General features: G+C 71.8%; 52 protein-coding genes (1 of these 52 cut by a window edge). 26 read left to right on the plus strand and 26 right to left on the minus strand.

Annotated features, from left to right (window positions below; translation table 11 throughout):
- Positions 1-29: 29 nt before the first annotated feature.
- Positions 30-1,181, minus strand: coding sequence for an adenylate/guanylate cyclase domain-containing protein (locus OHS71_RS15865; RefSeq protein ID WP_328480037.1), 1,152 nt, complete (start codon positions 1,179-1,181; stop codon positions 30-32).
- Between the two features lie 115 nt (positions 1,182-1,296).
- Positions 1,297-2,163 (minus strand): biotin--[acetyl-CoA-carboxylase] ligase, encoded by an 867-nt coding sequence (locus tag OHS71_RS15870; protein WP_328480038.1) that lies wholly within the window; start codon positions 2,161-2,163, stop codon positions 1,297-1,299.
- Positions 2,164-2,273: 110 nt separating this feature from the next.
- On the opposite strand from OHS71_RS15870, the gene OHS71_RS15875 reads away from it, so the two are divergent.
- From OHS71_RS15875 to OHS71_RS15890, 4 genes are all read left to right on the plus strand, one after another.
- Complete coding sequence (locus OHS71_RS15875; protein WP_328480039.1) at positions 2,274-3,887, plus strand: acyl-CoA carboxylase subunit beta; 1,614 nt, start codon at positions 2,274-2,276, stop codon at positions 3,885-3,887.
- Between the two features lie 8 nt (positions 3,888-3,895).
- A complete protein-coding gene (locus OHS71_RS15880; RefSeq protein ID WP_328480040.1) occupies positions 3,896-4,105 on the plus strand; it encodes an acyl-CoA carboxylase epsilon subunit in 210 nt (69 codons plus the stop codon).
- A 195-nt stretch (positions 4,106-4,300) separates the two neighbouring features.
- The gene (mmpB, locus tag OHS71_RS15885) at positions 4,301-4,429 is read left to right on the plus strand and encodes a morphogenic membrane protein MmpB (protein ID WP_328480041.1); all 129 of its coding nucleotides are present in this window, start codon (positions 4,301-4,303) and stop codon (positions 4,427-4,429) included.
- A gap of 77 nt (positions 4,430-4,506) precedes the next feature.
- Entirely contained in the window at positions 4,507-5,112 is a 606-nt protein-coding gene (locus OHS71_RS15890) for a Maf family protein (RefSeq protein ID WP_328480042.1), read from the plus strand.
- Here OHS71_RS15890 and OHS71_RS15895 read toward each other — a convergent pair.
- A complete protein-coding gene (locus OHS71_RS15895) occupies positions 5,081-5,575 on the minus strand; it encodes a hypothetical protein (protein ID WP_328480043.1) in 495 nt (164 codons plus the stop codon). The genes OHS71_RS15890 and OHS71_RS15895 overlap by 32 nt on opposite strands.
- 374 nt (positions 5,576-5,949) lie before the next feature.
- Here OHS71_RS15895 and OHS71_RS15900 point away from each other — a divergent pair, with 374 nt between their 5' ends.
- On the plus strand, positions 5,950-7,722 hold the full coding sequence (locus tag OHS71_RS15900) for an acetyl/propionyl/methylcrotonyl-CoA carboxylase subunit alpha (RefSeq protein WP_328480044.1): 1,773 nt from the start codon (positions 5,950-5,952) through the stop codon (positions 7,720-7,722).
- A 258-nt stretch (positions 7,723-7,980) separates the two neighbouring features.
- On the opposite strand, the gene OHS71_RS15905 is transcribed toward OHS71_RS15900, so the two are convergent.
- Entirely contained in the window at positions 7,981-8,946 is a 966-nt protein-coding gene (locus tag OHS71_RS15905; RefSeq protein ID WP_328480045.1) for a DeoR/GlpR family DNA-binding transcription regulator, read from the minus strand.
- A gap of 188 nt (positions 8,947-9,134) precedes the next feature.
- Entirely contained in the window at positions 9,135-10,583 is a 1,449-nt protein-coding gene (locus tag OHS71_RS15910) for an NAD(P)H-quinone dehydrogenase (RefSeq protein ID WP_328480046.1), read from the minus strand.
- Between the two features lie 96 nt (positions 10,584-10,679).
- On the opposite strand from OHS71_RS15910, the gene OHS71_RS15915 reads away from it, so the two are divergent.
- The 4 genes from OHS71_RS15915 to OHS71_RS15930 all read left to right on the plus strand — a co-directional run bounded on the left by OHS71_RS15915 (position 10,680) and on the right by OHS71_RS15930 (position 14,151).
- Entirely contained in the window at positions 10,680-11,126 is a 447-nt protein-coding gene (locus OHS71_RS15915) for a gamma-glutamylcyclotransferase (RefSeq protein ID WP_328480047.1), read from the plus strand.
- A 54-nt stretch (positions 11,127-11,180) separates the two neighbouring features.
- Positions 11,181-11,462, plus strand: coding sequence for a type II toxin-antitoxin system RelE family toxin (locus OHS71_RS15920; RefSeq protein WP_328480048.1), 282 nt, complete (start codon positions 11,181-11,183; stop codon positions 11,460-11,462).
- Positions 11,463-11,560: 98 nt separating this feature from the next.
- Positions 11,561-12,385 carry a purine-nucleoside phosphorylase gene (locus tag OHS71_RS15925; protein WP_328480049.1) on the plus strand — a complete coding sequence of 275 codons (825 nt, stop codon included), beginning with the start codon at positions 11,561-11,563 and terminating at the stop codon, positions 12,383-12,385.
- Between the two features lie 134 nt (positions 12,386-12,519).
- Positions 12,520-14,151, plus strand: coding sequence for a phospho-sugar mutase (locus OHS71_RS15930; RefSeq protein WP_328480050.1), 1,632 nt, complete (start codon positions 12,520-12,522; stop codon positions 14,149-14,151).
- 122 nt (positions 14,152-14,273) lie between these two features.
- Here OHS71_RS15930 and OHS71_RS15935 read toward each other — a convergent pair whose 3' ends face one another.
- Both OHS71_RS15935 and OHS71_RS15940 read right to left on the minus strand, forming a co-directional pair.
- On the minus strand, positions 14,274-15,971 hold the full coding sequence (locus OHS71_RS15935; protein ID WP_328480051.1) for a hypothetical protein: 1,698 nt from the start codon (positions 15,969-15,971) through the stop codon (positions 14,274-14,276).
- 261 nt (positions 15,972-16,232) lie between these two features.
- Positions 16,233-16,955, minus strand: coding sequence for a PH domain-containing protein (locus tag OHS71_RS15940; RefSeq protein WP_328480052.1), 723 nt, complete (start codon positions 16,953-16,955; stop codon positions 16,233-16,235).
- Positions 16,956-17,078: 123 nt separating this feature from the next.
- Between OHS71_RS15940 and deoC the strand changes: the two genes are divergently transcribed.
- The 3 genes from deoC to OHS71_RS15955 are packed head-to-tail and all read left to right on the plus strand — an operon-like array spanning position 17,079 to position 20,417.
- A complete protein-coding gene (deoC, locus tag OHS71_RS15945) occupies positions 17,079-18,071 on the plus strand; it encodes a deoxyribose-phosphate aldolase (protein WP_328484529.1) in 993 nt (330 codons plus the stop codon).
- A 5-nt stretch (positions 18,072-18,076) separates the two neighbouring features.
- Positions 18,077-19,516 carry an aldehyde dehydrogenase family protein gene (locus tag OHS71_RS15950; RefSeq protein ID WP_328480053.1) on the plus strand — a complete coding sequence of 480 codons (1,440 nt, stop codon included), beginning with the start codon at positions 18,077-18,079 and terminating at the stop codon, positions 19,514-19,516.
- Positions 19,506-20,417 (plus strand): aldehyde dehydrogenase family protein, encoded by a 912-nt coding sequence (locus tag OHS71_RS15955; RefSeq protein ID WP_328480054.1) that lies wholly within the window; start codon positions 19,506-19,508, stop codon positions 20,415-20,417. The genes OHS71_RS15950 and OHS71_RS15955 overlap by 11 nt, the downstream gene beginning before the upstream one ends.
- 89 nt (positions 20,418-20,506) lie before the next feature.
- Here the strand turns inward: OHS71_RS15955 and OHS71_RS15960 are convergent, their stop codons facing one another.
- A complete protein-coding gene (locus tag OHS71_RS15960) occupies positions 20,507-20,914 on the minus strand; it encodes a hypothetical protein (protein WP_328480055.1) in 408 nt (135 codons plus the stop codon).
- Positions 20,915-20,972: 58 nt separating this feature from the next.
- Between OHS71_RS15960 and OHS71_RS15965 the strand changes: the two genes are divergently transcribed.
- Entirely contained in the window at positions 20,973-21,686 is a 714-nt protein-coding gene (locus OHS71_RS15965) for a uridine kinase family protein (protein WP_328480056.1), read from the plus strand.
- A gap of 277 nt (positions 21,687-21,963) precedes the next feature.
- Here the strand turns inward: OHS71_RS15965 and OHS71_RS15970 are convergent, their stop codons facing one another.
- Positions 21,964-22,743 carry a SigE family RNA polymerase sigma factor gene (locus OHS71_RS15970; RefSeq protein WP_328480057.1) on the minus strand — a complete coding sequence of 260 codons (780 nt, stop codon included), beginning with the start codon at positions 22,741-22,743 and terminating at the stop codon, positions 21,964-21,966.
- A 560-nt stretch (positions 22,744-23,303) separates the two neighbouring features.
- Here OHS71_RS15970 and afsQ1 point away from each other — a divergent pair.
- The 5 genes from afsQ1 (at position 23,304) to OHS71_RS15995 (ending at position 27,342) form a co-directional block, all read left to right on the plus strand.
- On the plus strand, positions 23,304-23,981 hold the full coding sequence (gene afsQ1, locus OHS71_RS15975) for a two-component system response regulator AfsQ1 (RefSeq protein ID WP_028807033.1): 678 nt from the start codon (positions 23,304-23,306) through the stop codon (positions 23,979-23,981).
- The gene (locus OHS71_RS15980) at positions 23,978-25,627 is read left to right on the plus strand and encodes a sensor histidine kinase (protein ID WP_328480058.1); all 1,650 of its coding nucleotides are present in this window, start codon (positions 23,978-23,980) and stop codon (positions 25,625-25,627) included. Before afsQ1 ends, OHS71_RS15980 begins: the two co-directional genes overlap by 4 nt.
- Complete coding sequence (locus OHS71_RS15985) at positions 25,624-26,250, plus strand: hypothetical protein (protein ID WP_328480059.1); 627 nt, start codon at positions 25,624-25,626, stop codon at positions 26,248-26,250. Before OHS71_RS15980 ends, OHS71_RS15985 begins: the two co-directional genes overlap by 4 nt.
- Before the next feature lie 206 nt (positions 26,251-26,456).
- Positions 26,457-27,008 (plus strand): VanZ family protein, encoded by a 552-nt coding sequence (locus OHS71_RS15990; protein WP_328480060.1) that lies wholly within the window; start codon positions 26,457-26,459, stop codon positions 27,006-27,008.
- Positions 27,009-27,138: 130 nt separating this feature from the next.
- The gene (locus tag OHS71_RS15995; RefSeq protein WP_328480061.1) at positions 27,139-27,342 is read left to right on the plus strand and encodes a PspC domain-containing protein; all 204 of its coding nucleotides are present in this window, start codon (positions 27,139-27,141) and stop codon (positions 27,340-27,342) included.
- Between the two features lie 84 nt (positions 27,343-27,426).
- Here the strand turns inward: OHS71_RS15995 and OHS71_RS16000 are convergent, their stop codons facing one another.
- Positions 27,427-27,780 carry an ATP-binding protein gene (locus tag OHS71_RS16000; protein WP_328480062.1) on the minus strand — a complete coding sequence of 118 codons (354 nt, stop codon included), beginning with the start codon at positions 27,778-27,780 and terminating at the stop codon, positions 27,427-27,429.
- Between the two features lie 139 nt (positions 27,781-27,919).
- On the minus strand, positions 27,920-29,083 hold the full coding sequence (locus OHS71_RS16005) for an adenosine deaminase (RefSeq protein ID WP_328480063.1): 1,164 nt from the start codon (positions 29,081-29,083) through the stop codon (positions 27,920-27,922).
- A gap of 113 nt (positions 29,084-29,196) precedes the next feature.
- Here OHS71_RS16005 and OHS71_RS16010 point away from each other — a divergent pair, with 113 nt between their 5' ends.
- Entirely contained in the window at positions 29,197-29,970 is a 774-nt protein-coding gene (locus OHS71_RS16010; protein WP_328480064.1) for a prolyl oligopeptidase family serine peptidase, read from the plus strand.
- Between the two features lie 129 nt (positions 29,971-30,099).
- On the opposite strand, the gene OHS71_RS16015 is transcribed toward OHS71_RS16010, so the two are convergent.
- Positions 30,100-31,071 (minus strand): LysR family transcriptional regulator, encoded by a 972-nt coding sequence (locus tag OHS71_RS16015; protein ID WP_328480065.1) that lies wholly within the window; start codon positions 31,069-31,071, stop codon positions 30,100-30,102.
- Positions 31,072-31,134: 63 nt separating this feature from the next.
- On the opposite strand from OHS71_RS16015, the gene OHS71_RS16020 reads away from it, so the two are divergent.
- The 3 genes from OHS71_RS16020 to OHS71_RS16030 all read left to right on the plus strand — a co-directional run bounded on the left by OHS71_RS16020 (position 31,135) and on the right by OHS71_RS16030 (position 34,783).
- Positions 31,135-32,406, plus strand: coding sequence for an MFS transporter (locus OHS71_RS16020; protein ID WP_328480066.1), 1,272 nt, complete (start codon positions 31,135-31,137; stop codon positions 32,404-32,406).
- A 133-nt stretch (positions 32,407-32,539) separates the two neighbouring features.
- Positions 32,540-33,637: a DNA polymerase III subunit beta gene (dnaN, locus tag OHS71_RS16025; RefSeq protein WP_328480067.1), complete on the plus strand. Its 1,098-nt coding sequence runs from the start codon at positions 32,540-32,542 to the stop codon at positions 33,635-33,637.
- 129 nt (positions 33,638-33,766) lie between these two features.
- On the plus strand, positions 33,767-34,783 hold the full coding sequence (locus tag OHS71_RS16030) for a sigma-70 family RNA polymerase sigma factor (protein WP_328480068.1): 1,017 nt from the start codon (positions 33,767-33,769) through the stop codon (positions 34,781-34,783).
- On the opposite strand, the gene OHS71_RS16035 is transcribed toward OHS71_RS16030, so the two are convergent.
- The 12 genes from OHS71_RS16035 to OHS71_RS16090 form a co-directional block, all read right to left on the minus strand.
- Positions 34,667-35,053, minus strand: a complete 387-nt coding sequence (locus OHS71_RS16035; protein WP_328480069.1) for an STAS domain-containing protein — start codon at positions 35,051-35,053, stop codon at positions 34,667-34,669. The genes OHS71_RS16030 and OHS71_RS16035 overlap by 117 nt on opposite strands.
- Positions 35,054-35,130: 77 nt before the next feature.
- The gene (locus OHS71_RS16040) at positions 35,131-36,408 is read right to left on the minus strand and encodes a thymidine phosphorylase (protein ID WP_328484530.1); all 1,278 of its coding nucleotides are present in this window, start codon (positions 36,406-36,408) and stop codon (positions 35,131-35,133) included.
- 120 nt (positions 36,409-36,528) lie between these two features.
- Complete coding sequence (locus OHS71_RS16045; protein WP_328480070.1) at positions 36,529-36,933, minus strand: cytidine deaminase; 405 nt, start codon at positions 36,931-36,933, stop codon at positions 36,529-36,531.
- Positions 36,930-38,216 carry an ABC transporter permease gene (locus OHS71_RS16050; protein ID WP_328480071.1) on the minus strand — a complete coding sequence of 429 codons (1,287 nt, stop codon included), beginning with the start codon at positions 38,214-38,216 and terminating at the stop codon, positions 36,930-36,932. The genes OHS71_RS16045 and OHS71_RS16050 overlap by 4 nt, the downstream gene beginning before the upstream one ends.
- Entirely contained in the window at positions 38,216-39,340 is a 1,125-nt protein-coding gene (locus tag OHS71_RS16055; protein WP_328480072.1) for an ABC transporter permease, read from the minus strand. Before OHS71_RS16055 ends, OHS71_RS16050 begins: the two co-directional genes overlap by 1 nt.
- The gene (locus OHS71_RS16060; protein ID WP_398148217.1) at positions 39,337-40,863 is read right to left on the minus strand and encodes an ABC transporter ATP-binding protein; all 1,527 of its coding nucleotides are present in this window, start codon (positions 40,861-40,863) and stop codon (positions 39,337-39,339) included. Before OHS71_RS16060 ends, OHS71_RS16055 begins: the two co-directional genes overlap by 4 nt.
- Positions 40,864-41,063: 200 nt before the next feature.
- Entirely contained in the window at positions 41,064-42,128 is a 1,065-nt protein-coding gene (locus tag OHS71_RS16065; protein ID WP_328480073.1) for a BMP family lipoprotein, read from the minus strand.
- A gap of 289 nt (positions 42,129-42,417) precedes the next feature.
- Complete coding sequence (locus OHS71_RS16070; protein WP_328484532.1) at positions 42,418-43,692, minus strand: amidohydrolase; 1,275 nt, start codon at positions 43,690-43,692, stop codon at positions 42,418-42,420.
- A 344-nt stretch (positions 43,693-44,036) separates the two neighbouring features.
- Positions 44,037-45,128: a hypothetical protein gene (locus tag OHS71_RS16075; RefSeq protein ID WP_328480074.1), complete on the minus strand. Its 1,092-nt coding sequence runs from the start codon at positions 45,126-45,128 to the stop codon at positions 44,037-44,039.
- A 46-nt stretch (positions 45,129-45,174) separates the two neighbouring features.
- Positions 45,175-46,122, minus strand: a complete 948-nt coding sequence (locus tag OHS71_RS16080) for an N-acetylneuraminate synthase family protein (RefSeq protein WP_328480075.1) — start codon at positions 46,120-46,122, stop codon at positions 45,175-45,177.
- A gap of 13 nt (positions 46,123-46,135) precedes the next feature.
- A complete protein-coding gene (locus OHS71_RS16085) occupies positions 46,136-47,353 on the minus strand; it encodes an acylneuraminate cytidylyltransferase (protein WP_328480076.1) in 1,218 nt (405 codons plus the stop codon).
- Positions 47,354-47,373: 20 nt separating this feature from the next.
- Entirely contained in the window at positions 47,374-48,792 is a 1,419-nt protein-coding gene (locus OHS71_RS16090; protein WP_328480077.1) for a DUF6716 putative glycosyltransferase, read from the minus strand.
- Between the two features lie 198 nt (positions 48,793-48,990).
- On the opposite strand from OHS71_RS16090, the gene OHS71_RS16095 reads away from it, so the two are divergent.
- The 3 genes from OHS71_RS16095 (at position 48,991) to OHS71_RS16105 (ending at position 52,713) form a co-directional block, all read left to right on the plus strand.
- Positions 48,991-50,001, plus strand: coding sequence for a glycosyltransferase family 2 protein (locus OHS71_RS16095; RefSeq protein WP_328480078.1), 1,011 nt, complete (start codon positions 48,991-48,993; stop codon positions 49,999-50,001).
- Positions 50,001-51,377, plus strand: a complete 1,377-nt coding sequence (locus OHS71_RS16100; protein WP_328480079.1) for a polysialyltransferase family glycosyltransferase — start codon at positions 50,001-50,003, stop codon at positions 51,375-51,377. Before OHS71_RS16095 ends, OHS71_RS16100 begins: the two co-directional genes overlap by 1 nt.
- Positions 51,378-51,537: 160 nt before the next feature.
- On the plus strand, positions 51,538-52,713 hold the full coding sequence (locus tag OHS71_RS16105) for an acyltransferase family protein (RefSeq protein WP_328480080.1): 1,176 nt from the start codon (positions 51,538-51,540) through the stop codon (positions 52,711-52,713).
- A 329-nt stretch (positions 52,714-53,042) separates the two neighbouring features.
- On the opposite strand, the gene OHS71_RS16110 is transcribed toward OHS71_RS16105, so the two are convergent.
- Both OHS71_RS16110 and OHS71_RS16115 read right to left on the minus strand, forming a co-directional pair.
- A complete protein-coding gene (locus OHS71_RS16110) occupies positions 53,043-54,383 on the minus strand; it encodes a polysialyltransferase family glycosyltransferase (RefSeq protein ID WP_328480081.1) in 1,341 nt (446 codons plus the stop codon).
- Positions 54,380-55,363 carry a glycosyltransferase family 2 protein gene (locus OHS71_RS16115; protein WP_328480082.1) on the minus strand — a complete coding sequence of 328 codons (984 nt, stop codon included), beginning with the start codon at positions 55,361-55,363 and terminating at the stop codon, positions 54,380-54,382. The genes OHS71_RS16110 and OHS71_RS16115 overlap by 4 nt, the downstream gene beginning before the upstream one ends.
- A gap of 205 nt (positions 55,364-55,568) precedes the next feature.
- Here OHS71_RS16115 and OHS71_RS16120 point away from each other — a divergent pair, with 205 nt between their 5' ends.
- Positions 55,569-56,700, plus strand: the 5' portion of a protein-coding gene (locus tag OHS71_RS16120) for a hypothetical protein (RefSeq protein WP_328480083.1). The gene runs 605 nt beyond the window's last position; 1,132 of the gene's 1,737 nt are visible here — the first part of the coding sequence; it begins with the start codon at positions 55,569-55,571; its stop codon lies off the right edge, out of view.

The raw sequence follows: 56,700 nt of genomic DNA on the forward strand, positions 1-56,700 counted from the left end.
CCTTCCGGCCGGCCCTTCCGGTCACCGCATCAGTCGTCGACGCCGTTGCGCCGGGTCAGCAGCCAGGGTTCGACCACGCCGAGACCGCGCACCGGGCGCTGCCACATCGGCTGGAGCGCGAAGCGGTACTTCGGCGGCTCCTCGCCCTCCTTCTCCGCGGCGGCCGCCTCCTCCGCCGCCTCGGCCTCCGAGGCCGGGGCGTCGCCGGTGCGGATCAGTTCCTCGGCGAAGGCGCTGTCGACGAGGACGGCGTCACGGGGAGCTATCGAGGTCAGCCGCGAGGCCAGGTTGACCGTCGTGCCGAAGACATCGCCCATCCGGGTGGTGACCGTGCCGAAGGCCATGCCGACGCGCAGTTCGGGCATCGTCTCGTCGTTGCTCATCGTCTCGACGAGGAGCAGCGCGATGTCGGCGGCGATGCCGGCGTCGTCGGCCGCGTAGAGCACCTCGTCGCCGAGCGTCTTGATCAGCCGCCCGCCACGGGCGGCGACCAGGTCGGCGGCGGTCGTCTCGAAGGCCTCGACGAGCTCGCCGAGCTCCTCCTCCTCCATGCGCCGGGTCAGCCGGGTGAAGCCGACGAGGTCCGCGAAGGCGACGGCCAGCCGCCGGTCGACCATCTCCTCGTCGTCGGCGGCCTGCACGACCCGGCCCGCCGAGGCGGCCAGCTGCCGGCGCCAGACGTAGACGAGGAACTCCTCCAGCTCGGGCAGCAGCAGCTCGACGATGGGATACGTGACCTCGGTGCGGGTCATGCCCGGCTCGGGCGGCTCGGTCAGGCCCTCCAGGAAGGAGTCGATCTGCCATTCCGCCAGACGGGCGGTGGTCTGCCCGGTGGACCGCGCCACCTGCACGGCCATCGCCTCGCTCAGCAGCCCCGCCTCCACGAGGCCGGCCAGCCGCCGCAGGGCGAGGACGTCGGCCTCGGTGAGGGCCCTCGCCTGCCCGATGTCGGCGAAGCCCATGGCCCGCCAGAAACGCGACGCCAGCTCCATGGAGACGCCGGCGCTGCGCGCGGCCTGGAACGGGGTGTAGCGCCGCTCGGCGCCGAGGATGAGCTGTTCGAGGCGCAGCGCGAGAGGATGCGGGTCCTCACCGGGGTCGCCCGGCTCGCCGGATTCGGCGGCCGGCAGGTTTCGCCGGCCGTCCGCGTCCGCGCCGGAGCCCGTGTCGTCGACGGTCACGCCTGCTGCCCTTCCGATCTTCCGCGGTCAGGTATCGACCGGCCTCAACTCTACGGCAGGTGTGCGCCAGCTCACTCCGTTCCGTCCGACCGGGGCACGAGGCCCGGCGCTCACGTCACGCCGGCCTCAGGTGCACGATGTCTCCCGCCCCCACCGGCTCCTGTACCCCTTCCTCCGTGGCGATCACAAGCCGTCCGTCCCCGTCGACCGCGACCGCCTCGCCGACGATCGACCGGTCCCCGGGCAGCTCGGCCCGTACCGTCCGTCCCAGCGTCGCGCACCCGGCGGCGTACGTCTCCTGGAGACCGCTGGCCGCCGGGTCGCCGCCGGCCTCCCGCCAGCGGCCGTACCACTCCCCCAGCGACCGCAGGACGCCCCGCAGCAGCGTGTCCCGGTCCGTACTGACCGCGCCGGCCAGCGCCAGCGATCCGGCCAGGGGCACGGGGAGCTCGTCGGCCCGCAGGCTGACGTTGAGGCCGACGCCGACGACGACCGCCTCGGGTCCGGCCCGTTCGGCGAGGATGCCGCCGGCCTTGCGTTCCTCTCCCCCGACGGTCACCAGGAGGTCGTTGGGCCATTTGAGTGCCGTGTCCACGCCCGCCGCCCGGGACAGGCCCGTCGCCACGGCGACGCCGGTGAGCAGCGGCAGCCAGCCCCAGCGGGCCACCGGCACCTCGCGCGGGGTGAGCAGCACGGAGAAGAACAGCCCGGACCGCGGCGGCGCCGTCCACCGGCGGTCCAGCCGGCCGCGCCCCGAGGTCTGCTCCTCGGCGACGAGGACCGCGCCTTCGGCCGCCTTGCCCGCGCTCGCCGCCGCCACCAGGTCGGAGTTGGTGGAACCGGTGCTCTGCACCACGTCCACCTGTGACCACAGGCCGCCCTCCCGTACCAGCGCCCGGCGCAGCGCCGGGGCGTTGAGGGGCGGACGGTCCAGATCGGACCACCGGCCGCCGCCGGCGTCTGCTGCATCTCGCGGTGTCATGCAAGCCACCCTAGGTGTGTTGAATGCCGCACTGCCGATCCCCAGGGCCAGCACTACTCTACGGATGAGTAACCGTCCCCCCTTTTGAGCAGGCAGGGAGCCGTATCCCGATGTCCGAGCCGGAAGAGCGCCACGAGATCCCAGGGATCGACATCCACACCACCGCGGGCAAGCTCGCGGATCTCCAGCGGCGCATCCAAGAAGCGACGCACGCCGGTTCGGAACGCGCCGTCGAGAAGCAGCACGCCAAGGGCAAGTTGACGGCCCGTGAGCGCATCGATCTGCTCCTCGACGACGGCTCCTTCGTCGAGTTGGACGAGTTCGCCCGGCACCGGTCCACCAACTTCGGTCTGGAGAACAACCGCCCGTACGGAGACGGCGTCGTCACCGGATACGGCACGGTCGACGGCCGTCCGGTCGCCGTCTTCTCCCAGGACTTCACCGTTTTCGGCGGCGCCCTCGGCGAGGTGTACGGCCAGAAGATCGTCAAGGTCATGGACTTCGCGCTGAAGACCGGCTGCCCGGTCATCGGCATCAACGACTCCGGCGGCGCCCGCATCCAGGAGGGCGTGGCCTCGCTGGGCGCGTACGGCGAGATCTTCCGCCGCAACACCCACGCGTCCGGTGTGATCCCGCAGATCAGCCTGGTCGTCGGCCCGTGCGCGGGCGGCGCGGTGTACTCCCCCGCGATCACCGACTTCACGGTGATGGTGGACCAGACCTCGCACATGTTCATCACCGGCCCCGACGTCATCAAGACGGTCACCGGCGAGGACGTCGGCTTCGAGGAACTGGGCGGCGCTCGCACCCACAACTCGGTGTCGGGCGTGGCGCACCACATGGCCGGCGACGAGAAGGACGCCGTCGAGTACGTCAAGCAGCTGCTGTCGTACCTGCCGTCCAACAACCTCAGTGAGGCCCCGGTGTTCCCGGAGGAGGCGGACCTGTCCGTCACCGACGAGGACCTGGAGCTGGACACGATCGTGCCGGACAGCGCGAACCAGCCGTACGACATGCACACGGTGATCGAGCACGTCCTGGACGACGCGGAGTTCTTCGAGACGCAGGCCCTGTTCGCGCCGAACATCCTCACCGGTTACGGCCGGGTCGAGGGCCACCCGGTCGGCATCGTCGCCAACCAGCCGATGCAGTTCGCGGGCTGTCTGGACATCACGGCCTCGGAGAAGGCGGCCCGCTTCGTCCGCACCTGCGACGCCTTCAACATCCCGGTCATCACCTTCGTGGACGTGCCCGGCTTCCTGCCCGGCGTCGGCCAGGAGCACGACGGCATCATCCGGCGCGGCGCCAAGCTGATCTACGCCTACGCGGAGGCGACGGTCCCGCTGATCACCGTCATCACCCGCAAGGCCTTCGGCGGCGCCTACGACGTCATGGGCTCCAAGCACCTGGGCGCGGACATCAACCTGGCGTGGCCGACCGCCCAGATCGCCGTGATGGGCGCCCAGGGCGCGGTCAACATCCTGCACCGCCGCACGATCGCCGAGGCGGCGGCGGGCGGTGAGGATCTGGAGGCGGTGCGCGCCCGGCTGATCCGCGAGTACGAGGACACCCTCCTCAACCCGTACATCGCGGCCGAGCGCGGCTACGTCGACTCGGTGATCATGCCGTCCGACACCCGTCGGCACATCGTGCGCGGCCTGCGTCAACTGCGCACCAAGCGGGAATCCCTCCCTCCGAAGAAGCACGGCAACATCCCCCTCTAGGAGCCGTCATGACGATCAAGGTCGTACGGGGCAACCCGACGCCCGAGGAGCTGGCCGCCGCCCTGGCGGTGGTCCGGGCCCGCGCCGCGGCGGCAGCGTCCACGCCGTCCGGCGCGGAGATCCCGAGGGACGCGTGGTCCGACCCGGCCCGCATCGCGGGACACCGGGTGCCGCAGCCGGGGCAGGCGTCCTGGACGCGGACCTACTGGCCGTCCTAGGGGCGGCCGACCCGCATGTCAGGGGCGCGGGGCCGTAGCGACCTACGGCTCCGCGCGCGGGCGCGGCAGGCCCCGGCCGGCCCACAGCCGACGAACACCGCGACATCACCCGAACCCCGGGTGAACGGCTGCGGGCCCGCAACTTGAGTACGAGTACTCAGGCCCGCGCCCCCTGGCGGGCCCCACGCTGGTGGCATGCTGTGGTCCGACCCCGAGAACGAGCCCCCCGAGGAACTGCGCGAGATGCAGGAGACCCTGCGCAGACTCGGCCTCTTCCTGGCGTTGGCCATGGTGATAGCGATGATCGTGCTGGGGATCCGGTAGACCGCGCCGCGCCGCCCGTGCCGTGACCGGAGGGGTTCACCGGCTCGCGACGCCCGGCACGGCACTAGGCTGACCGCATGCGCCGACTCGTCCTCGCCTCCCAGTCCCCCGCCCGACTGAACCTGCTGCGCCAGGCGGGCCTGACCCCCGAGGTCATCGTGAGCGGGGTCGACGAGGACGCCGTCACCGCCCCCACCCCGGCCGAGCTGGCGCTCGCCCTCGCCGAGGCGAAGGCCTCCGTCGTGGCCGCCAAGCCCGAGGTCAAGGGCGCGCTGGTGATCGGCTGCGACTCGGTGCTCGACCTGGACGGCGAGGCGCTGGGGAAGCCCGCGGACGCCGTGGAGGCCCTCGCGCGCTGGAAGGCGATGCGCGGCCGGGCCGGGACGCTCCAGACCGGCCACTGCGTCTACGACACCCTCAGCGGGCGCTACACCTCCGCGACCGCCTCCACCGTCGTCCGCTTCGGCGAGCCGACGGACGAGGAGATCGCCGCGTACGTCGCTTCGGGCGAACCGCTGTACGTCGCCGGGGCGTTCACCCTCGACGGCCGCTCGGCCCCGTTCATCGACGGCATCGACGGCGACCACGGCAACGTCATCGGCATCAGCCTGCCCCTGGTGCGCCGGCTGCTGGCGCACCTGGGGGTCGGCATCACGGAGTTGTGGGCGCCGTCGGAGGCGTAACCGGCGCCGGCGCGACCGGCGTACCGCCGCCGTCGCCCTTGCTGTCCTCGGGCTGCGCGGCGGCGGGGCTCTCCTGGGCGTCGTAGGTCATCAGGAGCAGCACGATCAGGGTGAGCACGACCACCATGAACAGGAACTGCGTCCAGCCCAGCAGACCCCACGCGAAGGCGCCCAGCAGGGCGTGCACGACCGCGGCGCTGATCAGCAGGACCCGGCCGAACCCGGCGGGCGCGCGGTCGCGCAGGGCCACCAGCAGGGCCACGAGGGCGCACAGGGCGAAGTAGAGGCCGAAGAGGATCCCGCCGACCTTCGAGGACGTCGCCATCACGTCCGGGTCCAGGCCGGCCAGGGACATGTCCTGCCGGTCCACCACGACGCCCATGAACCAGTTCAGCGCGGCGACGCCGAGCGCCTCCGCGAAGAGCACGACCGCCACGACCCACGCCACCGGTCTGCGCACCACCGCTCCCCACCCACTTTCGACCCAGACCCGAGCAAGCGTGTTGCCGCCTCATCTACGTTCGAGACACCCCGAACGCTACTAACGGGTAAACGGTGGGACAAGGGTTCTGCGCGCGGCAAAGAATCATTGGGCCATTCGTAGGGACTCCACAAAGAAACGGAGTGTGCCGCAGCACGCCCTCACAGAGACCTTGACCACATCAGAGGGCTAGGGTTTGCCGGAGGAGTGCTGCGTACGGCGGTACTACAAGGGATTTCGCGGTCGAGTGAGCCTGGCATCACGCTCCGTGTGGGCAAGCTCACCTTTGGGGACGGGTCGAAGAGGCGTGTCGGCAGTCCCTAAACTCGGCTTGTTTCAAGGAGGGAGCCTCAATCGTGCGCAAGGTGCTCATCGCCAACCGTGGCGAAATCGCAGTCCGCGTGGCGCGGGCGTGCCGGGATGCCGGTATCGCGAGCGTGGCCGTCTATGCCGACCCGGACCGGGACGCTCTGCATGTCCGCGCCGCGGATGAGGCGTTCGCCCTGGGCGGTGACACTCCCGGGACCAGCTATCTCGACATCGAGAAGGTGCTGAACGCGGCGCGGGAGTCCGAAGCCGACGCCGTCCATCCCGGCTACGGCTTCCTCTCGGAGAACGCCGACTTCGCGCAGGCGGTCCTGGACGCGGGCCTGATCTGGATCGGCCCGCCCCCGCAGGCCATCCGCGACCTCGGCGACAAGGTCGCCGCCCGGCACATCGCCCAGCGGGCCGGCGCGCCCCTGGTCGCCGGCACGCCCGACCCGGTCTCCGGCGCAGACGAGGTCGTCGCCTTCGCCCGGGAGCACGGCCTGCCGATCGCGATCAAGGCCGCCTTCGGCGGCGGCGGACGCGGTCTGAAGGTCGCCCGGACGCTGGAGGAGGTCCCCGAGCTGTACGACTCGGCCGTCCGCGAGGCGGTCGCCGCCTTCGGCCGGGGCGAGTGCTTCGTCGAGCGGTACCTGGACAAGCCGCGGCACGTGGAGACGCAGTGCCTGGCCGACAGCCACGGCAACGTGGTCGTCGTCTCCACCCGTGACTGCTCGCTCCAGCGCCGCCACCAGAAGCTGGTCGAGGAGGCCCCGGCGCCGTTCCTCTCCGAGGCGCAGACGGCCGAGCTGTACGCCTCCTCGAAGGCCATCCTGAAGGAGGCCGGCTACGTCGGCGCGGGCACCGTCGAGTTCCTCGTCGGTGTCGACGGGACGATCTCCTTCCTCGAGGTCAACACCCGTCTCCAGGTGGAGCACCCGGTGACCGAGGAGGTCGCGGGCATCGACCTGGTGCGCGAGATGTTCCGCATCGCCGACGGCGAGGCGCTCGGCTACGGCGACCCGCAGCTGCGCGGTCATTCCTTCGAGTTCCGTATCAACGGCGAGGACCCGGGCCGGGGTTTCCTGCCGGCCCCCGGCACGGTCACCACGTTCGCCGCGCCGTCCGGTCCGGGCGTCCGCCTCGACGCGGGTGTCGAGTCCGGCAGCGTGATCGGCCCGGCGTGGGACTCGCTCCTGGCCAAGCTGATCGTCACCGGCGCCACCCGTGAGCAGGCGCTCCAGCGGGCGGCCCGTGCGCTGGAGGAGTTCCAGGTCGAGGGCATGGCCACGGCCATCCCGTTCCACCGTGCGGTGGTCAAGGACCCGGCGTTCGCCCCGGAGCTCACCGGCTCCGACGCCCCCTTCACGGTCCACACCCGCTGGATCGAGACCGAGTTCGTCAACGAGATCCCCGCCTTCGCCGCCCCGGCCGACGCCGAGGCCGAGGACGACACGGACCGCGAGACGATCGTCGTCGAGGTCGGCGGCAAGCGCCTGGAGGTCTCCCTCCCGTCCTCGCTCGGCATGAGCCTGGCCCGCACCGGTCTCGCGGCGGGCGCCAAGCCCAAGCGCCGCGCGGCCAAGAAGTCCGGCCCCATGGCCTCCGGCGACACCCTCGCCTCCCCGATGCAGGGCACCATCGTCAAGGTGGCCGTCGAGGAGGGCCAGGAGGTCAAGGAGGGCGACCTGATCGTCGTCCTCGAAGCGATGAAGATGGAACAGCCGCTCAACGCCCACCGCTCCGGGACCGTCAAGGGCCTGGCCGCGGAGATCGGCGCGTCCATCACGTCGGGCGCCCCGATCTGCGAGATCAAGGACTGACCCCACCGCTCAACCGTGTCGAGGCGCCCGCTCCCCGGGCGCCTCGCCGCGTTCGGCGTCCCGGCCGCCGCCGACCAGGCTCGCCTGTCCCTGACGGCCCTTTCGCAGCACCGGTCAGCAGTCCGGACCGCCTGATGAATTTCAGCCCGTCCGGTGAATTTTCAACCCGTCCTGCGTTCGAGGACGAGGCCCGTTCAGGGCCGAACGGGGGTCTGAGGGCGGAGCCCCCAGGTCACCCGGCGCCGGCGACCGCCGAGGTCAACGGCGGCGCATGTCGGCGACCCTCGCCCGTTCCCCGCCAGGGGCCTGCTCACCGTGCATCGAAGCCGCGCGCAGCCCCGCGGCAGCACCCGGCACCTGACCCCGGCGCGGCGCGGGCAACGGCACGTCCCGACGCTGCTGCTGATGGCGCGCCGGGACCGCATCACCCCCCGGGCTCCCCGACGCCCCGGCCACGGCGATCTGCACCCCCTGGTCCGCCAGGGCCTGCAACTCGGTGGCGGCACGGTCGTCGTGGGCCGGCGGCTCGTCGGTCACCAGCCGGGTGATGACGTCCGTCGGCACGGTCTGGAACATGGTGTCCGTGCCGAGCTTGGTGTGGTCGGCGAGGACGACCACCTCGGCCGCGGCCTGGACCAGCGCCCGGTCCACGGACGCCGACAGCATGTTGGACGTGGACAGCCCGCGCTCCGCGGTGAGTCCGCTCCCGGAGATGAAGGCCCGCGACACCCTGAGTCCTTGGAGGGACTGCTCGGCTCCGCTGCCCACGAGGGCGTAGTTGGAGCCGCGCAGGGTGCCGCCGGTCATCACGACCTCGACCCGGTTGGCATGGGCCAACGCCTGGGCGACGAGCAGCGAGTTGGTGACCACGGTCAGTCCGGGCACCCGGGCGAGCCGGCGGGCCAGCTCCTGTGTGGTGGTGCCCGCCCCCACCACGATGGCCTCGCCCTCTTCGACGAAGTTGGCGGCGAGGTCCGCGATGGCGGTCTTCTCGGCGGTCGCGAGATGTGATTTCTGCGGGAAGCCGGACTCTCGCGTGAACCCGCCCGGCAATACCGCACCGCCGTGCCGGCGGTCGAGGAGTCCTTCTGCCTCCAGTGCGCGCACGTCCCGCCGTACGGTCACTTCGGAGGTCTGGACGACGCGGGCGAGCTCACGGAGCGACACGGCCCCGTTCGCTCGCACCATTTCGAGGATCAATTGACGACGTTCTGCAGCGAACACGAAACTGACAGTAACGCGGACGACCGTCTGCTTTCAGCTCTTTGCGCCGAATAGTAGAAGTTGTTCGCACAGAGGGACGGGGAGTGGTATAGGGCCCAGTTCCGGCGCCTATGCCCCCCGCATGTCCGGCAACCCGGCGACGACCGGCCGTCAACTCCCCGTGACCGCCGGGGAGTCGTACCCGGCCGTCAGCCCTCGTCCGACGCCTTCCGGGTGTGCAGCTGGCGCGCCACCTCGGCGATCGAACCGGAGAGGGACGGGTACACGGTGAACGCGTTGGCGATCTGTTCCACCGTCAGATTGTTGTCGACGGCGATCGAGATGGGGTGGATCAGTTCCGAGGCGCGCGGCGCCACGACCACACCGCCGACGACGATCCCCGTCCCGGGGCGGCAGAAGATCTTGACGAAGCCGTCACGGATGCCCTGCATCTTGGCGCGCGGGTTGCGCAGCAGCGGCAGCTTGACGACCCGGGCGTCGATCTTCCCGCCGTCCACGTCGGCCTGGCTGTAGCCGACGGTGGCGATCTCGGGGTCGGTGAAGACGTTCGAGGAGACGGTCTTCAGGTTGAGCGGGGCCACCGCGTCGCCGAGGAAGTGGTACATGGCGATCCGGCCCTGCATGGCGGCGACGGAGGCCAGCGCGAAGATCCCGGTCACGTCACCGGCGGCGTACACCCCGGGGGCGGTGGTCCGGGACACCTTGTCGGTCCAGATGTGACCCGACTCGCGGACCTTGACGCCCGCCTCCTCCAGTCCCATCCCCTCGCTGTTGGGAATGGCGCCGACCGCCATCAGGCAGTGCGAGCCGGTGATGACCCGGCCGTCGGACAGGGTCACCTCGACCCGGTCGCCGACCCGCTTGGCGGACTCGGCGCGGGAGCGGGCCATGACGTTCATGCCGCGACGGCGGAAGACGTCCTCGAGGACGGCGGCGGCGTCCGGGTCCTCGCCGGGCAGCACACGGTCGCGGGAGGAGACGAGGGTGACCTTGGAGCCGAGGGCCTGGTAGGCGCCGGCGAACTCCGCGCCCGTCACACCGGAGCCGACCACGATGAGCTCCTCGGGGAGCTCGCCGAGGTCGTAGACCTGGGTCCAGTTCAGGATGCGCTCGCCGTCGGGCTGCGCGTCGGGCAGCTCGCGCGGGTGGGCGCCGGTGGCGAGCAGGACGGCGTCGGCGGTGAGGGTCTCCTCGGTGCCGTCGGCGGCAGCGACGACGACCTTGCGCGAGCCGTCGAGGGCCTGCATGCCCTCCAGCCGGCCGCGCCCGCGCAGCACCCGTGCGCCGGCCCGGGTGACGGAGGCGGTGATGTCGTGCGACTGGGCGAGCGCGAGCCGCTTCACCCGGCGGTTGACCTTGCCGAGGTCCACCCCGACGACCCGGGCCGCCTGCTCCAGCGGCGGGGTGTCGTCGGCGACGATGATGCCCAGCTCCTCGTACGAGGAGTCGAAGGTGGTCATCACCTCGGCCGTGGCGATCAGGGTCTTCGACGGCACGCAGTCGGTCAGCACCGACGCTCCGCCCAGACCGTCGCAGTCGACGACGGTCACCTCCGCGCCGAGCTGCGCGGCCACCAGCGCCGCCTCATAGCCGCCGGGTCCGCCACCGATGATCACGATCCGAGTCACGTACTCCATTGTCCCGCACGGGCGTCGGTGGTTTCGCCCCGGGGGGCCGCGGGGCCGCCACTGTTACGAGAGTGACGCGTGCGCGGGCTGCCGTACTCTCCTTGCATGTCGCTCTACGCCGCGTACGCCGGCAACCTCGACGCGCGGCTGATGACCCGCCGCGCTCCCCACTCGCCTCTGCGCGCCACCGGCTGGCTGAACGGGTGGCGGCTGACGTTCGGCGGCGAGCAGCTGGGCTGGGAGGGCGCGCTCGCCACGGTCGTGGAGGACGCCGTGGACCCCGGCGCACAGGTCTTCGCCGCGCTGTACGACATCGCCCCGATGGACGAGGAGTCCCTGGACCGCTGGGAGGGCGTCGGCCTCGGCATCTACCGGCGCGCCCGGGTGCGGGTGCAGACGCTGGAGGGCGAGGAGTCCGCCTGGATGTTCGTGCTCAACGGCTACGAGGGCGGGCTTCCGGCGGCCCGGTACCTGGGCGAGATCGCCGACGCGGCGGAATCGGCGGGGGCGCCACACGATTACGTGATGGAGCTGCGCAAGCGGCCCTGCTGAGCGCGACCGACTCTAAACTCGGTGGGCATCACAGCACACGAACGGGAGAGCGCGATGAGCGGCAGGACTGCGTACACCGTCTTCTACACGGAGCAGGCGGCAGCGGCGCGCGACCGGCTGGACGAACAGCAGCGGGCGGCGTTCGAGAAGGGCATCATGATGCTCGCTGCGGATCCGTTTCCCGACCTGTCCCGGCCCATAAGCTCCACCGGGGACGACCGGACGATCCGGCTGACCCAGAACATCCTCATCGAGTACACAGTCAGCGTCGGCAGGCTGCTGATCTTCATCGTCGAGGTCTTCAACGACAAGGACATCTTCGTCACGGGCGAGTGATCACTCCCACGCTCTCGTTGGAAACGACAAGACAACGATCGCCATCCCGTCGGCTCAGTCATCTACGCGCGTAGGCCCGGACCGGCTACCCTCATCGCGTGAACGCATCTCTTCTCCCGGACGACATCCAGGGCGACCCCCACGCCGCCGCCGACGCCGCCGCCGCACGACTGCGCGAACTGACCGGCGCCGAGACCCATGACGTCGCCCTCGTGATGGGCTCCGGCTGGGCGCCGGCCGTCGACGCGCTGGGCGCCCCCGAAGCCGAGTTCCAGGTCACCGACCTGCCCGGTTTCCCGCCGCCCGCGGTGGAGGGCCACGGCGGCAAGATCCGCTCGTACCAGATCGGAGCGAAGCGGGCACTGGTCTTCCTGGGCCGCACGCACTACTACGAGGGCCGCGGCGTCGCCGCCGTCGCCCACGGCGTCCGTACGGCGGTCGCGGCCGGCTGCAAGACGATCGTGCTGACGAACGGCTGCGGCGGTCTGCGCGAGGGCATGCGCCCAGGGCAGCCGGTGCTGATCAGCGACCACATCAACCTCACGGCGACGTCCCCCATCATCGGCGCCAACTTCGTGGACCTGACGGACCTGTACTCCCCGCGGCTGCGCGCCCTCTGCAAGGAGATCGACGCCACCCTGGAGGAGGGCGTCTACGCCCAGTTCCCCGGCCCGCACTACGAGACGCCGGCCGAGATCCGCATGGCCCGCACCATCGGCGCGGACCTGGTCGGCATGTCCACCGTGCTGGAGGCCATCGCGGCGCGTGAGGCGGGCGCCGAGGTGCTCGGCATCTCCCTGGTGACCAACCTCGCCGCCGGCATGACCGGGGAACCGCTGAACCACGAGGAGGTCCTCCAGGCGGGCCGCGACTCGGCGACGCGCATGGGCTCCCTGCTGGCGCAGGTGCTGGGCAGGCTGTAGAAGCGGTTCCGCAGGTGACTGGGGGCCGGCGCCCCCAGACCCCGCTTCGGCCCTGAAGGGGCCTCGTCCTCAACACGCCGGACGGGCTGAGTGACCTCTGCCGGCGCCCACAAGCAACCGGAGGGTGACCCCCCGTGCACGACGATCTCCTCGCCCGCGCCCAGACCTGGCTCGCCCAGGACCCGGACCCCGAGACCCGCGCCGAGCTCGCCGAGCTCATCGACGCCAAGGACGTCACCGAGCTCGCCGACCGGTTCGGCGGGACCCTCCAGTTCGGCACCGCCGGCCTTCGCGGGGAGCTCGGCGCCGGCCCCATGCGGATGAACCGCTCGGTCGTGATCCGGGCCGCCGCCGGTCTCGCCGCGTACCTCGCGAAGAACGACCGGACCGGCGGGGTCGTCGTCATCGGCTACGACGCCCGCCACAAGTCGGAGGACTTCGCCCGCGACACGGCGGCCGTGATGACGGGCGCCGGGTTCCGGGCGGCCGTGCTCCCCCGCCCCCTGCCCACCCCCGTCCTCGCCTTCGCGACAAGGCACCTGGGGGCGGTCGCCGGGGTCGAGGTCACCGCCAGCCACAATCCGCCGCGCGACAACGGCTACAAGGTGTATCTGGGGGACGGCTCGCAGATCGTGCCGCCCGCCGACGCCGGGATCGCGGCGGAGATCGACGCGATCGCCGCGCTGACGGACGTTGCGCGTCCGGAGGCCGGCTGGCAGACCCTCGACGACTCCGTCCTCGACGCCTATCTGGCCCGCACCGACGCCGTCCTCGCCCCGGGCTCCGCCCGCACGGCCCGCACCGTGTACACGGCGATGCACGGCGTGGGCAAGGACGTCCTGCTCGCCGCCTTCGCCCGCGCGGGCTTCCCCGAGCCCGTCCTCGTGGCCGAACAGGCCGAGCCCGACCCTGACTTCCCGACGGTCGCCTTCCCCAACCCGGAAGAACCCGGCGCGATGGACCTCGCCTTCGCCAGGGCCCGCGAGACGGCCCCCGACCTGGTCATCGCCAACGACCCGGACGCCGACCGCTGTGCCGTGGCCGTCCCCCACGAGGGCGACTGGCGCATGCTGCGGGGCGACGAGGTCGGTTCCCTGCTGGCCGCGCACCTCGTCCGGCGCGGCGCGCGGGGCGTCTTCGCCGAGTCGATCGTCTCCTCCTCGCTCCTCGGCCGCATCGCCGCGAAGGCCGGCCTGCCCCACGAGGAGACCCTCACCGGCTTCAAGTGGATCGCCCGCGTCGACGGCCTGCGCTACGGCTACGAGGAGGCCCTCGGCTACTGCGTGGACCCCGAGGGCGTACGCGACAAGGACGGCATCACCGCCGCCCTGCTCATCACGGAACTCGCCTCCACCCTCAAGTCCGAGGGCCGCACCCTCCTCGACCTGCTGGACGACCTCGCCCTGGAGCACGGTCTGCACGCCACCGACCAGCTCTCGGTCCGGGTGCAGGACCTCTCGGTCATCGCCCGCGCGATGGAACGGCTCCGCGAGCAGCCTCCGACCGCCCTCGCGGGCCTGGCCGTCACCAGGGCCGAGGACCTCACGCGGGGCACGGACCGACTGCCCCCCACCGACGGCCTGCGCTACACGCTGGACGGCGCCCGGGTCATCGTCCGCCCCAGCGGCACCGAGCCCAAGCTGAAGTGCTACCTGGAGGTCGTCATCCCGGTCGCCGCCCGCGCCGGCCTCCCCGCGGCCCGCGCCGAGGCCGACGCCCTCCTCGCCGCGATCAAACGAGACCTGTCGGCGGCGGCGGGCATCTGAGGGACCCCGGCAGCCGCACAGGCCGCCCGGGGACCGGCCCGCCACGCGCGACGGCCGGCCCCCGGGCGACCTGCCGACCGCGGCCGCGGTTCGCCCCGCACGGGCCGGCCGCCCGGGGTGCGTCAGGGCAGGAACAGCACCAGTGCCGCGGAGGCGATCCCGATCGCGGCCCCGAGGGGCCACAGCGCGCGTCCGCGTCGGCGCTCGTCGGTGAGACCGGCCGGGCGCGCCGCCGGGTCCTGCCACATCGCGGTGATCTCGGCGGCCGTCCGCTCGTACGGGTGCAGCAGGCCGAACCTGGTCTCCAGCCAGGACCAGCGGGGCGAGGCCACCCGCCACTCCCCGAACGAGGCCTGCCGGCTGTGGATCCGGAGCCGGGCGCCCTCGCACTCCACGGCCCGTACGTGCTCCCAGGCGAGGTGGCGGGCGGCGCCCAGGCCGTTGAACCACAGGCCTTCGCGGTCGGCGGTGATCCGCCAGGCGATCCGGCGCGGCACCATCAGGGCGGCGAGCAGGGGAGCGCCCACGCCGAAGACGTACGTCCACCACCCGGACGAGCCGTGCCAGTAGGACGCGAGGAACAGCAGCACCAGCCCCACGCCGGACCAGTCGGCCCAGCCGGCACGCCATCGCCGCACCGTCACGGGGTCGGCCTTCCCCTCGGTCCGTTCGGCGACGACGACCGCGGCGGCGGCCCCGCGCAGCTCCTCCTGCCGGGCCTCCCGGAGGGCCCTCCCCCGCTCGGCCCTGGCCATCCGCCGGAACGCGGCGCCCGTCACCGGCCGAACCGGCCCCACGGAGGCCTCCAGCACCGGCGGCTCGTCGGCCTTGGCCGCGGCGGCGAGGAACACGACCTCGGCGCCGTCATAGGGGGTTCCGTACAGAACGGCCTCCCGCAGCGGCCCGGCGCGCTCGTCGTCGATCCGCGCGATCAGCTCCCGGGCGTCCCTTTCGACAGCGTCGCCGTCCCGGCCACCGCCGTCGTTGTCCCCCCGCGCAGCGCCGTCGAGTTCGGTGGTGGAGACGCAGACCGTGAACAGGGGCCGCAGCGCGGCGACGTCGTCGGCGGCGAAGACCTCGGTCTCGACCTCGCGGTTCTCCCGCACGAGCACGCGCAGCACCGCGACGGGCGCCCGGCGCAGACCGGCGGCCCGGCGGCGGGCCAGCACCGCGGAGTGCAGCACGGTGAGACCGAGCCCGGCGACGCACCAGCCCCCCGCGGGGACCACCTGCCGGTCCTCGGCCAGGTCCCAGAGGTCCGCGGTGGCGTACAGGATCCCGCCGGCGACGACCGGGACGAGCCCGGACCACAGCAGGAACGTGCCCCGCTCCGACCGCCCGCCCGTGGCCCCGGGCGCCGGGGGCACCTCGGCGCTCACTCCGTCGGCGGCCTCCAGCGCCGCCGCCCGCTGCCGATTTCGCGCGGCCAGCCGCAGGCCCACGGTCGCCCAGACGCCCACGAGCGCGGCCGCGAGGCCCAGCCGCACGGGCCGGGCCAGGTCCCCCGACGTCAGAACGGCGACGGCCGCGAAGGGCACGAGGACCAGGGCCGCCTCGGGCCGCAGCACCGGCCACACCAAGGACAGGGCGACGAGCGCGGCAGCCCAGGCGGGCAGTCCGCCCGATCGGTGCAGCAGTCCGGCACCGGCCACGGCCGCCACCGGCAGCGCCACGAACACGGACGTCCGCGCTCGCACGGGCACCCAGCGGGGCGGCAGCCCACGTGTCCAGCGCCTCGTCTGCTCGCTGTCCCAGGACCGGCACCCCTCGGGTATCGCCGTCCCGGGCAGCCGCAGCACCTCAGCAGAATGCGTCCTCATCGCTTCCCCGACCTCACAGACCACACGTTCAGCGCCTCGCACGAGCACGGGATCGACCGCCCGGAGGGCCCGGGGCACCGTCGTCCCGGCCTGTGCTCGTGCCGATGACGACGAAAGACCCTGTATCCGACCGGGACGCCCGATCACGCTCAGCCCCGCGGCGCTTGGCCCCACCGCTCATCAGGACGCCCCCCGGCCCGCTCCCGGCACGTCATCGCACAGCCGCGACCCGCCACCCGCGCCCCGCCGCCCGCGGCCCACTCATCCCACGATCAGCAGGATCCCCAGCACGACGGCTCCGGCCACCGCGGGGCCCACGATCTCCCAGGCCCACCGCACGGTCACCTCGCCCTGCGCGCTCTCCTCCTTCTGGCGCGCCTCCCACAGCTCCCGCAGTTCGTCCATGACCCGGTCGGTGTCGGCCCGCACGGGGCCGTCCGGCACGGGGCCGACGTTGCGCGGCCCCCCGCCCCGGAGGCCGGTGAGGCCGCCGAATCCGGTCATGCCCGTGTCCCGGCCTCCGGTCCGGCCGCCCCGCCCCCCGGCCCGCTCCGCCGCCGCCCTCGACTGCCGCTGGTTCGCGCGCTTGCGCGCCCGCAGCGAGACGGGGACGGACCACAGCTGGAACTTCGTGCCCGACGCGGCGACGACCTCGTTGGAGTAGCCGGACCGCAGTGAGGCCACCTGTCCCCACGGGAGCACGATCACCCGGAACGGGTTGCGGACCCGCAGCCGGTCCTGGCCGGAGAACACGGCGGGCCGCAGCGTGAAGGCGACGACCAGCGGCACCACCAGGATCAGCGACGCGAGGGCCAGCCACGGTGTGCGCCCTTCGCCCACGATGATCGCGTCGAGGCCGAGCCAGCCCACCAGGCCCAGCAGCAGCACGCCACCGGCCATGCCCGCGGGCGACCGGTAGATGCGGTCCTTGGTCTCGGGTGCCGAGGGCTGCGGCGCGGGTGACTGGTCTTCCGGGGTCGTCATGGCCCCGATTCTGCCCGACGCCCGGCGGGCCGCTCGTCCGCAGCCCCGCCGTACGCGACGAGGACGGATACATCCGCCGGGGTGTACACCTGCTACGCGCGTAGATATGCTCGTCTGGTGACCATGCCCACCAATGCACCTGCCCCCACCGCAGAACGCTCGGGAGGTACTCCCGGCGTTCACGCACTCATGGACGTGACCGCGTCCGACGCCTCGCTGCGCCGCTTCCTGCACGGGCTGCCCGGCGTCGACACGGTCGGCCTGGAAGCGCGCGCCGCCGCGCTCGGCACCCGTTCCATCAAGACGACCGCGAAGGCGTACGCCATCGACCTGGCCATCTCGATGGTCGATCTGACGACGCTGGAAGGCGCGGACACCCCAGGCAAGGTCCGGGCGCTCGGCGTGAAGGCGGTCCACCCCGACCCGACCGACCGCACGACCCCGTCGACCGCCGCGGTCTGCGTGTATCCGGACATGGTCGCCACCGCCAGGGCGGCAGTCGCCGGCTCCGGCGTCAAGGTCGCCTCGGTCGCCACCGCCTTCCCGGCCGGCCGCGCCGCCCTCGAGGTGAAGCTCGCGGACGTCCGTGACGCCGTCGCCGCGGGCGCCGACGAGATCGACATGGTCATCGACCGCGGGGCGTTCCTCGCGGGCAGGTACCTGAAGGTGTACGACGAGATCACCGCCGTGCGCGAGGCGTGCGGGACGTCCGCTCGGCTGAAGGTCATCTTCGAGACGGGCGAGCTGTCGACGTACGACAACATCCGCCGGGCGAGCTGGCTCGGCATGCTCGCGGGCGCCGACTTCATCAAGACCTCGACCGGCAAGGTCGCCGTCAACGCCACTCCCGCGAACACCCTGCTGATGCTGGAGGCCGTGCGCGACTTCCGCGAGCGGACCGGCGTCCAGATCGGTGTGAAGCCGGCCGGCGGCATCCGCACCACCAAGGACGCGATCAAGTTCCTCGTCCTGGTCAACGAGACCGCGGGCGAGGACTGGCTGGACAACCACTGGTTCCGCTTCGGCGCCTCCTCGCTCCTGAACGACCTGCTGATGCAGCGTCAGAAGCTGGCCACCGGCCGCTACTCCGGCCCCGACTACGTGACGGTGGACTGATCACCATGGCTTCCGTATTTGAGTACGCACCGGCTCCCGAGTCCCGCTCGGTCGTCGACATCGCCCCTTCCTACGGCCTGTTCATTGACGGCGAGTTCGTGGAGGCCGCCGACGGCAAGGTCTTCAAGACCGTCTCGCCGTCCACCGAGGAGGTCCTCTCCGAGATCGCCCAGGCGGGCGAGGCGGACGTCGACCGCGCCGTGCGGGCCGCCCGCACGGCCTTCGGCAAGTGGTCCGCGCTGCCGGGCTCCGAGCGCGCCAAGTACCTGTTCCGCATCGCGCGGATCATCCAGGAGCGCAGCCGGGAGCTGGCCGTCCTGGAGACGCTGGACAACGGCAAGCCCATCAAGGAGACGCGCGACGCCGACCTTCCCCTGGTCGCCGCCCACTTCTTCTACTACGCGGGCTGGGCCGACAAGCTCGACCACGCCGGCTTCGGCCCCTCGCCGAGGCCGCTGGGCGTGGCCGGCCAGGTCATCCCCTGGAACTTCCCGCTGCTGATGCTGGCGTGGAAGATCGCCCCGGCGCTCGCGACCGGCAACACGGTCGTCCTGAAGCCTGCCGAGACGACTCCGCTGTCGGCCCTGTTCTTCGCGGACATCTGCCGTCAGGCGGGCCTGCCCAAGGGCGTCGTGAACATCCTCCCCGGCTACGGCGACACGGGTGCCGCGCTGGTCGCGCACCCGGACGTGAACAAGGTCGCCTTCACCGGCTCCACGGCCGTCGGCAAGCAGATCGCACGCACGGTCGCGGGCAGCCGCAAGAAGCTCACGCTGGAACTGGGCGGCAAGGGCGCCAATATCGTCTTCGACGACGCGCCGATCGACCAGGCCGTCGAGGGCATCGTCAGCGGCATCTTCTTCAACCAGGGCCAGGTCTGCTGCGCGGGCAGCCGGCTCCTCGTCCAGGAGTCGGTCCAGGACGAGCTGCTGGAGTCGCTCAAGCGCAGGCTGTCCACGCTCCGCCTGGGCGACCCGCTGGACAAGAACACGGACATCGGCGCGATCAACTCCGCCGAGCAGCTCTCCCGGATCACCACGCTCGTGGAGCGGGGCGAGGCGGAGGGCGCCGAGCGCTGGTCCCCCGACTGTGAACTGCCCACGTCGGGCTACTGGTTCGCACCGACGCTCTTCACCAACGTCACCCAGGCGCACACCGTCGCCCGCGACGAGATCTTCGGCCCCGTCCTGTCGGTCCTCAGCTTCCGCACGCCGGAGGAGGCCGTCGCCAAGGCCAACAACACGCCGTACGGCCTGTCGGCGGGCATCTGGACGGAGAAGGGCTCCCGCATCCTCGCGGTGGCGGGCAAGCTCCGCGCGGGCGTGATCTGGTCCAACACGTTCAACAAGTTCGACCCGACCTCGCCGTTCGGCGGGTACAAGGAGTCGGGCTTCGGCCGCGAGGGCGGCCGCCACGGCCTGGAGGCGTACCTCGATGTCCGATAAGACCGACAAGACCGCGCAGCGGCGACTCAGCGTCTTCAAGACCTACAAGCTGTACGTCGGCGGGAAGTTCCCGCGTTCCGAGAGCGGCCGGGTGTACGAGGTGAGCGACACAAAGGGCACGTGGCTGGCCAACGCACCGCAGTCCTCCCGCAAGGACGCCCGGGACGCCGTCGTCGCCGCGCGCAAGGCGTTCGGCGGCTGGTCCGGCGCGACGGCCTACAACCGCGGCCAGATCCTCTACCGCGTCGCGGAGATGCTGGAGGCCCGCAGGGGCCAGTTCGTCCACGAGGTCGCCGACGCCGAGGGCCTGTCGAAGTCCAGGGCCGCCGAGCAGGTCGAGGCGACGATCGACCGCTGGGTCTGGTACGCGGGCTGGACCGACAAGATCGCCCAGGTCGTGGGCGGCGGGAACCCGGTCGCGGGCCCGTACTTCAACCTCTCCTCGCCCGAACCCACGGGCGTGGTCACCGTCCTGGCCCCGCAGGAGTCGTCCTTCCTGGGCCTGGTCTCGGTGGTCGCCCCGGTGATCGCCACCGGCAACACGGCGATCGTGATCGCGAGCGAGCGTTCCCCCCTTCCGGCGCTGTCGCTGGGCGAGGTGTTCGCCACCTCCGACCTTCCCGGCGGTGTCGTCAACGTCCTCTCCGGCCGTACGGCGGAGATCGCGGCGCCTCTGGCCGCCCACCAGGACGTCAACGCGATCGACCTCGCGGGCGCCGACGAGGCGCTGGCGAAGGAGCTGGAGATCGCGGCGGCCGACAACCTGAAGCGCGTTCTTCGTCCACAGCCTGTGGACGACTGGAGCGCCGACCCGGGCACGGACCGTATGACGGCCTTCCTGGAGACGAAGACGGTCTGGCACCCCACGGGTTCACTGGGCGCCTCCGGCTCCTCCTACTGAGGGCCCGCCCGCCGGGGCCCCGCAAGACGCGGAAGCCGCGCCGCCCCTCCGTCCGGGGGCGACGCGGCTTCCGTCCGTGCGGACCGGCCTCAGCCGCCCAGCACCTTCGTCACCTCGCCCAGTACCGGGATCGAGCCGATCGACTGCGCCTGGGCCACCGGCCCGGTGAGCATCTGCGAGGTCAGCGGCTTGAAGTCGGCGAGCTGGGTGCCGACGCCGTTGTCCAGCGGGTCGACGCCGGTGCCCGCGAGGGGGTTGGGCTTGAGCCCTGAGACGGCGCCGGTGACGTACGACAGAGTGCCCAGCGCCCCCTGCACGCCCGCCTGCGGATCGATGTGACCGACGGAGGTGGGCCTTGTGTGCACCACGTCGAGCACCGGTTCGCCGGTGGCCGCGGCGGCGGTCCCGGCGCCGGCGCCCAGCGCCACTCCGGCGGTCGCGAGGGCGGCGAGGGCGCGCCGGCCGGTGGAGGACTGGGGGGAAGCGTGTCGGGCCATCGCGTTGCCGCCTTCTGCTGCACGGGGTGATCAGGTCGACACGAAGGGTAGTTGAGGTGTGACGCGCGCATCAAAGCCGACCCGCGGGGTCGTTGACGGCCGGGGGCATGCCGCACACTGGTGTCCCGTGACCTCCCCTCCGCCCATACCGACGCGAGTCGTGCTGCTCTGCGGCCCCTCCGGCTCCGGCAAGTCCCTGCTCGCCGCCCGCTCCGGCCTTCCGGTGCTGCGGCTCGACGACTTCTACAAGGAGAGCCACGACCCGTCGCTGCCGCTGGTCGCGGGGAGTTCCGACATCGACTGGGACCACCCGGGTTCATGGGACGCGGACGCCGCCGTCGCCTCGATCGTGGAACTGTGCCGCACGGGCCGTACCCACGTTCCCGTGTACGACATCTCGCTCAGCGCCCGCACCGGCGCGGAGGCGATCGAGATCGGGCGGACCCCGCTGTTCATCGCGGAGGGCATCTTCGCCGCCGAGATCGTCGAGCGGTGCCGGGAACGGGGCGTGCTGGCCGACGCGTTGTGTCTGAGCCGCGGCCCGGTGAAGACCTTCCGCCGCCGTTTCCTGCGCGATCTGAAGGAGGGCCGCAAGTCGGTGGCGCTCCTGCTGCGCCGCGGCTGGCGCCTGATGCGCGCCGAGCGCTCCATCGTCGCCCGCCAGACCGCGCTCGGGGCGTACGCCTGCGACCGCGACGAGGCCATGGGCCGCCTCGCGGCAGCGGCGGCGGGTCGTCACGCGGCGGCGAGGAACATCGCGACCGTCAACTGAGCGGGCGCGGCGGCGCGCACCGGCTGCGCGCGAGCGGGGCCGGCCCGGACGCGGGCACGGGGCAGAAAAAAGAGTGAGCGGAACTGGTTGGACCCCCCGGCCCTCCAGCCCCGCTCACTCGGTGCTCCCCCGTGTCCCCCCGGGTGGTGCTTCCCCCGTGCTTGCGCGGTACCGCTCCCCCGGACGTCCCCCGTCGGGTTCCCCCGGTACCGCTTCCCCCGTGTTTCCCCCGTTCACCGGCTCCCCTGAGCCGAGCCGGTCCTTCCCCCGTTCACCCTCAGGCGACAAGCTCCCCGAAGGCGTCCTCCTCGTCACGGCCGAAGCTGAGGACCTCGTCCTCGCGCAGCCGGCGGAGCGACCGCCAGATGCTGGACTTCACCGTGCCGACACTGATGTCGAGGATCTCCGCGATCTCCGGGTCGGTGCGGCCCTCGTAGTAGCGCAGGACCAGCATCGTCCGCTGGAGTTCGGGGAGCCGGGTCAGCGCCTGCCACAGGACCGCGCGCAGCTCGGTGCCGCGCATCGCGTCCGTGTCGCCGGGCGTCTCCGGCAGTTCCTCGGTCGGGTACTCGTTCAGCTTGCGGCGGCGCCACGCGCTGATGTGCAGGTTGGTCATCGTCCGGCGGAGGTATCCGCCGACCGCTGCCTTGTCGCTGATCCGGTCCCAGGCCCGGTACGTCGAGAACAGCGCGCTCTGGAGCAGGTCCTCGGCCTCGAAGCGGTCGCCGGTGAGGTGGTAGGCGGTTGCGTACAGGGAGGCACGGCGTTCCTGGACGTAGGCGGTGAACTCCGCCTCCGTCAGGGAGCGCCGCTCCCCCGAGTCCTCCCTGTACGCGGCTCCCCCGTGAGCCGCCTGTTCCCCCGCGTCGACCACCGTCATGAAAGCGGTGTGCTGACGCCCGGTGCTGCGAGCGCACCCCCGTGCTCCCCCGCGCTCCAGACCGCTCACCCGGGAGGGACCTGCGTCCGCCCCGGTCTTCTCGGAACCCCGGTTCACGTCGTGCAGACGCGTGACGACCGCGACTGCGTTGGTGCTCATACCGTGCAGCGTGTTCATCTCGCGCCCCCCGTCGTGGACTTACCGGTGTTCGGTCTCGCTCCGGTCCGGCTCCGCTGTGTTCCGCGTCGCCTTGCCCGTGACGAAAAGATTGCCGGGGCCACTTCATCGGCGTGTCCGCCGACTGTCACAGACCTGTCACAGGGGCCTGTCAGGGGAACACCACAGCCCGCGCACAGGAGGCCGCAGTACGGCACTTGCCCCGGTCGGGGCAGGTCACCGCGGGGCTCTGCCCGGGGCGGGGGCGCGGCGGCCGGGGCCGGACCGCGGACATCCGCGAGACGCCGCCACCTCCCGCGCGGCCCGCCCCGCACCATGTCGGCAGCCCTTCACCGGTCTCCCCGCAGGCTCCGGCCGGGTGGGCCCGTAGCTGTCGAAACCGCAGGTCCATGGGCCATGGGACGGATTTCCGTGCCCTCTCGGCACACGAGTTCGAGGACGTGTCCGGCCCGGTGCCGGCCCCCCGCACGCCGCCCGTGTCACCGGGCCCGCACCCCCGTGCGACCTCATCCCCGACCCACAGGTCGAACGACAGGCCCCTCATGGGCCAGAATGAGCCCGTGCCTTCCCTGTTGCTGATCGAGGACGACGACGCCATCCGTACGGCCCTGGAGCTCTCACTGACGCGCCAGGGACACCGGGTGGCCACCGCTGCCAGCGGTGAGGACGGTCTGAAGCTGCTGCGCGAGCAGCGGCCGGATCTCATCGTGCTGGACGTGATGCTGCCCGGCATCGACGGTTTCGAGGTGTGCCGGCGTATCCGGCGCACCGACCAACTGCCGATCATTCTGCTCACCGCGCGCAGCGACGACATCGACGTGGTCGTCGGACTGGAGTCCGGCGCCGACGACTACGTGGTCAAACCCGTGCAGGGCCGGGTGCTGGACGCCCGCATCCGGGCCGTGCTGCGGCGCGGGGAGCGCGAGTCGAGCGACTCGGCCACGTTCGGGAGCCTCGTCATCGACCGCGCGGCGATGACGGTGACGAAGAACGGCGAGGACCTCCAGCTCACCCCGACCGAACTGCGGCTGCTGCTCGAACTGAGCAGGCGGCCGGGGCAGGCCCTGTCCCGGCAGCAGTTGCTGCGGCTGGTGTGGGAACACGACTACCTGGGCGACTCACGGCTGGTGGACGCCTGCGTCCAGCGGCTGCGGGCCAAGGTCGAGGACGTGCCGTCGTCCCCCGTGCTGATCCGTACCGTGCGTGGTGTCGGCTACCGCCTGGACGCCCCTCAGTGACAGAGCCGCAGGGGGGGCTCCGCGGCTGGTCCGCGGCGCGAAAGGGAAGACTGTCGCGGCTGCGTCTGACCAGTCTGCGGCTGCGGCTCGTCGTCGTCTTCGGGGCGGTGGCGCTGACCGCCGCCGTGTCCGCGTCCGGCATCGCGTACTGGCTCAACCGCGAGGCCGTGCTGACCCGCACCCAGGGTGCGGTGCTGCGGGACTTCGAGCAGGAGATGCAGAACCGGGCCGGTTCGCTGCCCGAGCATCCCTCGCAGGACGAGCTCCAGCACACGGCCGGGCAGATGGCCAACAGCAGCCAGCGCTTCAGCGTGCTGCTGGTGGGCGAGGACGCGGAGGACAGGACCGTCTTCGGGAGCTCGGGCGGTCTGAACGTATTCGCGCTGGAGGACGTGCCCGAGTCGCTGCGTACGGCGGTGAACAAACGGCAGGACGTCACGGACGGCAACACCTCGCCGTACCACGTGTACTGGCAGCGGGTCGTGACCCACGGGACGCCGTACCTGGTGGCCGGGACGAAGGTGATCGGGGGCGGGCCGACCGGGTACATGCGCAAGTCGCTGGAGCCGGAGGCCAAGGACCTCAACTCGCTGGCCTGGTCGCTGGGGATCGCCACCGCACTCGCCCTGATCGGGGCCGCGCTGCTCGCGCAGGCCGCCGGGACGACCGTGCTGAAGCCGGTGCACCGGCTGGGCGTCGCGGCGCGGCGGCTCGGCGAGGGCCGGTTCGACACCCGGTTGCAGGTGTCCGGGACGGACGAACTCGCCGATCTCTCACGGACCTTCAACCGGGCGGCCGAGTCGCTGGAGAAGCGGGTCGCGGACATGGCGGCGCGGGACGACGCCTCACGGCGCTTCGTCGCCGACATGTCGCACGAGCTGCGGACGCCCCTGACCGCCATCACCACCGTCGCGGAGGTGCTGGAGGAGGAGCTGGACGCCGAGTCGGGCAGTATCGACCCGATGATCGAGCCCGCGGTGCGGCTGGTGGTCAGTGAGACGCGGCGGCTGAACAACCTGGTCGAGAACCTGATGGAGGTCACCCGCTTCGACGCGGGCACGGCGCGGCTGGTCCTGGACGATGTGGACGTCGCCGACCAGATCACCCACTGCATCGACGCGCGGGCCTGGCTGGACGCGGTCGACCTGGACGCCGAGCGGGGCATCCACGCCCTTCTCGACCCGCGCCGCCTGGACGTCATCCTCGCCAACCTCATCGGCAACGCGCTCAAGCACGGCGGCTCGCCGGTGCGGGTGTCGGTGTCGGCGGCGGACGACGCGGTCGTCATCTCCGTGCGCGACCACGGGCCCGGCATCCCCGAGGAGGTGCTGCCGCACGTCTTCGACCGGTTCTACAAGGCGAGCGCCTCCCGGCCGCGTTCCGAGGGCAGCGGGCTCGGCCTGTCCATCGCCCTGGAGAACGCCCACATCCACGGCGGCGAGATCACCGCGGCCAACTCCGCCGAGGGCGGCGCGGTGTTCACGCTGCGGCTGCCCCGGGGCGTCCTGGAGGCGCAGGAGCAGGGCGGCGAGGAGGGCGCGGGGGCGGTGCGGGCCGTGCCGCCTGCGCAGTCCGGGCAATCGGTGCACTCCGGTGGCTCCGGCAGTTGCGGCAATTCCGGGAAGGACAAGGGGGACGCGTCGTGACCGAGGGCCGTGCGACCGTAGGTCGGCTGCTCGCCGTTCCCGTGCTGGCCGGCCTGCTCGCCGGCTGCGGGATCCGGGCGACCGAGGTGCCGACCGACTTCGGGCCCGCGCCCTCCCGGGTGCGCTGCTCGCTCACCGAGCCCGACGTGACGACGCAGGCCGGCCGGGCCGGCGTGCCGGTGCAGGTGTTCCTGCTGTGCGGTTCCTCGCTGGTTGCCGTCGACCGGTCCGTGCGGGTGCCCAACGGCGCGGCGGACTTCGAGCGGCGGGTGCTGGTGGCGCAGGGACTGCTCGACCAGCTCGCCGAGTCGCCCTCGGCGGCCGAGAAGGAGGCCGGGTACACGACGGACGTGCGCGGCGGCATGACGGTGCGCGGGCCCGGTGCGAAGGACCCGGACGACGCGCTGCGGCTGAGCAGTCAGCCCGGCAACCTGACCTCGTACGCCCTCGCCCAGCTCGTCTGCACGTTCTCCGACTCGGCGGCGGCCGAGGGGGACGGCTCGGTGATCCTCGGCGGCCCGGGCTCCGACCCGCTGCGCCGCTACGAATGCACCGACGAGGTCCGCTCCCGCCCCGGCAGCGCGGAACCCCCGTCGTCGACGGTCACCGGCAACGGCGGCTGAGGCGCCGTCCCGCGGAGGTTGCCCGGCACTGGGCGCACGGGAGGTCCGCCCGGTGTGGCGGACGCCTCATGACGTTCCCGGCGGTCGCGGTCGTCGCAGGTCACCGTCTGCCCGGGGGCGACGCCGGAGGGCCCGGGCCGGCGACCGCGGCCGGTGGCACGGGACGGGCCGGAACCGATCGTGCCGGGGGGCGCGTCTTGGGGGGCGTGCAGCGTCAAGGCTCCATCGGCGGCAGCGCCGCGATCCGCATCCGCGCGGCCGGGATTCTCCTCCTGGCCGCCCACCTCGTGTTCGTCGCCTGGGTCGCGCTGCGCCCCCTGAACGTCCCCTGGGTGGTGCCGGCGAACCTCCACCCCTTCGACGGGATCCGGGCCGACCTGAGACTGGGCTGGCCCGAGGCGTCCCGGCGGATCGGCGAGGGGCTGGGGCTGCTGGCCCCGCTGGGCTTCCTGCTGCCGCTGGTGCACGGGAGGCTCCGGGTGTCGCCGCTCGCGTCCCTGATCCGTACGGTGACGGCGGGCGCCCTGCTGTCCCTGGGCATCGAGCTGCTCCAGACCGGGGTGCCCGGCCAGGTGGTGGACGTCGACTCGATGCTGCTGAACACCGTGGGCGTGGCGCTGGCGCACGTCGCGGTGGTGCCGGTGGTGCGGGCGTGGCTGCGTCGCCGGGACGAGCCCATGGAGCCTGCGGCGGTCCGCCACGAGGAGGCCGCTCAGGGTCCGACCCCGAGGATTACCAGGGTCGGCGTCGCACCGTAGAGCGACGCTTCGTCCCCTTCGTCACCGTAGCGTCGACATCAGACGGAGCAGCCGCAAGGGCCGCCTCCGTCCCCCACTCTCGACTTCGCTCGAGCGGGTGGGGCCCCCATCGCTCACGAAGGAGCCGCAGATGTCCAGCCTCGCTCGCCCCACCAACGGCCGCATGATCGGCGGAGTGTGCGCCGCGCTGGCCCGGCGCTTCGGCACCTCCGCGACCACGATGCGCGTGATCTTCCTGCTCTCCTGTCTCCTGCCCGGTCCGCAGTTCCTGCTCTACATAGCGCTGTGGGTCCTGCTTCCGTCGGAGGCCAAGGCGGCGCGCACGGCCTGGTGACGGCCGTCCGCCGACGCCGTTGGGGCGCACCCCGGTCTCCGGGTGCGCCCCAACGGCGTTGGCGCGGGTGACGAGCGGCGCCGTTCAGCCCAGCGGGAGGCCGTTCACCGGGAGGCCGTGCGTGGGCAGGCCCTGGAGCGGCAGACCGCCGAGCAGACCGGCGACGGGCGCGGTGGGCCCCCCGGCGAGCAGCTTCTCGGCGACCGGCTGAGCGGCGGCCAGGCCCGCACCGAGGGCCGGCTGAGCCTGCGACAGCGCCTCACCGGCACCCGGCAGCGCCTTGGCCACGTTCTCCGCCGGCAGTGTCCTGGTGATGCCGTCCAGGGTCTGGGCGGCGTCCGGCACGGCGGGGGCGGCGTTCGCGGCGCCCGCCCCGACGGCGGCGAAGGCGGCACCGAGAGCGGCGACACCGAGGGTCTTGGCAGCAGACTGCTTCATGATGAATGCGTCCTCGAATGGGATACGGGGAACCGAGCGGTTCTCGACCGTAAACACGGAGAGGGGTCGGCGGCAAACATTGAAATGCGGACGGATGGTGAACACCCGCCCGCATTCCACACCTCGGGAAACCCGGCGCTCAGCCTTCCGTGGCCGCAGAACCACTGGTGGAGGCGGTCTGCTGGAACAGCCATTCGGACTTGAGCTCGGAATAACCGGGCTTGATCACGTCACTGATCATGGCGAGTCGTTCATCGAAAGGAATGAATGCTGACTTCATAGCATTGACGGAGAACCACTGGAGATCGTCGAGCGTATAACCGAACGCGTCGACAAGGTGCTCGAATTCCCGGCTCATACTGGTGCCGGACATCAGGCGGTTGTCCGTGTTGACGGTGGCCCGGAAGTGGAGCCGGCGCAGCAGGCCGATGGGGTGCTCGGCGTAGGAGGCGGCCGCTCCGGTCTGGAGGTTGGAACTGGGGCACAGCTCCAGCGGGATGCGCTTGTCGCGGACGTAGGAGGCGAGCCGGCCGAGCTTCACGCTGCCGTCGGCGGCGACCTCGATGTCGTCGATGATGCGCACGCCGTGCCCGAGCCGGTCGGCGCCGCACCACTGGAGCGCCTGCCAGATGGACGGCAGCCCGAAGGCCTCGCCGGCGTGGATGGTGAAGTGGTTGTTCTCGCGCTTCAGGTACTCGAAGGCGTCGAGGTGCCGGGTGGGCGGGAAGCCCGCCTCCGCGCCCGCGATGTCGAAGCCCACGACCCCGAGGTCCCGGTAGCGGTTGGCGAGTTCGGCGATCTCCAGGGCGCGGGCCGCGTGCCGCATGGCGGTGAGCAGGGCGCCGACACGGATGCGGTGCCCGTTGCGCCGGGCCGTCCGCTCACCCTCCCGGAAGCCCTCGTTGACGGCCTCGACGACCTCTTCGAGGCTGAGTCCGCCCTCGAGGTGCTGCTCGGGGGCGTAGCGCACCTCGGCATAGACGACGCCGTCCTCGGCGAGGTCCTCGGCGCACTCGCGGGCGATCCGGACGAGCGCGTCGCGGGTCTGCATCACGCCGACGGTGTGGGAGAAGGTCTCCAGATAGCGTTCCAGGGAACCGGAGTCGGCGGCCTCCCGGAACCAGACGCCGAGCTTGTCGGGGTCGGCCTCGGGGAGTTGGGCGTACCCGTTGTCGCGGGCGAGGTCGACGATCGTGCCGGGGCGCAGCCCACCGTCGAGATGGTCGTGCAGCAGAACCTTGGGTGCCCGCCGGATCTGGTCCGAGCTCGGGGTGGTGCCCGTCTGGGTGCTCTGGCTCGTCATTGGCGCACTCTAACTCCTACGCGCGTAGACGGCGCGTTGTACAACTCCGCCGATATGTAACGGTGACCGCACGGACGGGTGGAGTACATCGGCGCTTCTGACACTGTTCTGTCATGGCACAGGATGTGACGCCGGTTCGGACGGTCCGGCTCGGGAGGGCGCTCGGTCCGGCGCCGACGGCGGTGAGCGGGGCGGTGCTGCTGCTCCCGGGCGGCGAGGAGGTCTCCAGCCGCAGACCGTCCGCCGTGTGGGGGGCCGGCTTCGTGCGGGGGCTCGGGCGCGGGCTCGCCAGGGCGGGACGGGAGGAGGGCCTCGTCGTCCATACCGTGCACTACCGCTACCGGGGCTGGAACGGCAGCGAGGCGCATCTCGCGGCCGACGCGGCCTGGGCGGCCGACGAGGTCGTACGGCGTTACGGGGACGTCTCCGTATGCCTGGCCGGCGTCGACATGGGCGCGCGGGCGGCGCTGCGGGCGGCCGGACACGAAGCCGTCAACTCCGTGCTGGCGATCGCTCCCTGGCTGCCGGAGGAGGACATGGCCGCCGCACCCGAACCGGTGAAGCAGCTGGCCGGGCGGCGGGTGCTGATCGTGCACGGCACGAAGGACGAGCGCTGCGACCCCGAGCTGTCCTTCCGGCTGGCGGCGCGGGCGAAGAAGGCGAACCGGGACGTGTGCCGGTTCGAGGTGCACTCCGACGGCCACGGGCTGCACCAGTACCGGAGCGAAGTCCTGGCGCTGGCCGAGGACTTCGTCATGGGCGCGCTGTTCGGGCGGACGCTCTCCCGGCCCGTGGAGGACGCGCTGGCCGCCCCGCCGCCGCTGGGGCTGCGGATGCCGCTGGCCGTCGGCTTCGGCAAGTCGTTACGGCGCCGGGGACGCCCCTGAGTCACCGCGTCGCCCCGGCGAGGGGTGCGCCGACTCGGGCCGGCGGCCGATCGCTGCTTCGGGCCGGCGGCCGATCGTTGCCTCGGACCGGCTGAGGGCCTGCCGGATCGGAGCGGCCGGGGCGGGGGCTCAGTGGGGCAGCAGGTTCCCCCTTCTCGACAGGAGGAACTTCTTGAAGGCCGCGACCGGCGGGGTGTCCGGGTGGCCGTCCAGCCAGGCCACGCCGATCTCGCGGACGGCGCGCGGGGCCGTCACCGTCAGCTCCACCACCCCCGGCCTGGCCACGGCGGGCGGCGGCAGCAGGGCCACGCCGAGACCCGCCGCGACCAGCCCGCGCAGGGTCTCCGCCTCCTCGCCCTCGAAGGCGACCCGGGGGCGGAACCCGGCCTCCTTGCAGAGGTCGTCGGTGATGCGGCGCAGACCGTAACCGGGCTCCAGCGTCACGAACGTCTCGTCGGCGGCCTCGGCGAGGCGCACCCGTCTGCGGGCGGCGAGGCGGTGGTCGGCCGGGACCACCAGACGCAGTTTCTGCTCGTCGAGGCGGCGGCCCACCAGGTCGGGGGCGTCCGGGACCGGGGAGGTCAGACAGAGGTCCAGCTCCCCCGCCCGGAGCCCCTCGAGCATCGCCTCGCCGTAGTTCTGGACGAGGCTGAAGCGGACGCGCGGGTGATCGGCCCGGAAGGCGTGGATCAGCCCGGGGACGGTCTCGGCGCCCATGGTGTGCAGGAAGCCGAAGGCGACCTTGCCGGTGGCCGGGTCGGCGTCCGCCCGGACCTCGTCGGCGGCCCGCTCGATCTCGTCGAGGGCGCGTTCGACGGAGGCGAGGAACGTACGCCCGGCGGGAGTGAGGGAGACCGTGCGGCCGTGCCGGGCGAACAGGTCGACTCCCAGGTCCTGTTCGAGGCGGACCATGGCCCGGGACAGCGTCGACTGCGGCACCTGCATCTCCTGCGCGGCCCGCGTCACGTGCTCGGTCCGGGCGACCCCGGCGAAGTAGGCGAGCCTCGGGGCCAGCAGCCTGGACATGACCGTCGCGTCCGCCATGTCTTCTGTGTCACTGGACGGTGACAGGCGACCGTCTGACCTCTGCTGATGCACCATGGGAACGATTATGACGATTCCGTGCATTGGACGGATGAGCGGGGGCGTACGTAACTTCGAGGCATGTCTCCCGCCAGTACCGGGGCGTCCACGCTCGTGGGCGCCGCGTCCTCCGCTCCCGTCTCCCCCGACTCCCGAATGACCCCCGGCGACCCCGGTTACCGCCGGATGAGCTTCGCGCTCTTCCTCGCCGGCGTGGCGACCTTCGCCCTGCTGTACTCCACGCAGGCGCTGCTGCCGTTGATCTCTGACGACTTCGGGGTGGCGGCGAGCCGGGCCAGCTGGACGGTAGCGGCGGCGACCGGCGGCCTCGCGCTGTTCGTGCTGCCGATGAGCGCCCTGTCGGAGCGCTACGGCCGCCGTACGGTGATGACGGCCTCGCTGGGCGTCGCGGTGGGCGTGGGCGTGCTGGTCCCCTTCGCCCCCTCGCTGGGCACGCTGGTCGTGCTGCGGGCGGTGCAGGGTGCGGCGCTGGCCGGGCTTCCGGCCTCGGCGACCGCGTACCTGGCCGAGGAGGTCCGGCCGAAGGCGCTCGTCACGGCGATCGGCCTGTTCGTGGCGGGCAACAGCGTCGGCGGGATGAGCGGCCGCGTCATCACCGGCTGGGTCGCCCAGGAGTGGGGCTGGCGGGTGGCCGTCGGGGTGATCGGCGCCCTCGCGGTGGCCTGCGCGATCGCCTTCCGGCTGCTGCTGCCGGCGCCGCGGCACTTCAGGGCGGGATCACTCGCGCCCCGCGTCCTGCTGCGCACGGTCCGCGAGCACCTCGCCGACCCGCTGCTGTGCCGCCTGTACGCGATCGGCGCGCTGTTCATGACCGTCTTCGGCGGCGTGTACACGGTGATCGGCTACCGGCTGACGGAGGCGCCCTTCTCCCTCCCGCAGGGCATCGTCGGCTCGATCTTCCTGGTGTACCTGGTGGGCACGGTGTCGGCGTCGACGGCGGGCCGGCTGGTCGGCCGTCTCGGCCGGCGCGGAGCGCTGTACCTCGCGGGCGGCACCACGGCCGCGGGACTGCTGCTGTCGCTGGCGGACTCCCTGGCCCCGGTCCTGCTGGGCCTGGTCCTGATCACGGCGGGCTTCTTCGCGGGGCACGCGGTGGCGTCCTCGGCGGTCAGCAAGACGGCGACGACCGGCCGCGCACAGGCCTCCGCGCTGTACCAGTCCGCGTACTACATCGGCTCCAGCGTGGGGTCCACGGTCGGCGCGCTGGCCTTCCACTCGGGCGGCTGGTCCGGCACGGTCGCGGTGGGTGTCCTGGCGGTGCTGGGCGTCGTGACGATCACGGTGTTCGGGACGCGGGCGGCCCGCCGGGAGACGCTGGTCGCCGCCCACTGATACATCCCGCGGCCTTCCCCCCGCGGTCCTGCTCTTCCCCCTGCGGTCTTTGGCCTTCCCCCTGTTCAGGACCGGTTGTCAGCGGTGGCGCGTAGCCTCCGCGCGACAACCGGCTCGAGCAGGGGGATTTTCGATGGAGTTCCGGATCGACCGCGCCGATCTGGTCGAGGCGGTGGCCTGGGCGGCCCGCGCGCTGCCGGCCCGTACGCCGGTGCCGGTGCTGGGCGGGCTGCTGCTGGACGCGACGGCGGGGCGGCTGAGCGTGGCGGGCTTCGACTTCGAGACGGCGGCCCGCATCGAGACGGACGCCGAGGTCGGTGCGGCGGGCGGGGTGCTCGTGCTCGGCCGCCGGCTCCTCGACATCTGCAAGGTCCTGCCCGACGGGCCGGTCAGCTGCGCCCTGGCGGGCACCCGGTTCACGGTCGAGGCGGGCGGCACCAGCTTCGGCCTGTCGACCCTCCCGCGCGAGGAGTACCCCGCTGTGCCCGAGCCGCCGCGGGCGTACGGCACCGTGGACGCGACCGCCGTCGCCCAGGTGGCGGTGGCCGCGGGCCGCGACGACACGCTCCCGGTGCTCACGGGCGTCCAGCTGCGCCTGGAGGGCGACGAGATGACCCTGTCGGCCTCGGACCGCTACCGGTACGCGGTACGGCGGATGGAGTGGAAGCCGCAGGCGGCCGTCGAGGGAGTGGCGGAGGCACTCGTGCCCGCCCGGCGTCTGCTGGACGTGAGCCGGTCCCTGGCGCGGTGCGGGGACGTCCGGATCGGGCTGGACGAGGGCTCGGGTCCGATCGGGTTCGAGGGGGGACGGATGCGGACGGTGGTGCGGCGGCTGGACGGAAGGCTGCCGTCGTACGGGAAGCTGTTCGACATGGCGGGGGCCGCCGTCGCCGAGGTGGAGTGCGGCGCGCTGACCGAGGCCGTGCGCAGAGTCGCGGTGGTGGCGGAGGCGAACAGTCCGGTGCGGCTGGACTTCTCGGCAGGGTCCGTCGTGCTGCGCGCCGGGTACGGCGACGACGTGGCCACCCAGCGGCTGCCCGCGGGGCTGACCGGCGCCGAGGAGGTGACCGTGGCCTTCAACCCGGCGTATCTGCTGGACGCGCTGGCCTCCTTCGAGGCGCCGGGACTGCGGGTGGAGCTGCTGGGGACGGGCCAGCGGGCGCTGCTCGGCCCGGCGGGGGCGCCTGAAAGCCACCGGCACCTGCTGATGTCGGTGAAACAGCTGGTCTGACCCTGCCCGGAGGACCCCTTCGACCTGCGCTTTCGTCGACTCGGCGGGCCGTTGTCAGTGGGCTGCGGTAGCTTCCGAAGTGCTGGGCGCGAAGACGCGTGACAGAACGGCCACAGGGGTGGGTGGACGATGGGCAACAGCACGGCGACGACGACCGACATCGACGTCGCACTGGAGAAGCACCGGACCGAGCTGACCGGCTACTGCTACCGCATGCTCGGCTCCTCCTTCGAGGCCGAGGACGCGGTGCAGGACACCCTGGTGCGCGCCTGGCGGAGCTACGAGAAGTTCGAGGGACGCTCCAGTCTGCGCTCCTGGCTGTACCGGATCGCGACCAACGTCTGCCTGGACATGCTGACGGCCGGCAACAAGCGGGCCCGGCCGATGGACCTCGCCGAGCCCACCCCGCTCGCCCGGGCCGCCCTCTCCCCCCGCCCCGACCACACCTGGCTGGAGCCGATGCCGGACGCACGTGTGCTGCCGACCGTGCAGGACCCGGCCGAGGCGGCGATCGCCAAGGAGTCGGTGCGCCTCGCGTTCATGGCCGCGTTGCAGCAGCTCCCGCCGAAGCAGCGGGTGGTGCTGATCCTGCGGGAGGTGCTGGCGTGGAAGGCGAGCGAGGTCGCCGAGCTGCTCGACACCTCGGTCGCCTCGGTGAACAGCGCGCTCCAGCGGGCGCGGGCGACGCTGGCCGAGCGGGAGTCCTCGGGCGCCGACGCGGCGGTGTCGGACCCGTTGGACGAGCAGCAGCAGGAACTGCTCGAACGCTACGTGGCGGCCTTCGAGGGCTACGACATGACGGCGCTGACGGCGCTCCTCCACGAGGACGCCATCATGACGATGCCGCCGTTCGACCTGTGGCTGACCGGCCACGACGACATCACCGGCTTCATGACCACGCTCGGCTCCGCCTGCGAGGGCTCGCGGCTGCTGCCGGTCCAGGTCAACGGTCTGCCGGGCTTCGCCCAGTACAAGCCGGACCCGGACAAGGGCGGGTTCACCCCGTGGGCGATCCAGATCCTGGAGATCTCAGCGGGCCGCCTCACCGGGTTCCACTTCTATCTCGACACCCAGCGGTGGTTCCCCCTCTTCGGCCTGCCCCTCCACCTCGAAGCGGAGACCGACCAGGTCGAGCAGGGCGCGTAGGGCGGGGTCGGGCGCGCGCAGCCGTATGCGTCCTCCGGCCCGCCGGGCGGCCAGCTGAAGCCGCGCCAGCAGATCGACGGCGAGGAGGCTCGGCGGCCCCATCCCGGCGACGTCGCAGACGACGACCGGGGCGCCGGTGACCTCGAGCAGCCCCCGAACGTCGTCGGCCAGCCCGGTCACCCGCGGGCGGGTGAGGGGGCCGGTCAGAGTGAGTACGGGGGGTGTCGTCGCTTCCACGATCGGTAGACCGGCGCGGGGCGCCCAACTCATCGGAGCGGGAGAGCTCCCGGCCGGCCGACCGCTCGGACGGCCGGTCAGGGGCGGCCGGGACGCGCCTGCGGTCGCCTTCAGGCGATGCGCTCCAGCACCACCGGCGACGCGGTGAACCCGGTGTCCGCCGCGCCGATGTCGTAGGAGCCCGTCACCGCCTGGAGCGCGTACGCGAAGCGCTCCGGGGTGTCCGTGTGGAGGGTCAGGAGGGGCTGGCCCTCCTTGACCGTGTCGCCGGGCTTGGCGTGCAGTTCGACGCCCGCACCGGCCTGCACCGGGTCCTCCTTGCGGGCGCGGCCCGCGCCCAGGCGCCAGGCGGCGATGCCGATGTCGTAGGCGTCGAGGCGGGTCAGGACGCCCGAGGCCTCCGCCTTCACCACGTGCTGCTCCCTCGCCGTGGGCAGCGCGGCGTCCGGGTCGCCGCCCTGGGCCGCGATCATGCGCCGCCAGACGTCCATCGCCGAGCCGTCGGCCAGCGCCTTCGCCGGGTCCGCGTCCTTCACGCCGGCCGCGTCGAGCATCTCGCGGGCGAGCGCGATCGTCAGCTCCACCACGTCGGCCGGGCCGCCGCCGGCCAGGACCTCGACCGACTCGCGGACCTCCAGGGCGTTGCCGGCGGTGAGACCGAGCGGGGTGGACATGTCGGTCAGCAGGGCGACCGTCCGCACGCCGTGGTCCGTACCCAGGCCGACCATCGTCGAGGCCAGCTCGCGCGCGTCCTCGATGGTCTTCATGAAGGCGCCGGTGCCCACCTTCACGTCCAGGACAAGGGAACCGGTGCCCTCGGCGATCTTCTTCGACATGATCGACGAGGCGATCAGCGGGATCGCCTCCACCGTGCCGGTCACGTCGCGCAGGGCGTACAGCTTCTTGTCGGCCGGGGCGAGGCCGTCGCCGGCGGCGCAGATCACCGCGCCGGTCGTGTCCAGTACGTGCAGCATCTCGTCGTTGGAGAGCAGCGCGCGCCAGCCGGGGATCGACTCCAGCTTGTCCAGGGTGCCGCCGGTGTGGCCGAGGCCCCGACCGGAGAGCTGCGGGACCGCCGCGCCGCAGGCCGCCACCAGCGGGGCCAGCGGGAGCGTGATCTTGTCGCCGACGCCGCCCGTGGAGTGCTTGTCGGCCGTGGGGCGGGACAGGGCGGAGAAGTCCATGCGCTCGCCGGAGGCGATCATCGCGGCGGTCCAGCGGGCGATCTCACGGCGGTTCATGCCGTTGAGGAGGATGGCCATGTTGAGGGCGGCCATCTGGTAGTCGGCGACCTCACCGCGGGTGTACGCGTCGATGACCCAGTCGATCTGCTCGTCGCTGAGCTCACCGCGGTCCCGCTTGCTGCGGATGACGGAGACGGCATCCATCGACAACTGCGTCATGGCTTTCCTTCCGGTGGTGCACCGCGGTGCGGGTGCACGGTGGTGCGACAAGACGTGGGAGAAAGTGCGCGGCCCCTCTGCGCCGGTCAGAGGGGCCGCACGGGGTTACGTGGCGAGATGGTCCGGGCCGAAGGCCTGCGGCAGCATCTCGGCCAGCGGCAGGATTCCCGCCGGGGTCTCCAGCAGCAACTCGGGGCCGCCGAACTCGTAGAGCAGCTGGCGGCAGCGGCCGCAGGGGACGAGGATCTCGCCCCTGCCGTCCACGCAGGTGAAGTGCGTGAGCCGGCCGCCGCCGGTGTTCTGGAGCTCCGAGACCAGCCCGCACTCGGCGCACAGGCCGAGTCCGTAGGAGGCGTTCTCGACATTGCAGCCGGACACGGTCCGGCCGTCGTCGACGAGGGCGGCCACGCCCACCGGGTAGCCGGAGTACGGGGCGTACGCCCGGGACATGGCCTCCCGGGCCGCCGTACGCAGCCGCTCCCAGTCGACCGCGGCGACGGGCGGGGTCACTTGCCCTGCCCCTTCCGGTAGCGCATGCCGTCGGCCTTGGGCATGCGCAGGCGCTGCGCCGACAGCGAGAGCACCAGCAGCGTGACGACGTACGGGGTGGCGCCCACGAAGTCGCTCGGGACCTCGTCGGTGAACAGGTACCAGATCAGGACCAGCACGGCCATGACCGCGCAGGTCGCGCTCTGCCACAGGGCCTTCTTGTAGAGCTTCCAGCCGGCCAGCCCGGCCAGGAGCACGACCAGCAGGAGCAGCAGCGCGTGGACGGTCTCGCCGCCGTTGCGCAGCTGAAGTGCGTCGGAGTAGCCGAACAGGCCCGCGCCCATGGCCAGTCCGCCCGGACGCCAGTTGCCGAAGATCATGGCGGCAAGGCCGATGTAGCCGCGCCCACCGGTCTGGCCCTCGAGGTAGGTGTGCGAGGTGACCAGCGCGAGGAAGGCGCCGCCGAGGCCGGCGAGGCCGCCGGAGACGGCCACGGCCGCGTACTTGTAGCGGTAGACGTTGACGCCGAGGGACTCCGCGGCGATCGGGTTCTCACCGCAGGAGCGCAGCCGCAGGCCGAACGGGGTACGCCACAGCAGCCACCAGCTGCCGACGAACAGCAGCGCGGCGAAGATCGTCACCACGGACAGGTCGGTGACCAGGCCGCCGAGGATGCCCGCGATGTCGGAGATCAGGAACCAGTGGTGGTTCTCGAGGGACTTGAGGCCGTCGGAGAGACCGGGTACGTCGACGTTGGGCAGCGATTCCACGGGCGGGGACTGCTTGGGGTTGCCGCCCGCCTCCGCCGCGCCGCCCTCCGAGAAGAAGATCTTGGCGAGGTACTGGGTGATGCCCAGCGCGAGGAGGTTCACCGCGACACCGGAGACGATGTGGTCGACGCCGAAGGTGATGGTCGCGACGGCGTGCACGAGGCCGCCGAGGACACCGAAGCCGACGCCGCACAGCAGGCCGAGCCAGGGGTTGGACTGCCAGCCGATCCAGCCGGCGCCGAAGGTGCCGAGGATCATCATGCCCTCGAGGCCGATGTTGACCACGCCGGAGCGCTCGGACCACAGGCCGGCGAGGCCGGCGAGGCCGATGGGCACGGCCAGGCCGAGGGCGGCGGAGACCTGGCCCTCGGAGGTGAGCTGGTTGGACCCGGTGATGACGCGGACCGCGGCGACGAGCAGCAGCGCGCCCGCGACGATCATGAGGATCTGGCCCACCGAGCGGCCCGACCGGGCGCCCGCGGTGTCCGCCTTGGGTGCCGCGGGGGGCGGCGTGTCGGTCATCGTGGCAGTCATCACGCCACCTCCTGCTTCTGGGTCGCGGCGGCCTGGGCGGCGAGCTCGGCGCCGACCCGCTGTTGCTGGCGCTTGAGGCCGTAGCGGCGGACGAGCTCGTAGGCGATGACGACGCACAGGACGATGACGCCCTGGATGACGCCGAGGATTTCCTTGTCGTACCCCTCGAACTCGAGGTGGTTGGTGGTGCGCTCCAGGAAGCCCCAGAGCAGCGCGCCGAGCGCGATACCGACCGGGTTGTTGCGGCCGAGCAGTGCGATGGCGATGCCGGTGAAACCGATACCCGACGGGAAGTCGTTGCTGAACTGGTGGCTGTCGTTGAGCAGGGTCGGCATGCCGATCAGACCGGCCACCGCCCCCGAGATGATCATGCTGGTGGCGACCATCTTCTTGACGGAGACACCACTGGCGGTGGCGGCGCTCTCGGACTGGCCGACGCTGCGCAGGTCGAAGCCGAACCGGGTGCGGCCGAGCACGAACCAGTACGCGACGCCGACGAGCACGGCGATGACGATGAAGCCCCACAACACGCCGGCCGGGCCCGTGTCGATGCTGAAGAAGTACGAGGAACGGGGCAGCGGCTCGGTGGAGACGATCGTGCCACCGCTCTGGAGTTCGGCGAGCTTACCCGGCTGCAACAGGTAGGCGATGATCGCGGTGGCGATCGAGTTCAGCATGATCGTCGAGATGACCTCGCTGACGCCTCGGGTCACCTTCAGGATGCCCGCGATGGCGGCCCACAGGGCGCCGGTCGCCATGGCGCACAGGATGATCAGCGGGATGGCGATCCAGCCGGGGAGGGTCAGCGCACCGCCGAGGACCGCGGCGAAGAACGCGGCCATCCGGTACTGGCCGTCGACGCCGATGTTGAACAGGTTCATGCGGAAGCCGATGGCCACCGAGACACCCGCCAGGTAGTACGTCGTCGCCTTGTTCAGGATGTAGACCTGGCTGTCGCTGGCGGAACCGTAGGTCACCATGTCGCTGAAGGCGGCGCCCGGGTTCTTGCCGGTGGCGAGAATGACCAGGGCGGTGACGACGAGCGCGGCGACGATCGCCAGCAGCGGCGCCGCGATGCCGAGGAGCAGCCGCTCCTTGTCGATGCGTTGGGTCAGCTTCTTCATCGGGCGTCGTCCTCTGTGTGCTCCAGGTGGCCGGTCGCCGCACCCGTCATGGCGGAGCCCAGCTCCTCGGGGGTGATGGTGGCGGGGTCGGCGTCGGCGACCAGGCGGCCGCGGTACATCACGCGCAGGGTGTCGGAGAGCCCGATGAGCTCGTCCAGGTCGGCGGAGATCAGCAGCACGGCCAGGCCTTCGCGGCGGGCCTCGCGGATATGGTCCCAGATCGCGGCCTGTGCGCCGACGTCCACGCCGCGCGTGGGGTGGGCGGCGATGAGCAGCTTGGGCGCGTGGCTCATCTCGCGGCCGACGATCAGCTTCTGCTGGTTGCCGCCGGACAGCGACGCGGCGGTCACGTCGATGCCGGGCGTGCGGACGTCGTACGCGCCGACGATGCGCTCGGTGTCGGCGCGGGCGGCCTTGATGTCGAGCAGCCGGCCGCGGGAGTTGGGCTTCTCGGTGACGTGGCCGAGGATGCGGTTCTCCCACAGCGGCGCCTCGAGGAGCAGGCCGTGGCGGTGCCGGTCCTCGGGGATGTAGCCGACGCCGGCCTCGCGGCGGTTGCGGGTGGGGACGTGCGAGATGTCGGTGCCGTCGAGGACGATGGCGCCGGCGTCCGGGTCGCGGATGCCCATGATCGCCTCGACCAGCTCGGACTGGCCGTTGCCCTCCACACCGGCGATGCCGAGGACCTCGCCCTTGTGGATCGTGAGGGAGATCTCGTCGAGGATGATCCGCTCGACGCCGTCGAGGTCCATCTGGCTCAGGTGCAGCTTCTCCACCTCGAGCAGCGGGACGTCCGTGACCGTGGACTCCTCGGTCTCGGGCGTGGGCAGCTCGCTGCCGACCATCAGCTCGGCGAGCTGCTTGGGGGTGGTGTCCGCGGGCTCGACCGTGCCGACGGTGGTGCCCCGCCGGATGACGGTGATCTCGTCGGCGACGGAGAGGACCTCTCCCAGCTTGTGGGAGATGAAGATGACGGTGAGGCCCTCGGCCTTCAGCTCGCGCAGGTTGTCGAAGAGGGCGTCGACCTCCTGCGGCACCAGGACGGCGGTGGGCTCGTCGAGGATGAGGGTCTTGGCGCCGCGGTAGAGGACCTTGAGGATCTCCACACGCTGGCGGTCGGCGACGCCGAGCTCCTCCAGGAGGACGTCGGTGCGGACGTTCAGTCCGTAGGCGTCGGAGATCTCCCTGATCTTCTTACGGGCCTTGGCGCCGATGCCGTGGAGCTTCTCCGCGCCGAGAACGACGTTCTCCAGGACGGTGAGGTTGTCGGCGAGCATGAAGTGCTGGTGCACCATGCCGATGCCGCGGGCGATGGCGTCGGCGGGGGTGCTGAAGGTGACCTGGTCGCCGTTCACGGTGATGGTGCCCTCGTCCGGCTGCTGCATGCCGTAGAGGATCTTCATCAGGGTGGACTTGCCGGCACCGTTCTCACCGCACAGGGCGTGAACCGTGCCGGTGCGGACCGTGATGTCGATATCGCGGTTGGCGACGACTCCGGGGAATCGCTTGGTGATGCCGCGCAGTTCGACGGCAGCGGGAGGGCTGGACGCGTTGATGGCGCACTCTCCTGGGGGAAAGGGGCTGCGTAGGGGAGGGCAGGCGTCGGCGACGCTAGCGCGGCAACTCCGCGCTACACGCGTAGAGTTGACACATTGTTATGGCTCGACGAGGGGGGTTCTGAAACACCCCCCTCGTCGAGCCGGGGTCCGGCGGAACCGTCAGGTCACGGGGTGGTCTTGACCGTGATGGAGCCGTCGACGATCTTCTGCTTGGCCGCGTCCAGCTGCGCCTTGATGTCGTCGATGAAGCCACCGCTGGTGGCCAGCGAGACACCGTTCTTGGCGAGCGAGTAGTTGTTGGTGCCCGTCAGCGGCTTGCCGTCGTGCACGGACTTGATGAAGTCGTAGACACCGACGTCGACGTTCTTGACCATCGAGGTCAGGATCGAGCTCTTGTACTTGGCCAGACCCGGGATGTTGTACTGGTCGGAGTCCACGCCGATGGCCCAGGCGCCCTTGACGCCGTTGACGGCCTCGATCGCGCCGTTGCCGGAGGAGCCTGCCGCCGAGTAGATCACGTCGGCGCCGTTGTCCAGCATGCCCGACGCGGCCGCCTTGCCCTTGTCGGGGCTGGCGAAACCGGAGAAGTCCGAGCCGTGGCTCAGGTACTGCGTGTCGACCTTGATCTTGGCGTTCGTGTCGTGGACGCCCTGGACGTAACCCGCCTCGAACTTCTTGATCAGCGGGACGTCGACACCACCGATGAAGCCGACGTGGTTCTTCTTGGTCTTCAGCGCGGCGGCGACACCGGCCAGGTAGGAGCCCTGCTCCTCGGTGAAGGTGATGCTGTCGACGTTCTTCGCGTCCACCACCGAGTCGACGATGCCGAAGTTGACCTTCGGGTACTTGGCGGCGACCTTGGTCATCGAGGCGGCGTAGGAGAAGCCGACGCCGACGATGGGGTTGTAGCCGGCGTCCGCCAGGTCGGTCAGGCGCTGCTCGCGGTCGGCCTCGGTGTCGGAGGTCTTGGCGGTCAGCTCCTTGATCGAGCCGCCGAACTCGCTCTTGGCCTTGTCGGCGCCACGGGCGGCGGAGTCGTTGAACGAACGGTCACCACGGCCGCCGACGTCGAAGGCGAGACCGATCTTGACACCCGAGCCACTGCCCGCCGAGGCGGAGGACGAGCTGTTGCTGTCACTGTCGGAGGAGGTGCTGCCACATGCAGTGGCAGTCATTGCGAGAGCTGCGGTTGCGATACACGCAGCGGAAAGCTTGGCTACCCGGCGCACGGGAAGGCTCCTTCACCTGACCTGAGCGCCTAGTCGGCGCTTGATGTGAGCACCATGCCAGTGCTCGAGCCTGGACGCCCTGTCGGCGTCGGCTTCGCGGCATCGTAACGCGCGTAGATGTCAGAAAAACACCCCTCACGACGCCGTTATCGATTCGAGGCAAACACCGTCTGAACTCGGTCCCTTGCCGCCTCGTGCCAATGATTTCGAACCGGGGACGAATGGCTTACAACAGCGTTGCGCCGGACGACGGAACGGCCCTCGTAGGAGCCGTTCCGTCACCGTCCGCTCACCTTTCGGCCGCGTCCAGCAGGGCCGCCGCGGTGAACAGCTCGACACCGACGGTGATCGCCGACTCGTCCGCGTCGAAGTCGCCCTGGTGCAGATCGCGCACGGTGCGCTCGCCGGGGGTGCGGACCCCGAGGCGGGCCATCGCGCCGGGCACCCGCTCGAGGTACCAGGAGAAGTCCTCGCCGCCCAGGCTCTGTTCGGTGCCCTCCACGCCCGCCTCGCCGCACCGGGCGACCATGGCGTCCCGCAGCAGCCCGGTGACGTCCGCGTCGTTGACGACGGGCGGGACGCCACGGACGTAGGTGATCTCGGACTTGGCCCGGTGCAGGTTGGCGACCTCGTCGATCGCCGCGACGACGATGTCGGGGGCCTGCCGCCACGCCTCGATGTCCAGGCAGCGGACGGTCCCGGAGAGCTCGGCGTGCTGCGGGATCACGTTCGGCGCGTGGCCGCTCTCGATCCGGCCCCAGGTGACCGCGAGCCCGGCGCGGGTGTCGACACGCCGGCCGACCAGCGCGGGCACGTCGGTGACGACCCGGGCGGCGGCCGTGACGAGGTCGGTGGTCAGGTGCGGGCGGGCGGTGTGGCCGCCGGGCCCGTCCAGGGCGATCTCCAGCCGGTCGCAGGCGGAGGTGATGGCGCCCTCGCGCAGGCCGATCCGGCCCGCGTCGACGCGCGGGTCGCAGTGCACGGCGATGATCCGGCCGACGCCGTCCAGCGCGCCGTCCTCGATGGCGTCGGCGGCGCCGCCGGGCAGCACCTCCTCGGCGGGCTGGAAGATCAGTCGTACGGGCCGCGGGAGCCTGCCCTGCCGGTGCAGCTCGGCGAGGACGAGCCCGGCGCCGAGGACGACGGTGGTGTGCACGTCGTGCCCGCAGGCGTGCGCGCGGTCCGGCACCGTCGAGCGGTACGCACTCTCGGTCTTGGTGTCCGGGATGGGCAGCGCGTCGATGTCGGCGCGCAGGGCGAGGACGGGAACGCCGTCGGCTCCCGCGCCCGCGGCGCCCCCGCCGCCCACCGTGCCGATGTCACAGATGAGGCCGGTCCCGACGGCCAGTACGCGCGGCTCGAGGCCCGCCTGCTCGAGGCGGGCCTTGATCGCGGCCGTCGTACGGAACTCCTGGTTGCCGAGCTCAGGGTGCATGTGCATGTCGCGGCGGAAGGCCACGAGCTCTGCGCGCAGCGCCTCCGGCAAGGTGCCGGGAAGGGCGCCGGGAAGTGCACCGGGGAGCACGTCTTCCCCTGACGGATCGGCCTCGGACTCTCGGGACATCAGTTGCTTCACCCTCTGAAGGGTAGGACGCCGGGGCGGTCAACTGACCCGATCAACAAAAGTTCAACCCGTTAGGCGAAGAAAAGTTGGCCGCGCGGCGCATGGCTGCTGTGGGTGGTGGGTAAACTCAGCGGCTTTTTCGGCCGACGCCCACACTTCTTCCTTCCTTTCACGGATACCACGGACCGCTCCAGGCACGCCCTGTCTGTCCACGTGGCGGGACCGGTTCCGGGATCATCACCCGAGCGCAGCGGTTCCGCCACTTCGCGTGACGGCGTGGTGCCCGGTGGGCACGGCTCGATGACGGAGAGCGACTTTCCGGGGTTCGGCCGTCGGAAGGACGGTCAGAGCGCGTTCACCGTCGCGAGCCGGTGCACGTCCCTGGCCGTGCCCGTCACCCCGGACAGGAACCCCTGGGCCCTCGGCGAGGCGTGTTCCGTCAGCCAGGCCGGATCGATGTCGCAGACCGCGACGCGGACGTCCGTGCCGGACAGGGCGAGCGGCAGGGTGTGCACGACCGTGGAGGGGAAGCTCAGGACCGTCCGGCCGATGGGCCCCCGGCGGGCGATCAGTTCCAGCGGGAGGTCCGGGCGGACCACCTGGAGCCCTGTCTCGACGGCCAGCCGGTGGAGCTTCTCGGCACTCTCCCTGCGGTGGGCGAAGTAGCGGGTCGCGCCGTGGGCCCCGGCCAGCGCCCGCACGGCCTCCAGATAGCGGTCGGGGTCCACGACGCCCGTCTCCACCAGCGAGGTGCCCACCAGGTCCGCGCTCTTCGTCACACGCGGCGGACCGAAGCGCTCCCGGGTCCAGGCGAAGTCGTTCGACGTGAGCGAGATGCCGTCGGGGATCTGTGTCATGGGCATCGAGGAGAAGATCTCCACCCGGCGGTCCTCGCTCGGGGCGAGGCGGCGGCAGGCCGCGGAGGAGACCGGGGCGAAGATCATGTCCCGGGGGCCGGAGCGGCCGCCCTTGCGGTGCCAGCGCACGAGGCGTTCGCCGTGGGCCAGCTGGCCCACGAACTCCATCGTCGCGGTCCCGTCGTCCACCACGACCAGCTCGCTCGCCCTGGTGATGGTCAGCAGCAGCTGGACGTAGCGGGAGAACGGATCGCCCATCACCATCCGTTCCGCGCGCCGCAGCAGCCCGGTGAGGCCGCCGATCGTCCGGAAGGGCGCCGTGGCGCCCGCGCGGGCCTCCTCCCAGCGGACCGTGTGCCCTTCCCGGCGGGCCAGCTCGGCCATCCGCCGCAGCTGGCCGCGGGTCATCGGATCGGTCGGGGACAGGACGACGAGGGTCAGCCCCGCGCCGGGCTCCTCCCCCGGGTGGAGTTCCCGGGCGTACGCCCACTCCAGGACGTTCAGGAGCTGCACCGGACTCTCGACGAAGGCGAGGGTGTGGGGGGTGGGGCCGGTGTTCTTCCCGGCGCGGGGGCTCATCGTCGGACGACCATCCTGTGAGGCACTCGGAGAGGTGGTGCTCAGGTCACACCGCGACCGGTTCGCCCGCCGCCGCCGCGATCTCCGCAGCCGCGACGGCGCCCGGCACGCGGCGCAGCTTCTTCATGGGGCCGAGCTCGGAGTCGTAGACCTTCTTGACGCCGTCGCCGAGGGAGGCCTCGATGGTGCGGATGTCGCGGACGAGGCGGTGCAGGCCGCCCGGCTCCACGGAGGCCGCCTGGTCGGAGCCCCACATCGCGCGGTCGAGGGTGATGTGCCGCTCGACGAAGACCGCGCCGAGGGCGACCGCGGCGAGGGAGGTCTGCAGGCCCGTCTCGTGGCCGGAGTAGCCGATCGGGACGTTGGGGTACTCCAGCTCCAGCGTGTTGATGACGCGCAGGTTGAGCTCCTCGGCCTTCGCCGGGTAGGTGGAGGTGGCGTGGCAGAGCAGGATGTTGGCCGAGCCGAGGACCTCGACCGCGTGGCGGATCTGCTTCGGGGTGGACATGCCGGTGGAGAGGATGACCGTCCTGCCGGTGACGCGCAGGGCGCGCAGCAGTTCGTCGTCGGTGAGGGAGGCGGACGCCACCTTGTGCGCGGGGACGTCGAACTTCTCCAGGAAGGCGACCGCCTCGGTGTCCCACGGGGACGCGAACCAGGCGATGCCCTTCTCCTTGCAGTAGGCGTCGATCTGCCGGTACTCGTCCTCGCCGAACTCGACGCGGTGGCGGTAGTCGATGTACGTCATCCGGCCCCAGGGGGTGTCGCGCTCGATGTCCCACTGGTCGCGCGGGGTGCAGATCTCGGGCGTGCGCTTCTGGAACTTGACGGCGTCGCAGCCGGCGTCGGCGGCGGCGTCGATCAGCCGGAGGGCGTTGTCGAGGTCGCCGTTGTGGTTGATGCCGATCTCGCCGGTGACGTAGACGGGGTGGCCGGGGCCGACGGGGCGCGAACCGAGGAGGCGCAGACGGGAGGTGCCGGTGCTGGTGCTCATGACGGAACGTTCCTTACTGGGTGAGGGTGTCGAGGGAGGGGCCGAGGATCCAGCCGGCGATCTCCCGGATCGCGCCGTCGCCACCGGGAACGGTGGTGACCGCGCGGGCGGCGCCGCGTACGACGTCGTGGGCGCTCGCGACCGCCACGGGCCAGCCGACGAGGGCGAAGCAGGGGAGGTCGTTGACGTCGTTGCCGACGTAGAGCACGCGCTCCGGCGCGATGCCCTGTTCCTCGCACCACTGCTTGAGCGCGAGGTCCTTGCGGTCGATGCCGTGCAGGACCGGCAGCCGTAGCTTGCGGGCGCGGGCGGCGACGACGGGGTTCCGTTCGGTCGACAGGATCAGCATCCGCAGGCCCGACCTGCGCAGGGCGGCGATGCCGAGGCCGTCGCCGCGGTGGACGGAGACGAACTCGCGCCCGTCGGAGTCGATGAGCACCCGGTCGTCGGTCTGGGTGCCGTCGAAGTCCAGGACGACGGCGTCGATGTCGCCGGCGGTGGGGAGGGTGCCGGGGAGGCCGGCGTCGAGGACGGGAGCCAGCGCTCTCGCCCGCGTCAGGTCGTGCGGGTCGTCGATCTCCAGGACCCGGGCGGGGTCGGTCCGGACGAGTTCCGTGCGGCCGAAGAAGCGGTGCCGGTGCCTGCGGAAGCCGGCCGCGTCCATCGCGTAGGCGGCGCCGGTCTCCAGGAAGTCCTGCGGCCGGTCCTGCCGGCGCGGACGGTGGGACGTGTCGTGGTTGACGCCGAAGCCGCCCTCGCCGGCCTCGTCCGAGCGGCGCCAGACGAAGCCGTGGAAGGCGGCGACCGTGACGGCCGTGTCGGCGCCCTGTTCGGCGACGGCGCGGGCGACTCCGTCCACCTCCTCGCGGACGAGGAAGGGGCTGGTGCACTGGACGAGCAGGACGACGTCCACCGGGGCGCCGTGCAGCGTCTCGTGGGCGTCCAGGGCGTGCAGGACCGCGGCCTCGGAGGTGGCGGTGTCGCCGGCGATGGCGGCCGGGCGCAGCACCACCTCGGCGCCCGCCTCGCGGGCCGCCGCCGCGATGGCATGGTCGTCGGTGGAGACGACGACGTCGGTGACGAGCCGGGCGGCCCGGCACTCGCGGACCGCGCGGGCGACGAGCGGTACGCCGCCCACCGGCGCGAGGTTCTTCGCGGGGACGCCCTTGGAACCGCCGCGCGCGGGGATCACCGCGAGTACTCGGCGTACCGCGGCCGGTGAGTCGGTCATGGGTTTCTCTCCTTGGAGGGTCACAGCTCCCCCATCCGCCGGATGACCGGGGCCACGCGCTGCACCCCGTGGCGGTAGGCGCCGCGTGCCGCCCGGCGCACGATCTGCCGGACCGGCCCCGGCTCCTTGTCGGCGGCCGGTTCGCCGGGCAGCGGGCTGCCGTCGGGGCCGAGATGGTGACGGGCGAGGATGCCGGGCAGATAGCCGGGCGCGGTCGCGAGGGTGTAGTAGGGGGCGAGGGGCGGCAGGGCGGCGAGGGGGGTCCCGCCGCTCGAGCGGAGTCGGGAGTGGGGGAGGCCGAGCAGTTCGGTGATCCGCTCGCGCGCCGCGTCGAAGGCCGTCGCGTACGAGCCTGCCCCGGTGGGGGGACCCCCGGCCGCGACGCCCTGCCGGGCCACCCACCCCTGGTCGGGGACGGGGTGGTGACCGGCGTCCAGCTGGTCCCACGAGGCGAGGCAGCCGGAGCCGATGAAGTGGTGGTTGCCGAGTGCCTCGCGCACCCCGAGGTCGGTGAGGACGGCCGTGGGGATCCGGCGGTGCAGGGACTCCAGGGCGGCCGTCGAACTGACCGTCACCATGAGGTCCGTGCGGTCGAGGACTTCGCCCATGTTCCCGTACACCAGGCGGAAGTTGGGAGGCGGATCGAGTTTCTGGGCCAGCTTCTGGTAGGGCAGTTCCTCGATGTGGGTGGTGTGCTCACCCGGCTTGGAGCGGAGCTTCAGCAGGACTTCGCGCCCGGGGTGCAGACGCGCGTGCCGCACCAGCCGGTCGAGCAGGTACGCGCGGTCCCTGCGGTTCTCCGGGACGGAGGGCTGCGCGGCGAACACGACGGTGCGGGGCCCGCGGCCCCGCACCCCCGAGGACTCGTCCTCACCCGCGTACGGGGCGCCGCCGAGGAACGGCAGGGCCACTTCCGTCACCGACGAGGCGTCGGCGCCGACCCCTTCGTACACGGCGCGGAAACGCTCCGCGTCCTGGCGGGAGTTGGCGAGGACGAGGTCAGCGCCGTGCCGCAGCAGCAGGCCGTCGGCGAGCTTCTCGTAGACGACGCCGACATAGCCGGTGACGACGACGGGACGGTCGCCCCGTCCCTCCCAGATCCGCTTCAGGCCGTGCAGGACGGCCTGGACGCCGCCGCCCACCAGCGCGAGGACGAGCACGTCGTACGGGGTCCGTGCCATGGCGCGCAGGAACTCGGGTGCGGTGACCTCGCGCAGTGAGTCGGCATGCACGCCGACCTCGGCCAGCTGGCGGGGGGTGGGCGTGGCCCGGCCGCGCAGCAGGAATCCGTCCAGGACGGGGGCGGCTCGCGGCCCGCTCCCGGGTCCGGCTTCCCCGGAGGGCGCGATCCGCGTCGCGGTCAGCGCACCCCACTTCCAGCGGGTGTCGGAGTCGGCGAGGACGGCGATGCGTGGGGGGCTGGCAGTACTTGCTGGCACGGCCAAGACGCTAGAAAGCAAAAGTCAGCCTTTGCCCAATCACCCCTCAACAAAAAGTTAACAACGGGCCACCGAACGCCGAACCGGCCCGGGAATTCGAGAATTGTGCAGGGGGTGCACCATTCCGACACACCGAGTTCATCCCCCGTATCCGCACCGGAAATTTCTGCTGCCGGGCGCCCTTCTAGGGTTTCGCGGGTGCCCAAGCTTTCCGTGATCGTCCCGTTCTTCAACGTGCAGCAATACGCGCCCGACACCCTGGCGAGCCTGCGCGCGAACACGCGCGAGGACTTCGAGTTCGTGCTGGTCGACGACTGTTCGACCGACGCGACCCCGGAGCTCCTCGCCCGTGCCGAGCGTGATCTGCCGGGCGCGGTGCTGGTCAGACACGAAAAGAACGGAGGGCTGGCGACCGCGAGAAATACCGGAATCGACACAGCGCGTGGCGATTATCTGACTTTCCTGGACGGCGATGACTGGATCGCCCCCGGATATCTCCCCCAACTACTCGACGCCGCGGAGGAGTTGGATTGCGACTTCGTCCGCACCGACCATGTGCAGTGCACCGGCCGGGCGCGGAGCATTCACCGGGTTCCGCACGGCCGGCGCGGGACGGTGATGAACCCGCGGGAGGCGATCCTGCCCGCCGACCGGTCCACTTCGGTCGACTACGCCTACGCCTGGGCCGGCGTCTACCACCGCCGCCTGGTCGACCGCGGACTGCTGCACTTCACCGACGGGCTGCGCACCGCCGAGGACCGGCCGTGGATCTGGAAACTCCACCGGGAGGCGGACACCTTCGCCGTGGTGGGGCTGCTGGGCGTCCACTACCGGCGCGGGGTGGCCTCTTCGCTCACCCAGATCGGCGACGTACGGCAACTGGACTTCGTCCGCGCCTTCGACCAGGTGATCGAGGAGACCGCCGGTGACGCCGAGGGCGCCAGGCTGCTGCCCAAAGCGGTGCGCACCTACTGCGCGATCATGACCCATCACCTCGGCTCGATCGAGAGGTTCGAACCCGCCGTGGCCCGGAAACTGCGCTCGCTGTGCGCCGCCGCACTGAAGCGGATGCCTCAGGACGTCCTCTCGGAAGTCATGGACTCGATGGACGTGCAGCGGGCGGGTGTGCTGCGCCGGGCGCGGCGCAGGCCGGTGGCGGCGCGGACGACGGCTGCGCACGGGGCCGCGTCGCGGACGGCGGCCCTCTGATGCCTCGCACGACCCGACGCACCACCCGGATCTTCTGCGTCTCGACCCTGTACGGCGCCGCGACCCTGGCCGCCGCCCTCGACGCCGGGCTCTTCGAACCGACCGACCGTCGACTGCTACTGGTCACCAACAACGCCGTCAACCCGGAGACCACACCGTCCGTCGACGCCATGCCGGGCTTCGCCCGGATCCGTGAGCGCTTCGACGAGGTGCTGTCCTGGAACACGACCATCTCCCCCTTCCACCCCGGCGCCTGGGGTCCGCGCGGGGACGACATCCCCCTGTGGGAGCGGTACGTACGGCTGCTGTGGAACCTCGGCGACGACGAGGTCCACCTGGCGGTGGAGTCCATCCAGGTGAACCCGGCGCTGGCGCTGTGCCAGCTGTTCACCGGAGCGCCCGTCGACGCCTACGCCGACGGGCTCATGAGCTACGGCCCGACGCGCGACAAGATCGATCCGCTCGTCGGCACCCGTGTCGACCGGCTGCTGCACCTGGACCTGGTGCCGGGCCTCACGCCCTTGCTGCTCACCGAGTTCGGCGTGCCACCGGTGCTGGTGCCGTCCGAGGCGTTCCTGAAGGTGCTGAGCGAACTCGTCGCGGAAGAGGACGAGTTGCCTTCCACCGGGGACCGGCCGGCCCTGCTGCTCGGGCAGTACCTCTCCGCGCTCGGCATCATCGGCGACGCCGAGGAGGAGGCGCTGCATGTGGACATGGTGCGCGGCGCCGTTGCGCTCGGGCACCACCGGCTGGTCTTCAAGCCGCACCCAGTGGCGCCGGCCCGCTGGTCCCGGCTGCTGGAGGACGAGGCGGCGAAGCTGGGCGCCGAACTCACCCTCCTGGACCGGCCCGTCCTCGCCGAGGTGGCCTACCAGCGGCTGCGGCCCGCCCTCGTCGTCGGCTGTTTCTCCACCGCGCTGCTCACCGCCGCCGGTCTCTACGGCCTCCCGGTCGCCCGGGTCGGCACCGGCACCGTGCTGGCCAGACTCACGCCCTACCAGAACAGCAACCGGGTGCCGCTCACCATCGTCGACGCGCTGCTGCCCGACCTGGCGGACAGGGCGGCGGTGGAGACCTGGGCCATGCCGTCGCCGGAGCGGGTGGAGGAACTGTCCGCGCTCCTGCGGGCCGTCGGCTACGCGATGCAGCCGAAGATCCACCCGGAACTGCTGGGTGAGGCGGAGCGCTACCTCTCCACCCGCCTCGACCCGCACACCTGGCGTTACTTCAAGCGCCGTCGGCTGGCCGCGCTGGCCCTCCCCGGTGCCGTGCCGAACCAGCTCGCCTTCATCCCTCGCAACGCGACCGTCCGCCGCCTCGCACGGAGGGCGCGAGCACTGAAGCGCAGGCGCGGTGCGGCCGGAAGCGGGACATGACGGTGCCGTGGCTCACCCGATCGTCACGCCCACGCCGCCCCTGGGCCGGCCGTCACTCACCCCGCACACGTCGCAGCTGCCCAGCGTCCCGTCGTGCCCGGCGCGACGACGCTCCCGCAGGACGGAACACCCCTCATGACTCCCACGGAAGGTCCTCAGGATGAGCGCGGCTGACCAGGCGGCGGCGGTGCCCGCCCCGATACCGGCACCGGCGACACCGGCGGCACCGGCACTCCGGCTGGACCTTCTCGTCCCCGACCGGGCTCCGGTGCGGCCCCGGACGGAGAGCCGGCTGCGCGCCCTGGACGGGCTGCGGCTGCTGGCGGCCCTGATGGTCTGCTTCTACCACTACGCCGGCAAGAACGGCGAGGTCGCACAGTCCTGGCACCAGTCCCCCGCCGCGAAGTTCCCCACGCTGTCGCAGGCAGCGACCTACGGCAGCCTGGGCGTGCAGTTCTTCTTCCTGATCAGCGGCTTCGTGATCTGCATGAGCAGCTGGGGCCGGAGCATCGGCGACTTCTTCCGCTCCCGGGTCGCCCGTCTCTACCCGGCGTACTGGGCGGCGATCGTCCTGGTCACCGCGGCCGGCCTCGTCCTGCCGGTGGTGGCCGCGCCGCTCCGTTCGGACGAGATCCTCACCAACCTCACCATGCTCCAGCAGCCGATGGGTGTGCCCCGGGTGCTGGGGGTGGACTGGACGCTCTGGGTGGAGGTGCGGTTCTACGCCCTGTTCGCGCTGTTCGTCGTCCGGCGGGGCGTCACCTACCGCCGGGTGGTGGTGTTCTGCTGCCTGTGGACGCTGGCCGGCGTCTTCGCCCGGGTCGCCGACAACCCGCTGACCGACGAACTGGTGATGCGCGACCACGCCCCCTACTTCATCGGCGGTCTCGCCCTCTACCTGATCCACCGCTTCGGCAACAGCCTGCTGCCGTGGGGCATCGTCGTCTTCAGCTTCCTGCTCGGCCAGCGCTACTCGGTCACCGCCCTGTGGCATCCCGGACCCCAGGGCGCCTTCCACCGCAGCCCGTACGTGATCCAGCTGATCGTGCTCGTCGCCTTCGTCGCCGTCGCCGCGGTGGCGCTGGGCTGGACGACCCGGGCGAACTGGCGCTGGCTGACGGTGGCCGGGGCCCTGACGTACCCCTTCTACCTGATCCACGAGCACCTGGGCTGGTTCTTCATCCGGGTGCTGTACCGCGGGCTCGGGCTGGATCCGTGGGCGACGTTCGGCACGACGGTGCTGTCCATGCTCGGGATCGCCTGGCTTCTCCACCGGTTCGTGGAGAGGCGGTTCGGGCCACGGCTGAAGAGGGCGCTTGCCGCTCGGGGGGCTTGAGGGGGGGCCGCCGATGCGTTTGAGCGGCGCTGCGCGCCCCCGCTCGTCTGTGCAACGCCGTCCGCATTCTGCCGCGCCGTCGCGGCCGGTCGCGCAGTTCCCCGCGCCCCCTGAGCGGCGCGGCCCGCCACCAGCGGCTGTCTGCCACACCGATCGCGGCCCGCCACTCACGGCCGTCTGCCCCGCCGTCGCGGCCGGTCGCGCAGTTCCCCGCGCCCCTGAGCGGCACGGCGTTCCCCGCCACCCACTGCCGTCCGCCACGCCCGTCACGGACCGTCGCGCAGTTCCCCGCGCCCCTCAACGGCGCTGCGCGCTGTCGGGGGTGGTCGTCAACGCGTTGTCCGGCGTAGGTGTCGTACCGCTCTGCGTACCGTCGGGTTGCGGCGAAGTGCCTCCGCTCGGAGCGGGGCGCCGCCCGGGAGGCGGAGGCCGGTGAGACGGCGGCGCTTGAAGTAGCGCTGGTGGGCCGTCGGGTTGGCGGCGAGCCAGGCGGCGGTCTCCTCGCGCAGGGCGTGGTGCTTGCGGGACTGCATGCAGTACCCCACCGCCCGGATCAGGGGCGTCAGCCGCTCGGCCGCTCCGTCGAGTTCGACGGGGGCGCCGAGTTCCGCGCGCTCCGCGTCGGGCAGGGCCGCGTCGATGACCGTGAGCGGGACGCGGTTGCTGTTCTCGTACGGTGTGATGCGGTCGAGGAGCAGTTCGGTGCCGACGCGGGCGACGGGGATGCCGTAGAACGCGGCGGCGGTCATCAGCGCCGTCGAGAAGCAGCCGATGACGAGCTTCGGCTTCAGGAAGGCGAAGACCGTCTCGGCGAGGATCGGCTCGTTCAGCACGGTGAGCCGGACGCCGAGTTCCCCCGCGGCCGCCTCCAGGGACTCGCTGTAGACGGCGGGCGCACTCGGGTGCGGCTTGAACAGCACGTCCCCGTGCCCCGCGCGGGCAGCGGCCCGCAGCATGCGGACGTGCAGCCGCTCCTCCTCGTCCTGGGTGATCAGGCCGATCGCGGAGAGGTACTGGCCGAGGAGGACGGCGGTGGCCGGACGGTCGGCGGGGAGATGTTCGGCGAGGAGGCCGGCCCCCGACTCGCCGATCTGCGCGAGGACGTCGACCATCGCCTCGCCGGGCACCGCCTCGGGCCGGACGCCGTACTCGGACAGGAGCATCGGCCGCAGCCCGGGCACCAGATCGAGGTGGAGCACGCGCACGATGCGGCTGCTCAGGCCGTGCGGGATGCGGTTGCGGGTGGGGCCGTAGCTCATCAGGCCGTCCGCGTACACATGGACCGGGCTGTCCGCGAAGATGTCCGCGATCGCCCGGGAGGGGTTGGCCTGGATGGACTCGCAGGCGATCTCGACCGGTTCGTCGCCCAGCTTCCACGCGAGGCGCACGGCCTTCTCCCACAGCCCGGTGTCCTGCGGCCGCGGCGCCCAGCCGGCCGGGTGGTGCGGGGAGATGAACTCGTTCCAGGAGTACACCTGGTCGAACGCGGGGCGCAGTCTGTCGAAGCCGGGCATCCGGTCCAGCGGGGTGCCGACCTCCGGTGCGGCGCCGGTGTTGCTGACGACGAGGATGCGGCGCACGCCCTCGCGCGGACCGAACTGCCCGGCGCGGATCGCGGCGGTGACGGTCGCGGCCGCGTACTGGGTGGCCGAGCAGAAGATCTGGATCATGCCGCGACTCCCTTCATGCCGCCGCGGACACGGCGCAGCACGTGCACGCGTTCCTCGCCCATCCCGACCACGGCCTCGCTCAGTTCCTCCTCGCTCATCGCGCCCAGCGCCTCGGCGGCCAGCCGCTTCAGCCTCGCGGCCACACTGCGCTCGAACCGGCGCCGGTCCAGCAGCTGGTGGGCGATGACGACGCAGAAGTTGCGCAGCGCCTTCCCGCGCAGCCGGCCGGCCTCGGGATCGTCGGCGAGTTCGGCGAGGACTAGCTCGAAGGAGCGGAAGAAGTCGAGCTGGCGCACATCACCGATCTGGGTGAGCGAACCGGCGACGCCCCGGCGGTAGAAGACCCCGTGCAGGCTCGCCACGACATACGAGTCCGCTCTGCGGTGCAGGTCCCAGATCCACGGCCGGTCCTCCGCGGTGCGCAGCCCGTCGTGGAATCGGAGCATGCCCCGGTCGAGGAGGCGGCGGTGGTAGACGCCGGCCCAGGCGTACGGATAGTCGACCATCGTGGTGTCGTCGACGGGGAGGATGGAGGTGCGCGGGTCGAGGGGGATGTGGCGTCGGCCCTCGGGCGCCCGGTGGACGGCCCGCTCGACGCCCGTGACCTGTACGTGGTCGGTGCGGACGAAGTCGACGTCGAAGCGCTCGGCGACGTCCACCAGCCGCGCCAGATAGCCGGGCGCCAGCCAGTCGTCGCCGTCGAGGAAGGTGAGGTAGCGGCCTTCCGCGAGGTCGAGGCCGGTGTTGCGCGCGGTGGCCAGTCCGCCGTTGTGCTCGTGCCGGATCACCCTGCTGTTCCCGAGCCGCTCCGTCAGGGCGACAAGCGCCTCGTAGGTCCTGTCCTTGGTGGACCGGTCCTCGACGAAGAGGAACTCGAAGTCGTCCCGCGCGTTGTTGACCAGGCTGGTGACGGTCTCGGGCAGGTAGGACTCGATGTTGTAGCAGGGGACGACGACGGACAGGGTCGGTGTGTTGGCCACGTGTGCGCACCTGGATTCTCGACGGGAAGTCGAGTGATCCTAAGAAAATAGGCCCGGCATTCGCGTGTCCCGTCGCCGAAACCGAGGTGAATTCGGAGTGACATCCGGATCCGATCGGAGAATCACAGATGAAGAAATGGTGAGCCGTCCTCCACCCTTTCCACTGCCCCGCATTCTCGCTGAATTCGATGCTACGTTCGCGCTCGTGACCGATATATCCACCTCACCTCCGCCCGCCGCACAGCGCGGGCGGAGCCGGCCCGGACCGGTGTCGCGCCGGCTGCGCCTCACCTCTCCCGCGGGGTGGACCACCGCCGTCGCCACCGCCGCGCTGCTGATCTACACGACGCTCACCGCCGGCGTCTTCCTCGACATCCGCTACGTGCTCGCCGCCCTGCGGACGACGGGGGCGAGCGGCCTGTCCCCCTCCGAGATATTCGCCCACCGGCCCTTCTTCTACCGCTGGCTGCTCCACGCCCTGGACTCCGTCACCGGCGGATCGAACGCGGTGCGCGAAGCCCTCATGCGGCTCATCGGCCTCGCCCTGTGCGCGGCCGCCGGTCTGCTGCTGCACCGGGCGCTTCGCCGGCGTATGCCCGAGCGGGACGCGATGCTCGTCGCGGGCCTGACCGCCCTGGCCCTGGCCTTCGCGCCCGTCATCGACTACCTCCAGCCGGAGTGGTTCGCGATCGTCTTCGCGACGGTCGCCGTCGCCGCCGCGCTCGGCGTGCGAAGCCCCTGGCGGGCCGCCGTGCTCGCGGCGCTGCCGCTCGGTCTCGCCGTGCTGATGAAGTACTCCACCGCGGGCACCGCCGCGATGGCGCTCCTCGTGGTCTTCGCCCTGGACCGCGTGAGGGGCCTGCTGCTCGCCGCCGCGACCGCCGTCGGCACCGGCCTGCTGTTCGTGCTCAGCGCCTGGTCGGGCTCGCGCGAACTCCAGTGGCTGCGGGACATGCCGCACATCAACGCGCACGCGCTGGGCAACGAGCCGCTCGTCCTCCCGCACCTGCTGCTGCGGACCGCCGAGTATCTGGGTGACCGGATCGCGCTGACGCCGGTGCTCGCGCTGCTGCCCGGTGCGCTGTTGCTGTTCACCGCCACGCTGTCCTCGCGCCGCCATCGTGTCGAGGCGGTGCTCGTCACCCTGCTGCTCCTGGTCGTCGGTCTGGCCGTCGTGGTCTACCAGGGGAACTGGTTCGCCTACCACGGCGAGAGCCTGCCGGTGGCGGCCGCGGCCCTGACCGGCCTCGCGATCGGCCGCTGGTACGGCGCACACGGCCGGCCGCCGCTGTGCCTGACCGCGCTCGCTCTCCTGTACGGGGCGCTGACCCCGCTGC

Origin of the sequence: Streptomyces sp. NBC_00377 (assembly GCF_036075115.1) — a bacterium.
Taxonomy (GTDB): Bacteria; Actinomycetota; Actinomycetes; order Streptomycetales; family Streptomycetaceae; genus Streptomyces.

Bases quoted from the DNA above. Each gene is read 5' to 3' on its own strand.
- OHS71_RS15870 (WP_328480038.1), bottom strand. From the start codon at position 2,163: ATGACACCGCGAGATGCAGCAGACGCCGGCGGCGGCCGGTGGTCCGAT.
- OHS71_RS15875 (WP_328480039.1), top strand. From the start codon at position 2,274: ATGTCCGAGCCGGAAGAGCGCCACGAGATCCCAGGGATCGACATCCAC.
- OHS71_RS15880 (WP_328480040.1), top strand. From the start codon at position 3,896: ATGACGATCAAGGTCGTACGGGGCAACCCGACGCCCGAGGAGCTGGCC.
- mmpB (WP_328480041.1), top strand. From the start codon at position 4,301: ATGCTGTGGTCCGACCCCGAGAACGAGCCCCCCGAGGAACTGCGCGAG.
- OHS71_RS15890 (WP_328480042.1), top strand. From the start codon at position 4,507: ATGCGCCGACTCGTCCTCGCCTCCCAGTCCCCCGCCCGACTGAACCTG.
- OHS71_RS15910 (WP_328480046.1), bottom strand. From the start codon at position 10,583: ATGGAGTACGTGACTCGGATCGTGATCATCGGTGGCGGACCCGGCGGC.
- OHS71_RS15915 (WP_328480047.1), top strand. From the start codon at position 10,680: ATGTCGCTCTACGCCGCGTACGCCGGCAACCTCGACGCGCGGCTGATG.
- OHS71_RS15920 (WP_328480048.1), top strand. From the start codon at position 11,181: ATGAGCGGCAGGACTGCGTACACCGTCTTCTACACGGAGCAGGCGGCA.
- OHS71_RS15935 (WP_328480051.1), bottom strand. From the start codon at position 15,971: ATGAGGACGCATTCTGCTGAGGTGCTGCGGCTGCCCGGGACGGCGATA.
- OHS71_RS15940 (WP_328480052.1), bottom strand. From the start codon at position 16,955: ATGACGACCCCGGAAGACCAGTCACCCGCGCCGCAGCCCTCGGCACCC.
- deoC (WP_328484529.1), top strand. From the start codon at position 17,079: ATGCCCACCAATGCACCTGCCCCCACCGCAGAACGCTCGGGAGGTACT.
- OHS71_RS15950 (WP_328480053.1), top strand. From the start codon at position 18,077: ATGGCTTCCGTATTTGAGTACGCACCGGCTCCCGAGTCCCGCTCGGTC.
- OHS71_RS15955 (WP_328480054.1), top strand. From the start codon at position 19,506: ATGTCCGATAAGACCGACAAGACCGCGCAGCGGCGACTCAGCGTCTTC.
- OHS71_RS15960 (WP_328480055.1), bottom strand. From the start codon at position 20,914: ATGGCCCGACACGCTTCCCCCCAGTCCTCCACCGGCCGGCGCGCCCTC.
- OHS71_RS15970 (WP_328480057.1), bottom strand. From the start codon at position 22,743: ATGAACACGCTGCACGGTATGAGCACCAACGCAGTCGCGGTCGTCACG.
- OHS71_RS15995 (WP_328480061.1), top strand. From the start codon at position 27,139: ATGTCCAGCCTCGCTCGCCCCACCAACGGCCGCATGATCGGCGGAGTG.
- OHS71_RS16000 (WP_328480062.1), bottom strand. From the start codon at position 27,780: ATGAAGCAGTCTGCTGCCAAGACCCTCGGTGTCGCCGCTCTCGGTGCC.
- OHS71_RS16005 (WP_328480063.1), bottom strand. From the start codon at position 29,083: ATGACGAGCCAGAGCACCCAGACGGGCACCACCCCGAGCTCGGACCAG.
- OHS71_RS16010 (WP_328480064.1), top strand. From the start codon at position 29,197: ATGGCACAGGATGTGACGCCGGTTCGGACGGTCCGGCTCGGGAGGGCG.
- OHS71_RS16015 (WP_328480065.1), bottom strand. From the start codon at position 31,071: ATGGTGCATCAGCAGAGGTCAGACGGTCGCCTGTCACCGTCCAGTGAC.
- OHS71_RS16020 (WP_328480066.1), top strand. From the start codon at position 31,135: ATGTCTCCCGCCAGTACCGGGGCGTCCACGCTCGTGGGCGCCGCGTCC.
- dnaN (WP_328480067.1), top strand. From the start codon at position 32,540: ATGGAGTTCCGGATCGACCGCGCCGATCTGGTCGAGGCGGTGGCCTGG.
- OHS71_RS16030 (WP_328480068.1), top strand. From the start codon at position 33,767: ATGGGCAACAGCACGGCGACGACGACCGACATCGACGTCGCACTGGAG.
- OHS71_RS16035 (WP_328480069.1), bottom strand. From the start codon at position 35,053: ATGAGTTGGGCGCCCCGCGCCGGTCTACCGATCGTGGAAGCGACGACA.
- OHS71_RS16040 (WP_328484530.1), bottom strand. From the start codon at position 36,408: ATGGATGCCGTCTCCGTCATCCGCAGCAAGCGGGACCGCGGTGAGCTC.
- OHS71_RS16050 (WP_328480071.1), bottom strand. From the start codon at position 38,216: ATGACTGCCACGATGACCGACACGCCGCCCCCCGCGGCACCCAAGGCG.
- OHS71_RS16055 (WP_328480072.1), bottom strand. From the start codon at position 39,340: ATGAAGAAGCTGACCCAACGCATCGACAAGGAGCGGCTGCTCCTCGGC.
- OHS71_RS16070 (WP_328484532.1), bottom strand. From the start codon at position 43,692: ATGTCCCGAGAGTCCGAGGCCGATCCGTCAGGGGAAGACGTGCTCCCC.
- OHS71_RS16075 (WP_328480074.1), bottom strand. From the start codon at position 45,128: ATGAGCCCCCGCGCCGGGAAGAACACCGGCCCCACCCCCCACACCCTC.
- OHS71_RS16080 (WP_328480075.1), bottom strand. From the start codon at position 46,122: ATGAGCACCAGCACCGGCACCTCCCGTCTGCGCCTCCTCGGTTCGCGC.
- OHS71_RS16085 (WP_328480076.1), bottom strand. From the start codon at position 47,353: ATGACCGACTCACCGGCCGCGGTACGCCGAGTACTCGCGGTGATCCCC.
- OHS71_RS16100 (WP_328480079.1), top strand. From the start codon at position 50,001: ATGCCTCGCACGACCCGACGCACCACCCGGATCTTCTGCGTCTCGACC.
- OHS71_RS16105 (WP_328480080.1), top strand. From the start codon at position 51,538: ATGAGCGCGGCTGACCAGGCGGCGGCGGTGCCCGCCCCGATACCGGCA.
- OHS71_RS16110 (WP_328480081.1), bottom strand. From the start codon at position 54,383: ATGATCCAGATCTTCTGCTCGGCCACCCAGTACGCGGCCGCGACCGTC.